The organism is Acinetobacter sp. MF4640 (assembly GCF_002018895.1).
In the GTDB taxonomy this organism is placed as follows: domain Bacteria; phylum Pseudomonadota; class Gammaproteobacteria; order Pseudomonadales; family Moraxellaceae; genus Acinetobacter; species Acinetobacter johnsonii.
Genome location: NZ_MVOM01000034.1, coordinates 1 through 43686, shown reverse-complemented (window position 1 = coordinate 43686; position 43686 = coordinate 1). Strand labels below are relative to the sequence as shown.

The following is a 43686-nucleotide window of genomic DNA, read 5'->3' as shown; positions in this document are numbered from 1 at the left end:
GTCAGTGATTCACAGGTGCTTGGTGATTTACTTAATCAGATTCCACAAGATGAGCAGATTAACTCTGTTTATACCGATGGAGCTTATGACACCAAGCAATGCCGTCAGGTCATTGCAGATCGGCAAGCGCATGCGGTGATTCCACCTAGAAAAAATGCGAAACCATGGAAAGATACAAAGAGTAGCTCGCTAGAGCGAAATGAATTACTTCGAACAATTAAACGTTTAGGCAGGACACTATGGAAAAAATGGTCAGGCTATCATCGGCGAAGTTTGGTTGAAACTAAGATGCATTGCATCAAATTATTAGGAGATAAACTCAGTGCAAGGAGTTTTGATAGCCAAGTGAATGAGATCCATGCACGTGTAGCAGTCCTTAACAGATTTACGGAATTAGGTCGACCACTTACCCAAGTTACGCCTTAAATTTGGCTCAATTAGGGGCGCTTTGCATTTCAAATCTTTGTGCAACAAAGCCCATGCAATCTACAAAGACAATGACCCACGTAATGGCATCATCAAAATCTGGTCAGAGCGCTTAGCCAAAGATGTCGGTGACACGGTACTGTATCCAGTATCAGTACGTTGTGAAGAAGTGATGTGGCGTGAGAAGAAATTATTCTGTAATGCAGACTTCTTCCATGCATCGGCATACCACTTCATGGATATCGCGACCAAACTCTTCACACCAATCTTCGTGATGAGCCGTGTCACAGGTTGGGCAGCGCATGTGATGGAACAACGTGCGGACAACCGTATCATTCGCCCAAGTGCGGACTATACGGGGCCTGAGCTGCGTAAAGTGGTGCCAATTGAAGAACGTGCTGCCGCATAACGCGATAACACATGATCTAAATAAGGTCTCATTTTTATAATTTGAGACCTTATTTTTTATCGGGTGAGAAGTATAGGATCTTCAATGTTATAACCTGTTTCAAAGGGAATCCCGAGATATTGAACAGTCACCAACGCTTTTTGTTGATTAGGAACTTTATAACTTTGCGAAATGCGTAGCCCATTTTTATAGTCCACCGTCTTGTGTACGGGACTTTTCAAATTGTTGTATTTCACTTGATATTGATAGCTAAACTTCGGGATGGAGACTTTAGGGTCATACCAAGAGGGTTCTTTTGAAGCCTTTTTACTGATGACTTGAATTTTAACCTGTTTGGGTGGAACCGGCGTTAAAGCTTTGAGTCGTTTTTTTATTTTTGCAATGTCACGGTCAAACTTTTGACTGTCTTGATCATAGTCAATTTTTTGAGTTTTTGGATTGATATATAAAGACTTTACTTCAATCAGTTTGGAGGGTGTTTTGCTGTTGAGTTGATAATAATACAATTGTGGCAAACGACCACGACCATCTAAATAATGTCGCATCACATAAATTTTTTGATCAGCTTGGTCGAGTCCTAAAATTTCAATATTTTGTGGTCCACCTACAGTTGCAAAACTGTGGCTTGAAAAAAATAAGGTGCTGAAAAGTAGAGGATGGATTATTTTCATCATCATGAGGCGCTTCACATTTTTATTGATTATGGTTCAGTTTAAAGGTTCTAAATGTAGAAAAATCAAATTTAGTGTAAAGATTTAAGCATTTTGAACACGTTGAATGACCATTTGAGCGACGTTTTTCGTAAGTTGATCAAGTCGCTCGAGCGCACTGCCCAGTAGTAAATAATGGTAAGTACTTAAACTGTTTTGATAATGAATGGCAATATAAAAGGTGCCTTCAGGTTTTTCAGGCGTCGCACTTCCACCAGGTTTGAGTAGCCCCGTACAAGAGACAATAATATCGGCATAACGAAATAGTTGATGACCGTGAAGCGCCATAGCTTCAGTGACTTCAATTGACTCCGCTGTATATTGCTGAATCAGTGTTGGATCTATCTTTAAAATTTCACATTTGATGCTGGGGTCATAACTGACCAGTCCACCGAGTAAAATGTCAGCTCCGCTATGTTTATAAATCGAAAATTGACTGGAGAGATAACCTGAACTGGCACTTTCGATAAAGGCAATGGTCAATTTTTTCTGTTCTAGGAGGTTGCAGCATTGCTTGAGTACTTGCACGACTTTAGCTTCCCGATGTTCATTATTTTGATCTGTTTGACAGCTTAGTCATAAACACGGTACACACCGACAAAACGATTACATGCTTTACTTTCACTTTTTACAGAAAGGATGGCTTTTTGAAAGTTGAACTGGTAGTGGCAGTTGTTTTCATTATCGGTAATATTTTGTTTCTGATCGGGTGTGGTATAGGCCAAAAAAGAAATGGTTTGGGTTTCTATGCGGTTATTGGGGCTACGATATGCAATACCTTCGATCTTAATTTTATCTTTAGAGAGCTGATGCACTTGTAGGTGCACAGGTTGTTTGGCAATGACCCCATGTTCAAACTTTAAATAGTGTTGCGTCAAACTTTGATTTAATGATGTGTAGAAGTTCAGATCATCAATTCGGAAGTCCATCTGCTGCTGATAGCATGCTAAGGATTTACACTGCTGTAGGCGGCTTAGCCATAGCTGATGGGTATCGACCAATAAACGCTGAGGCGCATCACTGATTAAAAAAGCAGTCATGGATTGCGTGTCTAATTTTTGTCGAATATCTTTGAATTGATCGCTACAGATCTTTTTAAGGCTAGATGAAGTCGGATCATCACAGTCAATGACTTGAGCATAACTAAAGCTGGTACAAAGATAACTTAGACACACTAAAATACTAAATTTTTTCATAAGTTTTATGTCGGTTTTCAACAGCATGATCGCTTATACTTTCACTATGTTGCGCTGCTTGTAACTATAGCGAAAGAGAAAGCGTGAATACAAGATTTCAATCATTTATTTCTTAAAGGAAACTGAGCATGGTTGCACATATTCGAATTGGACAGGGACTTGATGTACATGCTTTTGAAGAGGGTGAATTTGTCACACTGGCAGGTATTCAAATTCCACATACACACGGCTTAAAAGCACATTCAGATGGTGATGTGGTTTTGCATGCTTTAACAGATGCATTATTGGGTGCGTTGGCTTTAGGCGATATTGGTCAGCATTTTCCCGATACCGATCCTCGCTTTAAAGGAGCAGACAGTCGAGTATTACTCAAACATGTCTATCAGCTTATTTTAGATCGTGGTTATCAGTTGAATAATGCCGATATTACTGTGGCATGTGAACGTCCGAAGTTGGCGCCGCATAATTTAGCGATGCGCCAAAGCATTGCAGACGTTCTCGATGTTGAAATCACGCAGATTAGCATCAAAGCAACGACCACGGAAAAACTGGGCTTTACGGGTCGTCAGGAAGGTATTTTATCTACAGCGACAGTGCTGATTTCTCACGCAAAATGATCAGGATTGATCATAGCCAGCTTTAATTCTTGTGTTGCTTTACGACCTTGAAGTTGTAAGGCAACAGCATGCGTCAAACCTGTCCATGTGTCATTTGGTTCCCAAATTTGATGCATGGCCTCATGTGCGGTTGGCATATCAATATTCATATAATATTGACGATATAAATACATCAAACTACTGACGCGATAATTTTCTGAACAATGAACCCAAATAGTTTGTTCTTGTACCAAATGATCAATCATATCTAAGACCAATAAGCATTGATCATCAGATGGTGTATCCCATGAAATCGGCACATGTATATAGTTTAAACCGAGCTCTAAACAGATTTGATCTTCATTCGCTAAATAGTTATTGCTATTACTGAGCGCAAGATTGATGACTGTGTTTACGCCATACTCTTTAATTTGCTGTAATTGCTCAGCAGTCGGTTGTCCAGAAGTAAACAAATGCTCGTGGATAAATTGAAAGTTAAGTGTTTGGCTTAAGTGTGTTTCAATAGCGTTCATAATTATTTCTTAATCTTAGAATGAAAAACGCCATCCGAAGATGGCGTTTCAAAAACTTAACGGTTCGGTAAAACGTCTTTGAGTGCTTCGTGCATCTCTAGTAATACCTTTTCTGTGGTATCCCAGTCAATACAACCATCGGTTACTGACTTGCCGTATTCAAGATCGCATAGGTTTTCAGGAATTTCCTGACGACCACCTTTAAGGTGACTTTCAACCATAATGCCGATAATAGATTTATTTCCATCAATAATTTGTTCGGTAATATTTTTCAGAACAAGCGGTTGAAGGAACGGGTCTTTGTTCGAGTTTGCATGACTAGTGTCAATCATGATTTTGGTGCTGACTTTCGCTTTAGCCAATGCTGCTTCTGCTTCTGCTACAGAACCAGCATCGTAGTTTGGCTTGCCATTACCACCACGAAGTACCACGTGTGCATACGGGTTACCTGAAGTACGAATCACAGAGACTTGACCTTGGTTGTTTAGACCTAAGAAGTGGTGACCATGTTTAACCGACTGCATTGCATTGGTTGCAACAGTTAAACCACCGTCTGTGCCATTTTTGAAACCTACAGGTGAAGAAAGACCCGAAGACATTTCACGGTGCGTTTGGCTTTCAGTGGTACGTGCACCAATTGCTGACCATGAGATTAAGTCTTGGTAGTACTGTGGTGAGTTTGGATCGAGTGCTTCAGTCGCACATGGCAAGCCTTTCTCATTTAACTCAACCAAAAGCTTACGACCAATGCGTAAACCTTTTTCAATGTTGAATGAGTCATTCATGTCAGGGTCATTGATTAGACCTTTCCAACCCACAGTGGTACGTGGTTTTTCAAAATAAACACGCATTACGACATAGATTGAATCTTTAATTTTATCGCTTAAAACTTTTAAACGGTCTGCGTATTCGTGAGCAGCGACAGGATCATGAATTGAACATGGGCCAATCACCACAAAAATGCGTTTGTCTTTACCATCTAAAATATTGCGAATCGTTTCACGACCGTGAAGTACAGTTTGATATGCAGACTCAGTGAGAGGCAATTCAGTTTTTAATTCCGCTGGGGTAACTAGCGGATGAATGCTTTGTAAATTCACGTCATCGATGTCGTTTTGGGTAATAGAGTTTGACTGTAGAGTATTCATTGCCGTCACTGGTTCGATCGTATTAAGTTGCTTTATAAGCTGAATATAACACGATTTAGCTGATAAAAGGTTATAAAAAAAGTCGAATGAATCTTTGAAAAAAAAGTGATGAATCTTAGGTTTATTTTAAATCAGAATGCCTACACTGATGCATTCTTAACTGTTGAAATTTGAATGACTTGAGCAGTTTCGGCAGGCTTCACAGGTTTGGCTTTGATCGGATTCAACATGAAGTTCACACCTAGCGCGAACAGGGTAATACCCAACACTTTCCTGATGATTTTTTCAGGAAGGCGTGAACTAATCAGTGTTCCAATAATAATTGCTGGAATAGACCCCACCAATAACCACATAAGGAGATGGAAGTCCACGTTGCCTGAAGTCATGTGACCCATACCTGCAACGAACGTAAGTAACACCGCATGCACAACGTCAGAACCAATAATACGAATCATCGGTAGGTTTGGGAACATAATGACCAAAGCCATGATTCCGAAAGCACCTGCACCAACTGATGACAGTGTCACGAAGACCCCAAGAACCACACCCATCATTACAATGTACTTACGTTTATTGCTGGTTTGAAGCTGAACTTTTTCTAAGTCTTCGGTCATGTCTGGGAGTTCATCTTTACGTAATCTGTTGAAAAATTTTTCAATTTGATTACGGAAGACAATTGATAAACCTGTAATTGTCAACATGAAGCCTAAAACCATGGTAAGCACGGCTTTATAGTGGGTAGACTGGCTCAAATAGTTGTCGAGTACCCAGTGCGTTGCAAAGGAAGCAGGAATACTACCAATTGCAAGCCAAAGCACAATCGGCCACACAATATTTAGTTTTTTGGCATGTACAAATGAACCACAAAATTTTGAAATTGCGGCATAGAGCAAGTCTGTACCAATGGCAATGTGAGGTTCAATTCTGAAAAGGCTAATGAGGATCGGTGTCATTAATGAACCACCACCTACACCAGTAATTCCCACACAAAAACCGACTAAAACACCTGCGAGAATAAATTCGAGTGGACCAAACATTGTTATATGCCAAAATATCAAAAAACGTGCATATCTTATGACGTTTTCATATAAGTCGTTGTCTTGATTGTTGATTTACTTATTCTAAAAAGAGATATAGGAGTTATTGTTTGAGCTGTAGTCGCGCTTTTATTTTTATGCCTACAATTGTCAGTAACCACCATAGATTAAGACTTATGAGTGTTCGTAGAACATAAAGAGGGGCTAGCTGATGCTTTTTCCATTGCTCAAAGTCCGCTGCGGTCGAGCTATAGGTCATATCTAAGTACTGCTGACGTGGATTAGCTAATGTGATCTGTTGAATAAACACCTCCTTTTTGGTGTTTTTTAGATTCCAAAAAATACGCTTCAAATAATAAAGTTTGACCTGCTTTGCCTTAAATTGGTGATGATGTGATGCCTGGTCACATAGTGTTTCAATAGGTTCTCCCATCAATGCGCAGTTTGCGATCCATAAATGATGCTGTTGTTTAAATTTCAACGCGCTGTTTCGTCCTTTACCGACTTCAACAGTGATTTGATTAAAGGTTTTGCTCTGAATTTGAGAGGGAATCCAGCTGCTTGGGAAACAAATAAATACAAGCAAATTGAAAATGAGGGAAATAAAAAGTGTCTAGCCAAAATGATGCTTCGACCAACTGCAGAGCTGTTGAAAGGGGGTGATGATTTCTTGTTGTAACCAATCTAAAGCTGAGCGCAATGTTTGTCCCGTGAAAAGAGGTTTAAAAGTGTTTATTATTGAGCGTGTTATAACTAAAAAATCACGATGCTTCAACTTAAATGATTTTGATTAGGCTCTAAAATTCTGTTGCAATGGCTCTGGTTCATATATTTACATACACCTTTATATTTGGCTCATGAACCAAATATAAAGGCATGTGAGTTGAAGTGTAAGTGATTATTTAGATTTAGTTTTTTTTGGTTTTAAGTCGTTGATGCTCAGAATCAGTATAAAAAGTATCGGAGTAGTAAATACAAATAAACAGACACTTCCCACACCGCGACCCGTGAATTGAATCAATAAAGTTAAAGCCGCGGCCAGTACACCAAAAGCCAAATATCGGCAGATTTGATAATGTTCTGCACACTTAGCCCAACGTGACTTTTGAGTTTTAGGGCGCTGCTTATCGCTCACCAGAAATAACACATAGCACCCGAAAGTGATGAGAAGTCCTGCAATCAGGTAGATCATGAATTGGACTCCTGAACCGCAGTGTTGGCATATTTTTTCTGAATTTTTTGTACAGCTTTTTGTTGAATGGGCTGGATTTTTTGATGTAAAAAAATAGCCAATATCGCAAGGATGATGATCATAAGATCAACTCGCAAGAATAACCAATATTCATGTAAGTCATGTACATATTGGTGGCTGATTAAATAGTAAAGATTGAAAATAGGCAAAGATACCGCCAGTAAAATGAAGACTTTCAGTTGAGTTTTCCAAAGGTATTGCTGTGGAGTGAGCAATGCAATGACTAAACTGAGTAACCAAGTGCCGAAAAATGCGTAGATTTCGTAGTTGGGTTGACCTGCTTCTAACTGAAGTAAACGGTTTGCACAAAGATAACTGAGCATGGCAATCGGCAAGCCAATGATGGCAGCCGTATTTAGGCGGTTAACTATATAATGTCCAAAGTGGAAACTTTGTTTCTTATTTTGTAACTGACGTTTTAAGCTCCAGAGTAAAAGTCCAGACGCAATCATGGCACAGCCTAAAAGCCCTGAGAAAAATAACGCAAAGCGTAATAGAGGCTGCGCAAAGTGTGCCATATGTAAACCATAGACTCCATTATTGAGCGTGGCAATTGCACTATTATTCCGAGTGTCACCGAGCAGGGCACCAGATTCACCGTTAAAGCTGAGTTGGGCTTGGTTTCGCGTGATGCTTCGGTCAGCTGACTCAACCAAGTTCACCTGAGCGATATTGGTATTGGGGTGTTTGACCGTAATATTGCCAATTTCTGTTTTACTCCAACGCTGCTCAGATTATTGTATGAAGTACTCAATCGGTCGCATCGTAGCAGGTGTCGGTTTAGCCTCAGAGCTGATGCTCATATTTCTAATTTCATCAAAATATTGGAACGGTTGCTCTGGGTAAAGTTTCTTCATGCCATTGGGAAGAATGAGATAAAAGAAAATGGCTAAACCAGTGAATGTAATGGTCAGAAAAAAGGGCAAAGCAATAACAGAGGTGACATTGTGAAAGTCTAGATACGAGCGTTGCCCCTTGAAGGCTCTTAGAGTAAAGAATTCGGTGAATATCTTTTTGTGTGTGATGATGCCTGAAATGAGGATGATTAACATTAAGAAGGCCGCAATAGTGACTAAAAGCCTACCGATAAAATAGGGCACACCATACAGCTGATAGTGAAAGCCATAGAAAAACTCACCGCCTTGAGTTGCAGATAAGGTGACTTCTTTACCCGTGTTCGCATCCAAAGTCTTATTTTCGTAGCCACCATCGGCCTTTTGCCAGTAAATTTTATTAACAGGTGAACTCGGACTAGCTACACCGATATACCAACTTTGCGCATCTGCAGCATTTTTTTGTAAGTATTGATATGCCGACTTCATCGCAGTGTCTTGTTTGACCTGCATGGTGGCAAATTGCGGTTGCATCCACAAATTTATTTCATGACGATAATAGGTCGCAGCACCTGTTAAAAAAATGGCAAATAATAACCATCCCAGTGTTAGTCCAAGCCAAGAGTGTAGCCATGCCATTGATTGGCGAACAGATTTTTGCATGGTTTAACCTACGAACTTCAGCAATAGAAAAAAGCAAAGGGAAAGCGAAATGGTTGAAGCGCTTAATTTTTTCAGGGATTGAGCACAAAAGCTCAAAATGACAAAAATGATAAAGAAAATAAGAGATAGAAAAGCCGCCAAATAAATGGATTCTGCTTTAGCTAAGTGAGGGTAAAAACTAAGGGTAAGCAGTTCTGATAACATGAATGTACATAAATAGCCTAAGCCAAATGCGATCAAAAACCGGAACATAACGGCTATAGGGTATTTAAGCTGACTTAGGGACATAAAGATCACATGAATGAAGTCATAAAGGGGGCTTAACGTTGTACTCACTAAGCATTGAACCTAAATTTAATATTTAAGCAAAACACAATCATTTCTATTGTGCGTATAAGCAATCGACGTAGCCAAAATACTGGTATTAAGCAGCGTAAGTTGAGCAACAGAGTATATATGAATTAACGATAATGATTCTCAGTAATTTTATGTTCTAATAGGCATCTTATGCAATATTTAAATGATCGAAAATTGAAATTAACCCGACTTTTTTCGTGTTCTTTAGATGTATCAAATAAGTCATTCATTTTTTATCTGCAGCATAAATAGAAAGAGCCGATCAATACCCATCCCAAAAGACGCTATGTTATGATGCATGGGTTGAAAAATAAGGAATAATGCTTTGCAAAATCGGAAACTTAAAATTGGAATCGTAGTGGGTGAAGTATCGGGTGATACTTTAGGTGCTAAACTTATTCGCAGTTTTCGTGAGCAAGGAATTGATGCAGAATTTGAGGGTATTGGTGGCCCGCAAATGATTGCAGAGGGTTTCAAGAGCTTTTATCCGATGGATATTTTGTCTGTTATGGGGTTGGTTGAGGTTCTTAAAGACATTAAAAAGCTTTTTGCTGTACGTGATGGACTGGTAGAGAAGTGGACAGCCCATCCTGTCGATGTGTTTATTGGGATTGATGCACCAGACTTTAATCTGCGCCTTTCAAAAAGTTTAAAACAAAAACAACTGCCCATAAAAACCGTGCAGTATGTTAGTCCTTCCGTTTGGGCATGGCGTCAGGGACGGGTTCATGGCATCAAAGCTTCTATTGATTTGGTGTTGTGTTTATTTCCGTTTGAAAAAGCATTTTATAAAAAATGGGATGTTCCTGCTGCGTTTGTAGGACACCCTTTGGCGAGCCAATTGCCTTTGGAAAACCCAATTTTACAAGCCAAAGAAGAACTGGGTTTAGATCTGACCCAAAAGCATATTGCCTTATTGCCGGGAAGTCGACGTGGTGAAATTGAAAAGCTCGGTCCACTGGTTTTAGATGCTGCAAAATTGCTCTACGCCAAATATCCAAACTATCGCTTTGTGATACCAGCAATCAATGATGCACGTAAGCAACAAATCGAAGCTTTGCTTACTCAGTATCCAAAAGCATTGGTCGATCAAATTGACTTGCTTGAAAACTCAGGCACCGAGTCGAAGATTGGCCGCCAAGTTATGAATGCCGCTAATATTGTAGCTTTGGCTTCAGGTACAGCAACTTTAGAAGCTATGCTGTTACACCGACCAATGGTGACCTTCTATAAGTTGAACTGGCTCACCTATCATGTGGTGAAATTCTTGATCAAGATTCAATATTATTCATTGCCGAATATTATTGCAGGCAAGAAAGTGATACAAGAATTAATCCAAAAAGATGCAACGCCTGAGAAATTGGCGGCTGAAATTGAAAAATTAATGAATATTGAAACCGCACAGATTCAGGCTATGCAGCACATTACCATGCATAAACAGTTACTTGCAGGTAATAGTGAAAACCCTGTTGAGGCGATTTTAAATATTTTAGATTAATTCTCTTTAAGACATCGTAATAGTACAGTGAGAAACAACCCAAACGTATTTGGGTTGTTTCTTTTTACTTTAAGGTTTTAGTCCAACTGCTTTGGCACGTGCAGCATGTAACTTTTTATAACTGTCGATTAAACGTAAGTGACGGTCTAAGCCTTCAAGCTTCATACTGGTTTCTGTTAAACCATAGAAACGAATACGACCTTCAACTGTGCCTATTACCGCATCCATACGTTCATCACCGAACATACGGCGGAAGTTTGCTTTATACTCTTCCAGTTCCATATCGTCATTCAACATCACTTCGAGCACGACATTCATGCATTGGTAGAACAGACCGCGTTCAACGGTATTGGTGTTGTATTGTAAGAATGCTTCAACCAAGTCTTTCGCTTCCTCAAACTGCTCTAATGCAAGATAGATGAGTAGTTTAAGTTCAAGCAGAGTCAATTGACCCCATTCGGTATTGTCATCAAATTCAATCCCGATCAAAGTCTTGATTTCAGTATAGTCGTCTAGCTCACATTCTTCTAAACGTTCAACCAGTGCTTCAAGCTGTTCGTCGTCTAAACGGTGTAAGTTGAGGATGTCTTCACGGTAAAGTAGCGCTTTGTTGGTGTTGTCCCAAACCAAGTCTTCAACCAAGTAAATTTCTGAGTAACCCGGTACCAAGATACGGCACGCCGTTGCGCCTAAATGTTGGTAAATGGCCATATAGACTTCTTTGCCCATATTTTCCAAAATACTGAACAGTTCATCAGCCTCATCAGCATTTGAGTTTTGGCCTTGATTGGTAAAGTCCCACTCGACAAAGTCATAGTCCGATTTGGCACTAAAGAAACGCCATGACACCACACCACTTGAGTCAATGAAGTGCTCAACAAAGTTATTGGGTTCAGTGACCGCATTTGAGCTAAATGTTGGGCGAGGTAAGTCGTTCAGACCTTCAAAGCTACGGCCTTGAAGTAGCTCAGTTAAGCTACGCTCAAGCGCAACTTCAAAGCTTGGGTGTGCACCGAAAGAGGCGAATACACCACCTGTACGTGGGTTCATTAAAGTCACACACATCACAGGGTATTGACCGCCTAGAGAGGCATCTTTCACTAGTACAGGGAAACCTTGCTCTTCTAAACCTTGGATGCCCGCTAAAATACTTGGGTATTTCGCTAAAACCTCTTGAGGTACATCTGGCAGGGTCAGTTCACCTTCCAAAATTTCACGTTTTACCGCACGCTCAAAAATTTCAGATAAGCACTGTACTTGTGCCTCAGCTAAGGTGTTTCCTGCACTCATGCCGTTACTAAGGTACAAGTTTTCAATCAAGTTTGATGGGAAGTAAACCACCTCAGCATCAGACTGGCGAACAAAAGGTAAAGCGCAAATACCGCGCTCAGTTTTCCCTGAGTTTGTGTCGTATAAATGCGTACCTAACAGTTCTTCTTCAGGGTCATAAATTTCAAGGGTGTACTCATCCAGTACACCTTCTGGCATTTCACCATTTGGACCTGGCATGAACCATTTTTCATCTGGATAATGCACAAACTCGGCATTGGCAATGTCTTCACCCCAGAACTGGTCGTTATAGAAGAAGTTACAGTTCAGACGTTCAATGAATTCACCCAGCGCAGAAGCTAAAGCACTTTCTTTGCTTGACCCTTTACCGTTGGTAAAACACATGGGCGATTGAGCATCACGAATATGTAAAGACCACACATTTGGCACAATATTACGCCAAGAGGCAATCTCAATTTTCATGCCTAGACCAGCCAAAATACCTGACATATTGGCAATGGTTTCTTCTAAAGGCAGGTCTTTACCCGCAATGATGGTGCTGGTTTCAGAAGCGAGGCTTGGAATAAGCAGGGCTTGTGCATCGGCATCAATGCTTTCCACTTCTTCAATAATAAACTCAGGACCTGTTTGAATCACTTTCTTAACAGTACAACGGTCGATAGAGCGCAATATACCTTGGCGATCTTTTTCTGAAATATCCGCTGGTAGCTCAACTTGAATTTTGAAGATTTGTTTATAGCGGTTTTCAGGGTCAACAATGTTGTTTTGTGACAAACGAATGTTGTCGGTTGGAATGTCACGTGCCAAACAATACACTTTGACAAAATAAGCCGCGCAAAGCGCAGAAGATGCTAAAAAGTAGTCAAATGGACCGGGTGCAGAGCCATCACCTTTGTAGCGAATCGGTTGATCGGCAATGACTGTAAAATCATCGAACTTCGCTTCTTGGCGAAGATTATCGAGATAATTAACCTTGATTTCCATGCTGGCACCTAAATTTTCTTATATGTCAGCATGGACATACAAGAGATAAAATATTGAAAAATAAGCCGAATCACGGATGAAAACTGGACTTAAAAAAGTGTGGCTAGAGCGAAAAAGAACAAACAAGCAGTGGTTTGAAGCCATCTCTAGCAAGGATGCGGGATATTATAGTGTGATTTTCACAAGATGCTAATCTTTGTCTGCAAGTTCAAGGTATTTATCTCGGTGCACAAAGACATAAGCAAAGTGAAGACTGCTATTAAACCATTACGGACGAGTATTTTAAGTTGGGTGTTGATTATTTCTATATTGGCTTGGGCTCATTTGATACTGTCGTTTAAAGCTTTGGCTAAAAGCCGTTTCTGAGTTGTATCCTACCCGATGTGCAATTTGCTGAATTGTACCTTGTCCATTACGCAGGTATTGGGCGGCTAAACGCAGACGGTGTTGTTGCAAATAAGCCAAAGGGCTAGTGCCTAAAATTTGGCTAAACAATGTGGCAAATTTAGAACGTGACATACAACACTGTTCTGCAAGGGACTCAACGGTCCAAGGCTGTGCAGGTTCCGCATGAATTTTTGCAAGGGCATTGGAGAGTTCAGGATGAGATAAAGCACTCAGCCAATTGTTCGAGTCTTGCAGCGCGTCAATATAATCACGCACACATTCAATTAATAAAATACTCACCAAATGATCCAAAATTTTGTCACGGCCTGGGCGTATACGTTGGACTTCTAGAGCGAGAAACTGCAGCCCAATTTGCAACCATTCAGGAACCGTGCTGAGATCTTTGTGTTGAAGGTGAATAAACGCGGGTAAGGCCTGTACTAAAGGACGCGCCATAATGGGGTCCATATGTGCATGTAAGGCCAAGATCACAGTTTTTTGTTGTGTCGCATCACTGCCAAAAGAGACTTCTTTGTGTTGGTTTTGGGCAAATAAGTCAGAAATATCGAATACTTCTAACAGTTGGTCGGTGGTTGATGAGCGACACTCATGACTTGGCCCTGAAGGCAGTAAGATCAAGTCGCCCACTTCAGCAACAATAATTTGTGTAGCATCTAAACAAATAGTGAGTTGTCCTTGAAGTACCGCATAGGCCATCATGGTTGATTGTTCGGTATAGCGAAAAGCCCACTCACCATGCGGTTTAAGGTAGAGGTACTCAGATTGGTTGAGGTGTATATCTTCAAAAATTTTACTTAAAGCATCCATACTTTACGATTTCTAGTCTTTATATCTTAGGCTTAATATTTGATTTAGGGTCAATTTAAGTCATTTCAGGCCAAGGACGATTACGCTGTTTTCTTGGACGTTAGCAACTGTTCTTTATGTCCCATTTCTAGAAATATAAAGGCATAACAAGAAAATTGGAAGAATGGTAATGAATGCATCAGTGAAAATGACGAATTCTAGCGTGGTCGTCAAAAATGCAGCAGGGATCGATAAAAAGCGTTTTGGCTGGCTCTTGAGTCCTGGGCTTCCTGTGATTGGCATGGGCATTTTAGCGGGCTATCATTTTGGCCCGAAACCCACCAAGAAAATCTTCGCTTTGGGTGGGCCGCTGTTACTGCATGTGATTATTCCTGCGGTAGATGGTCTGGTCGGTGCGGATGAAAACAACCCTTCAGATGATGAAATTAAGGTCTTGGTAAATGACCCGTACTATGACCGTATTGTGAAATTGTTCATTCCGCTACAAATGGCAGCCAATTTGTTTGCTGGTTATGTGGTGACTCGCCAAAATGTATCGATGCTCGACCAAATATTATTGGGTGTCTCCATGGGGGCAATTAATGGAGTAGCGGTAAATACAGCACATGAGCTGTGCCATCGTCCTAAAAAATCAGATCATTATTGGTCACATATGACTTTAGCGCCGTTGGTCTACAACCATTTCCGCATTGAGCACCCTTATGGGCATCATAAACGTGCTGCGACGCCAGAAGATCCTGCTTCATCGAAAATGGGCGAGACTTTTTATGAGTTTTGGCCGCGTACCGTTTTCGGTGGGTTGAAGTCGGCGGTTGAAATTGAACATAAACGCCTAAAACGAAAAGGTCTGTCTTTCTTCTCCAAAGAAAATGAACTGTTTCATGGATGGGCGATGAGTACTGGTTTTCATGCAGCCATGTTGAAATTGTTTGGTAAAAAAGTGACGCCATATCTGGTGACACAAGCATTTTATGGCGTGAATCTGTTTGAAATTATTAATTATATTGAACACTATGGTTTAAAGCGCAGCCAAAAGGAAGATGGCAGCTATGCGCGAACCATGCCAGAACACAGCTGGAATAATAACAACATTGTGACTAACTTATTCTTATACCAGTTACAACGCCATTCAGATCATCATGCCTATCCAACCCGCCCATTTCAGGCCTTAAGACATTTTGATGAAGCCCCTGAACTACCGAGTGGTTATGCCACCATGTTAATTCCAGCGTTAATTCCAAAGCTGTGGTTTAAAATGATGGATCAACGAGTGTTCGACCACTACGAAGGTGATTTGACCAAAGCCAATATTTTGCCAAAGCGCCGTGCTCAAATCTTTAAGAAATTTGGATTAAGTGCGGACTAAAATGTGATATTTCAGCGATAACAAGCTGCATACATAGTTGATATCGAACTTACAGTCATTGATTTGTTGAGTGCCTGTAAGTTCGATGCTCATGATAGGCGTACCGCTAAACTTTTTTTTTGAATAGGCATATAATGCTGGGTATGTAGTGAAAATATTGAACAGAAATGACACCTGCAACCAAACTATTAAAAGCCAATAAAGTCGATTTTTCTATTCATGAGTATGAACATGATGCCAATGCAAAAAGCTTTGGGCTTGAAGCCGCAGAAAAATTAAATCTACGTGTCGAAGAGGTATTTAAAACACTGTTAGTGACCGACGAAAAAAACTATTTTGTTGCGATTCTTCCTGTACATCATCAGTTAAACTTGAAAAAAGTTGCACAGGCAGTGGGGGCAAAAAAACTAAAAATGTCCGACCCTAAAGATGCAGAACGACTGACAGGTTATTTGGTCGGTGGGATTAGTCCTGTTGGACAGAAAAAAAGGTTAAAAACCGTGATCGATCAAAGCGCACAACAGTTGGAGAAACTCTATGTCAGTGGGGGGAAGCGCGGCTTAGATATCGGTTTAAAACCTCAGGATTTAGCAAAAGTACTTTCAGCCACTTTTGCTGATGTACTGGATGAATAAAGAACAGTGAAGTCTTCACTTCTTCGTCCCTATTTGATTTAAGTCTTGAGCTCTTTTGAGTATTAATTCGAGCACAAATGAAAGCCCATTCAGTCACCTGAATGGGCTTTTCCTTATGAAATATAGGGAAATTTTATAGTTCGAATCAATTATAAATTCATAAACTATCATTTAAAGCTATGGTGTAATTTCGTATAGGCTTTATTAGAAAAACTGATTAAATTTTTAAAAGTATTAAAAAACAATAATATATGTTGGTGTAGTGCGTATATTTTCAAAAGTAAACAAAATTGCAAAGATAAATGATAATAATTACCATTAACATGCTTTCTGCAGCGTTGGCCAACGTGAACATCTTTAAGAAACATAATTACATGAAATGAGCTTGGAATAAGCTTTAAAAAGAGGAAATGGTCAGATGAAAGAGCTAGCCAATCGCTTGGCGATGCAGCATCTTGTCAATGCATACTCACAAGAAACAGGCCAAGCGAGCTTGTTTGAGAAGTATCAACAAAATTCAACTCAACTCGCGTTTAGCCAAGGTTTGACGCTGTTATCTTTGCCGCTTAGTTTAATCCAAGCACAGCTTTTTGTTCCGTTAAGCTATGTCAGTCGTGTTGGGCGACATCGTATTGCGGCTTTACCACAAATTTTTCAAAAAGGCCAAAAGCTTAACTTTAGCGCAGTAGCCATGGTCAGTCTGTTACTAGAAGAGTTAGTGCAACAATCCGAAGGCCGTGTCGATGCTGCATCCTTGGTTGAGCGTTGGATTCAAAGTCGTGATGCATTACAACAGTTTTTAAATATTCGGGCAGAGGATTTTGATGCGCTCGTACAGGCTAAGCAAAGTTTTATAGCGTCTGAACAGGCTTTGATTTTAGGTCATAGCATGCATCCCGCACCGAAAAGCCGAACAGGTTTTGTCCATGAGGACTGGCAAAAATATTCACCTGAAGCTTGTGGTCAGACCCAGCTGCATTATTGGCTGGTGGCACCTGAATATATTGCAGAAGGAACAGCGCTTGAGCAGGTTTTTTCAATACAACTTAAACAAGAAATCAAATGGCATTTGTCTGAATCGGAACTTGAAACCTTAGCTGCATATGCACATTACAAGCTGCTACCACTGCATCCATGGCAAGCCCGCTATTTACAAAGCAAAGTATGGTTTAAAAGTTTAAAGGCTAAACTAAAAATCATCGATTTGGGCGAAAAAGCATGGATATTTTCACCAACCACTTCTGTACGTACTTTGGCGAGTTTTAACGCGCCGTGGATGCTGAAACCATCGCTTTCAGTGATGATTACCAACTCTATCCGCGTCAATTTAGCAAAAGAATGTCACCGCGGTGAAATGACGCATCGGCTTTGGCACAGTGAGTTAGGGCAAAGTATTTTAAAACAATATCCAACTCTAAAAGCGGTCAATGATCCGGCGTGGATTGCTCTTCAGTTGGATGGTGAAATCATCGATGAAACGATTTGTATTGTACGTGATCAGCCGTTTACTCCTGAACAGCAGGTCACGTGTATTGCTTCATTGTGTCATGATCATCCGGTAGAAGAACGTAATCGTTTTAATGCATTATTTGATCAGATTGCTTTTCAACAAAAGTTGGAGGATAAGGCGAAAATCGCACATGATTGGTTTAAGACCTTTTTAAACATCAGTCTGACCCCGCTAATGTATGTTTACCATCGTTATGGTATGGCCTTTGAGTCGCATCAGCAAAATGTCTTGGTTGAGTTGAAAGATGGCTGGCCACAGTGGCTATGGCTACGGGACAATCAAGGTTTTTATTATATCGAAGAACTCGCAGATGAAATTTTACAACAATTTCCAGAACTGCATGATAAAGCCCATGCAGTAGGCTCCAAGACTTTTGTCGATGAGCGCTTTAGTTATTATTTCTTTGGCAATACCTTGTTTGGCATCATCAATGCCATCGGTGCAACAGGTTTTGTTAGTGAGCAAGATTTACTGTCTGTTTTACAGCAACACCTCTTTGACCTGTTGAAGCAATATCCAGAGAGTAGTTTGATTCAAAGTCTGTTGTATCAACCGACGCTGCCTTATAAGGGTAACTTACTGACCCGTTTATATGAACTGGATGAATTGATTGCACCCGTTGAAAATCAGTCTGTCTATATTCAGTTAGCCAATCCGCTCTATATCAAACAAGAGGATGCCATCTATGCTTGATTTTATTGCGATTGGCCTTGGGCCATTTAACTTAAGCCTAGCCAGTTTGTTGCATGAAAAGACTGAATTGAACTATCTGTTTTTTGAAAAAAAAGCGCAGTTCGACTGGCATGCAGGTATGCAACTTCCCAATACGGTCTTGCAAGTTCCATTCATGGCGGATTTGGTGTCGATGGTCGATCCGACCAGTCCGTTGAGTTTTTTGAATTACTTAAAATCACAGCAACGCTTATATAAATTCTACTTCCTTGAGCAGCCCCATATTCCACGCCGTGAATATAACCATTATTGCCAGTGGGTGGCAGATCAACTGGGTCATATACAGTACAAGTCAATGGTGAAGGCCATTTATGCCAAGAACGAAGGTTTTGAGGTGGTGGTTGAGCAAGGCGGCCGTTTTATTCGTTACTTGTGTCGAAACTTGGTGATTGGTTCGGGCAACCAGCCTTATCTACCTGAATGTCTGCGTAAGTTACAACAACAAGTCCCTGAAAAGTGCATTGATTCGGCAGATTACTTAACCCATAAAAAAGACAAGCTCAAAGGCAATGTCGTAGTTTTAGGTTCAGGTCAGTCTTCTGCAGAAGTCTTTTTAGATTTGTTCGATCAGCAGTATCAACATGACTGTGTACCAACGGCTAACTTTAAGTTGCATTGGCTGACGCGTTCCAATGGTTTTTTCCCGATGGAATATGCACCTTTGGGCTTAGAACATTTTAGTCCGAACTATACCCAACATTTTTATAGACTCTCAGAAACACAAAAAGCAGCGCAGTTAAAAGATCAGGCCTTGCTGTACAAAGGCATTAGTGCCAAAACCATACGTGAGATTTACCAAAAACTTTACCACCGTAGTATTGCCTCTGCTATACAAGCAACACATTTGCATGCACAAATTCAGTTGCTTGATGCTGAGTTACTGGAAAGTCAGCAGATTCGCTTGAGCCTTGAACATACCGTAACCGAGCAACGTTTTTATATGGAGGTTGATTTTGTAGTGGCATCTACAGGTTATTACAGCCCTGAGTTTTCATTTTTAAAATACTTAAAGCCCTTGATTACAACAGATCAAGCGGGGCGGTGGACGGTCAGCCAAGACTATCGTTTGCAGCATACAGCAATGGGTGAAATTTATGTGCAAAACCAAGAAATGCACAGTCATGGCGTAGGTACACCTGATTTAGGTTTAGGCGCTTTTCGTGCTGCGACCATTGCCAATCAACTACTGGGTTATCAGCTGTATGAGCTGGACAGTAATGAAGAGACCTTTCAGCATTTCAACACTGAGCAGAACCCTGAAATGTATGTGCAGAATGACACATCTATTACACGAACAGCTGCTTTAGCACCATCGATTCCTAAATCAAAAAATATTGAGCAGCGCAAAATACAAACAGGGGTACATCCCTCTATGCAGCCTTATACATTCGAGAAAATCATATGAGCTTTGCACAACTTCAAGTGAATCAGAAACAGTGGCGTTTGGCAGGACAGCGCTTAATTGAAATGGCGATTGCTGAATTTTTATATGAAGAAATTATTCAAGTGACCGATTTAAAGAACAATCGTTACCAGCTGACGTTGGATGATCAAACCTATACTTTTAAAGCACAAAACTATTTATTGGGACATTGGCAGATTGAGGAGGGTTCAGTACGTGAGTTGAGCGTGGCTGAAGACCTGCCTGCATGGAACTTACATACTTTTATTCGCGCGTTTTCAAATCAAACCGAAGTGAAGCCTTTTACCAAGGCATATCTCATCAAAGAAATGAACAATACATGGTTAGCCGAGGCACATTTATTTGATGAAAGTCGTTTAAGCAGTGAAGCGGCATTGACGGCATCGCATCATGAAATTGAAGGTATGCTCCGTGGTCATCCGTGGTTGATTATGAGCAAAGGTCGTATGGGTTTTGGTTATGACGACTACTTAAGTGCCGCTCCTGAACTTTCGCCAACAGTCAAAGTACTGTGGCTTGCGGTGCATCGTGATTTGGTAGAGTTCCGTTCTACCGAGGAGTGGCAAGCGGGGACACTTTATCAATATGAGTTGGATGCAGAAGAGTTAGATAGCTTTGAACAACAGTTACATGAAAGAGGCTGCTCTTGTCGTGACTATTTCCTTATTCCAGTACATGCATGGCAGTGGCATCAATGGTTAGTGCCAACCTATGCCAATGAAATCGTGGATCGGCGCATTATTGAACTAGGCGTTGGGCAAGATGACTATGTACCTATGCAGTCGATTCGCACGCTTTGCAACATCAGTCAGCCTGAGCGTCATTATGTCAAATTACCTGTCAGTATCTTCAATACTGCGGTGTATCGTGGGTTGCCGTCTAAACGAAACTTAGCAGCTCCAGCCGTCACAGCTTGGTTAAAGCAGATTCAATCTCAAGATTCAGACTTGAAACAGTCAGGCGTTGCATTCTTAGGTGAAGTGGCAACTTTGACTATTCATCAGCCTTGTTTTGATCAGATTGAAGGTGCGCCGTATCAGTTTAAAGAACTGTTTGGGTGTTTGTGGCGTGAAAGTGTAGATCCAGTGATTGGAACAGGTGAACAGGCACTTTCTCAAGCGGCTTTATTACATCGAGACATCAACGGACAGTCGATATTAGCCGTGTTGATTCAGGCGTCGGGTTTGAGTCCATTACAGTGGTTAAAACGCTTTGCCGAAGTCTCTGTTACTCCACTCTTAATCTGCTTGTACAAATATGGCTTGGCTTTTTCTCCACATGGGGAAAATACCATGCTTATTCATGCCAATGGCGTACCGCAGAAAATGGTGCTGAAAGACTTTATTGATGATGTCAATTTGGTTGATGAAGACTTTCCAGAATTGGCCAGTTTACCTATTGAAGGGCAAATTTTACTGCGTCATCCTGCGCATGAACTCAGCCATTTTATTTTCACTGGGCTATTTATGGTGCATTACCGTTATATCTGTAATGTATTTTTACAAGACTACCCTGAGCATAGCGAAGTTGAATTTTGGCAAACCATTTCATCGGTCATTGATGCTTTTCATCAGGCGCATCCAGAGTTGGCAGAACGCATTGAAAAATTTGCCATGTTTAGAGCCGAATTTGAAAAAATTTGTTTAAACCGAGTGCGTCTATTTACCACCAGTTACAACGACGAAGCAGAACGTCCTGTCCCGGTATTTTTAGATCCAATTGCCAATCCTGTCAGCCCTAAAACCTTAAAACGATGGTCAGCGCAGGTATCTAAATCAACTGACGATACAACCACAAAGCGTATTGCATCATAAAAAACCAAAAAATTTAGCAGGCTACCATATGAAAACACTTTCACAGCAACTTCCCGATTTCTACGAATACTATGAGAATAAGACGCAATTTTACTTGCGCCAAGTACAATATCCGCAGGACTTAGCACTGTTACATAAATGGATGCATGAGCCTCATGTTATTCCACAGTGGCAGTTGAATAAGTCTGAAATTGATCTCGCGGTGTATTTTGAAAAAATGCTGGCCGATGACCATCACCGTTTGTTGATCGTTGGGGTGGATGGACAGGATGTGGGCTATACCGAAATCTATGAAGGCAAGCGTGACCGTCTAGGACGTTATTACGATGGTGATGATTTAGACCTCGGTTGGCATTTATTGTTTGGTGAAAAGTCGGCTTTCGGTAAAGGCTACTTGCGTCCAGTGATGCGGCTATTAGGTTTTTATATTTTTGAAAATGCACCTTCCGACAAAATTGTCGGGGAGCCTGACCACACCGTTAAACCTTATGCCGCAGTAGTGGAAGAAATGTGCTATGAGGCGCAGCGCTTGATCCCGATGCCTGAAAAAACGGCCATGTTGTATTACTGCTTTAAACAAAAATTCTATGAAAAATTTGGAGGGTATTTAACTGATTCAAATGCATTTATGCAAAACCATAACCCACTCAATAGGACTGAGGAACTTACATGAGCTATAGCTCAGAACATATACAAATCATGGACATGCGCTTTTCAGCGCATGTCACTGTTGCCGAATTTGAACAATGGCTCAGTCAAGTTGAACGTTTTTTATTAAAGAAACAGAACTTTGTTTTGGTCATGCAAACCGATATCGGTACGGAATTTCCTGAGGAATACCGTCAACTGCAAGCGGTTTGGTACAAAAAATACAAACAACTTTTTTTTCAATACTGCTTGGGTCTGGTTCGAATTGCACAAGACCCAACCGATCAACAACGACTGAATACACCTTCACTGCATGCTGCATGGCGGGTGCCTTACTACGTCACACTTGATCATTCTGATGCACTGCAATGGGCAGTGCAGAGGTGGATATGCAAAACCTAAATACACAAAGAGCAACACGCCAAATCTCAGCTTTGAGCTTAGCTGTTGTCATTGTTTTATATCTGGCACATGCCTTGCCTTTGTATTTTTACAATGTGGCATTGCCCGCTATTTTACGACATCAGGGGGTAGATTTACGTTGGATTGGAATGCTGTCGCTGCTTTATATTCCATGGGCGTTTAAGTTCTTATGGGCGCCACTCATCGACCGGCTTTATATCAAAAAGTTAGGTAAACGAAAAACATGGTTGCTCTTTACGCAAGTAGCCTTGGTACTTGGGGTATTGGCCTTGGCCTTTACCCAGTTCTCTTACGGCCTCGCGGTGTTTGTTGTGATTGGCTTGTGGATTTCAAGCTTTGCGGCGACCCAAGACATTGCCATAGATGGTTATACCGTAGAAACCTTTTCAGCGTCTGAGTACCGCCTAGGCAGTATGGCTCAGAGTATAGGAGTCGCTTTGGGGAGTATGTTGGGTGGTGCAGCGACATTATGGCTATACCAGTACTATGGCTGGGAAAGTGCATTGGTATGTTTAGCACTTATGACCGCTTTAACGATGTTTGCTGTTTTTTATATTCAAGAAAATACAAACGAACAGACAAATATTGCCAAACAAGCGCCTAGCTTAATCCGTGCTTTTAAACGACCTGAAATTTTATCTGCCTTGGCACTGATCTTGTGTTATCGCGTGGTGGAAGCACCAGCAATGGCGATGCTCAATCCAATGCTGATTGATCAAAAATGGACGCTTGCCCAAATTGGGGTGCTGATGTCTGTGATAGGAGCAGGTGTGGGTTTGTTGGCTGCTGTGAGTGCTGCATTTTTATTGAAAAAAATTCAGGCTACACAGTTGCTCATTTGGGCAGGGTGGTGCCGAACAGCATTGTATGGGGTGATTGGCGCAGCCATTATTTTGGGTTGGTTAAACCAGTGGCATCTGCTCTTGGGGGGATTTGTCATTGTCATGCTTGCGATTCGTTATGTCGCGATGACTTCGTTATATGCCTATTTCATGCAAAGCAGTTCCAAAGAACAGGCAGGCACCGACTTCACCATCTTGGTGTGTTTTGAACTGTTGGTTTATTTCATCGGGGGAGCCGCATCGGGCTTTTTAGCCAAATCACTTGGCTATGGCAATTTTTATGTGGTGTTGGCGGTTACGTCTGTAGTCAGTGTACTACTGAGCCAATACATCATTGCACGTCATCAAAAAACTCAACAAAAACTGTTGAATCAAGAACTTTAATAAAAGGAAAAAGAAATGAACCGTTTTATGTTACCTATGCAGTTGACTTGTTTAACACTGGCTGTATGTACACAGTTATATGCTCAAGATAACGTTGTAACAAATTCAGCAAGTCAGACGAGCAGTGTTGAAGCCCAACAAAAAGAAACCACACAACTTGCACCGATTGTGGTGACAGCAACCCGCTCTGCAAAGAGTATTGCGGATATTGCGGGGACAGTTTACAGCATTGACCAAGCTGAAATTGAAAAACAGGCCAATGCTGGCAAGAGCATTGCCGATATTTTGGGAACACTGGTTCCATCTCTTACACCGAGTAGCGGAACAACCTCAAACTATGGCATGACCATGCGTGGTCGTGTGGTGCAGTACATGATTGATGGTGTGCCACAAACGGGTTCACGTGATGGTTCGCGCCAACTAAATAGCATTCAACCGTCTATGATTGAACGTATTGAGGTGGTTTCAGGGGCGACCAGTATTTATGGCTCTGGAGCAACAGGCGGGATTATTAATATTATTACTAAACGTGGTGGTCAAGACCCAATTAGCTTTGAAACTAAAATTGGGGTAACGGCGGGTAATAACTTTAAATCAGATGCTATGGCTTATGAAGCATCACAAAGTGTCTTATTTAATCAAGGTGCATTGCAAGGAGCTTTCGGTGCAAGTTACACCACTCGCGGTGAAATTCAGGATAGCCATGGCAATCGCATAGGACCTGAGGTTGCACAGACAGACCGCCAAGATACGGACACATTAGACCTCAATGGTCGTTTGACGTGGAATATTTCAGATAGTCAAAGCTTAAGTTTTGGTGCGCAATATTTTAAAGATGAACAAGACAGCGAATATGGGGCAGACTATGGTCCAAATTTAGCTTATGTAAAACGAGACCCGACCTATACAGCCAGCCTTGCTGCAGTTAAAGGCATGCAACTTGAGACTCAACCTCAAACTGAACGCTATGCGTTTAATACACAATATGAAAATCAAAATGTATTGGGTCATACCTTAAATGCCGAAGCGTATTATCGTAACGAACAGGCACGTTGGTTTCCTTCAGCCCAAGCCATGGGTGGCGGTTTATACCTTGTTTATCAATCGGAAACAGATATTGATGTGTACGGTGCGCGTGTTGCTTTGCAGAAACAGTTTGATTTAAATGGTCGTAATTTGGGACTCAGCTACGGCATTGATTATGAAAATGAACAAGATGAACAAAATATTCAAATGTATGATAGTGCTGCATTTGTTGCCAGCAACGGGCTAAATTATAAACCTTTTAATTATTATGCTTTTGGACCTGATGTAGAAACAGAAAAGTTGGGTACTTTTGTGCAAACGGACTTTGATGTAACGGATCGTTTAGGTTTAAAAGCAGGGGTACGTTATGAGCGTGTAGAAAGCCAAGTAGATGAGTCGACGCCGTATATGGAGGCAATTACAGCGGACTTGCAGCCAGGCTACCAAACCAAAACTTTAAATGGCGGTAAGGTAAAGCATGATGCTACATTATTTAATTTGGGCGCGCTTTATCACTTAACGGATGCTCAACAAGTTTTTGCAAACTTTTCTCAAGGATCAAATTTACCGGATATTCAACGTATGCTTCGTGATGTACCAGCAAGTTTTACTGTGAATAGTCAAACTATTGATCCAATTAAAGTCAATAACTATGAGCTGGGATGGCGTGTACAAGCTGCAAACGGTTTAAATGCGAGTGTCACCACTTTCTATAATGACTCAGATAAAAGTTTAAAATTTGGCCGTCCCAACTACACGATTGAAGTACTAGATACCGATGAACGCGTTTATGGTGTTGAAGGAAATCTGTCATATCGACTACAGCCAAATTGGACAGTGGGTGGAACCATGGCCTACACCCGCGGACAATTTAAAAATACCGCAGGAAAGTGGCAAGAGCTAGACGCAATTCGTGTTGCACCACTGAAAGGCACGGCATTTTCTGAGTGGCAGTTTAACAATGACATGAGCCTGCGCGTTCAAGCTCTTGCTATTGGTGGTACTGATAAAGCCAAAAAAGATGCTGTAAAGTACGGTTCAACGGTTCCTGCTGAAATTAAAGGCTTTGCAACAATGGACGTCATAGCCAATGCCAAAGCAGGTCCAGGTACGGTCGGATTTGGTGTATATAACGTTTGGAATACGGACTATAAATCAGTCTATAGTCAAGCGGTGGAGTCAGTTTATGGTGCTATTTCAAGCTTACCTGCTCAAGGTCGAACCTATGGTTTGAGCTACACATTAAAATACTAATTGCACAACCAGAGGTAGCTTTCAGCTACCTCTTTGCTTTGTAATCTCGCTTTAAGAAATGGTTTAAATAATAAAATGAATAGCAATAACAAAATCTTTATTGCAGGCAGCCTTGCCAATGGCGCTTGTTTTTCGATGATTTTACCTTTACTTGCACCGTTTATTCGGCAACTGGGGCTGACGGAACTGCAAGGGGGTACATTGGTTTCGGCTGGTGCTTTGGTGATGGCCATCTCAGCTATTTATATTTCTAAACAAACCCAAAAATTTAGTATTTATCAGCTTTTAAGTATCGGTTTTATCGGTATGGCGATCACTTGGGGCTTATTTGCGGCGGTACTCAGTTATGGGCTGAGTTATGCCATTTCATTTGCTGCTTTGTTTAGTTTATTGATATTGACCCGTGCCAGTACTGGCTTTTTTATGGCGATGCCACAAATTGCGCTGCAAAGTTATGTCATGACGGCTTTTCAAAGTGAGCAGGAACGTAGCCAGAATATGGCGAAGTTTGGCGCGCTGAACAGTTTAGGCGTGGTGATAGGTCCTTTAGCGACGACATTATTGCTGACATGGAGTATGTTGACACCGTTATGGGGCGCAGTGGCTATTTTAACTGGTATGGCGGCTTGGATTGTACTAGGCTTTCAAGGAAAGCAAGCGTCACAGACACAAGAACGAGATGAAACCACAGCTAAATTACAAGACGTGCCTACAGAAAAGCTGCAATGGTCAAAGTTAGGGATTTGGTTATTGTTGGGCTTTAGCTTATATGTTGCGATTGTCACCCTGAATTTAACCGCTGGTTTTTATATCCAAGATCGATTCCATTTCGATACCTATCAGAGTGCAATGTATTTTTCTCAGTGTTCATTGATTGTGGGGATAGCGCTCGTTTTGATGCAATTGGCGATTTCAAAATGGTTTAAATGGTCAATTAAACCATTGCTTTGGGTAGGCCTTGTGACGATGGTTTTAGGTTTATTACTTTCACTGAGTGCCAGTCAGATTTGGACTTTTCAAGCGGCTTATATTTTTTATGGTATCGCCGTGGCCTGTTTAATTCCAGCTTTTACCACAGGGGCAGCCCAAACCGCACCAACCACGCTACAAACTAAAATTGCCAGTTTATGCACAGCTACGCAAGCACTGAGTTTCGTTTTTGCACCGTTGTTAAGTACAGGCTTATATCAGTGGAATCAGCATTTACCCTATTATTTTTTATTGGCGTTGATGACGGGGCTAATTCTGTACTTTAGCTTTAAACACATACAAGCCAACAAGGATCTCAGTAGTGTGGCATGAGATCCTTGATCGAAGAGGATTAACCAAGAAGATAAACGACAGCGTGAATTAAACTTGGGCCAAACAGCACCATGAAAATACCAGCTAAAACCATACTGAGACAGGCCGCGACACCTTCTTCTTTATGACGTCTGAAAGCAGTACTGGTACCAAAACCATGTGCGGCACTTCCCAATGACGCACCTTGAGCAAATTTAGAATCCAATTTTAGAACAAGTAATACGCTGTTAGCCAAGAGTCCACCAACGATACCCGTAATCACGGTGAATAAAATCACAAGCTCGACTGAGCCTCCGACGGCTTGTGTGACTTCCATGGCAAAAGGGGTAGAGATAGAGCGGCTCATCAGACTGTAACTGGTCACAGCATCAAAATGGAATAAACGTGCCAAGTAAAAAGAGCTGACTACGCCAACCAACATACCCACGATAATGCCTAAAGCAATCGAAAAAGCATGCTGCTGAATGACTTTGCGATATTCATAGATCGGGATGGCAAATGCGACCGTTGCAGGACCTAACATCCAGACTAACCATTTGCTGTAATACATATAGTTGTCATACTGAATGTTGAAAAACACCAGACATAAAATAATCAGACAGGGAATAAAAACCGCTGGTGAGAGCAATACATACGGGTGTTTCTGATAAAACTTTTTACCCCAAAGATAGGCCAGTACCGTTCCGATAAAACAGATCAAGGCAACGAAATGAATATGCATGATCGTTCCTTAAATTTGATTTTTCAACTGATGTGCCTGCTTGGGCTTTTTTTGAAACTTGGCCTCAAGCTTAAAGCCCAAGAAAACACAGTATGCAGTGCAGATCATGACGCAAATGGTTCCAAGGACAATAGATAAAACCAGTTGCCAACCTTGGGTGAGAAAAAGATGTTTATATTTGATTAAGCCAATAATACAGGGGATAAAAAACAACAACAGTTCAGCTAAAAGTAAATCCGAACCTGACTTAATCCAGTCCAGCTTAAATAGACCCGCTAACAGAGAAATAAGTAAAAGCGTTAGACCCACGACCCCACCTGATATCGGTAAAGACAGGGCGACTTGTATCAGCGTTCCGATATACCAAATCCCAATCAGTAAACCTACTTGAAGAGTAGAACGATAAGGCAATTTGAACGAACGCATTGGAAGGCCACAGAGTATAAGTTGTTGGTGCTATTTTAAGTTTGACCAGATCTTGTAATTATGAATAATAAAATAATAATTATGCTTAATTGGAATAATTTTGGATTTTAAAGCGCTAAAAATATTTGTGCAGCTGGTGAAAAGTCACAGTTTTAGTCTTGCTGCGGAGGAACTATCTGTTACTCAACCCACTATTAGTAAATCTTTAAAACAGTTAGAAGATGAGATAGGGCTGCCTCTATTTCATAAAGGTGAAGCAGGGCGAAAGCGAGAAGTCAAACTGACTTATATGGGAGAACAAGTCTATTTACATGCTGTGCAGATTTTGCAGCAGGAGCAACAGATCTTTGAAGCTGCAGATCAAATTCGTGGACTGAAACAAGGTGTGCTGAGATTGGGTTTGCCACCTTTAGGTTCAGTATTGTTGAGTTCCTTAATTGTTAAATTTCACAAATTGTATCCCAACATTGAATTGAACTTTTTAGAAGTCGGTGCAACAGGCATTGAAGAAGCCATTTTGGCCAAAAAAATTGACGTTGGGATTTTATTGGGCGAGTTAAAACCCAGTATTCAAGGTATTCAAATTATCGATTCACCGTTGTGTTTGCTTTCCAACTACGATTCACAGTGGAGAAAGCGCGATGTGGTGCAGTTTGCTGAACTTAAAGAAGAGTCATTTTTACTGTATGCAGACACCTTTACTTTAAACCATGTGATTCTAGATGCTGCAATGGCGGCTGGCTTTGAACCCAAAGTATTATGCAAAAGTAGCCAGTGGGACTTTATTGCCAAAATGGTCGAGTCAGGTGTCGGTATTGCTTTATTGCCGCAAATTTATTGTGAGCAGTTAGATCGCGCAAAATTCAGTGTCAGTTTAGTGGAACAACCCAGCTTGCGTTGGAACTTAAATATGGCATGGAATTCAACCGTGGTGATGAATCCTGCAACACGTGCATGGTTATCGATCATTGATGAATATAAAGATCAAATTCATTTTTAGATATTTCATCTTCAGACACGCTTTATTAAAAAATGATCACTCTGGTTACGTTTTGATTACCTAGTGTTACCTTATGCTTACAAAAAAATGTCTAAATACCAATTTATTGATTAATAAGTAAACAAAAATGTTTCATAAAATCAGATCAAAGTCTCTGTGCCCGATTTTTGTATAGTCTAAGTGCAAACATAAAAACGGAGGCTAAATGTTTAAATTTAAGAATGATATTGTGCACGGTGCGCTTTTTGACATGGATGGAACAATGTTTGATACCGAGCGTTTACGGTTTCAAACCTTGAAACAGGCATCCAAAGAGCTAATTGGGGTCGAGTTTTCAGATGCCTACCTTATGGCATGTTTAGGCTTAAGCGCTCGAAGTGCGGAAGCCTTGGCGCAAAAGCAATATGGACAGGAAGTTCCCTATGCAGAGATTCGTAAGCGAGCAGATGAATTAGAATTAGAAACAGTGCGCCAATATGGTGTGCCGATTAAAAAAGGTTTGGTACAAGTTCTAGAACGCTTACGTAAAGCAGGATTACGTATGGCCGTGGCGACTTCTAGCCGAAGAGCGATTGCTGAAGAGTATTTAATCAATGCCAATGTTTATAAGTTTTTTGACGTCTTGGTGTGTGGTGATGAGGTTGAAAAGGGAAAACCACATCCTGAAATTTTTTTAAGTGCAGCGCAAAAACTAAACCTTGAACCTGCGCAGTGTTTTATGTTTGAAGACTCTGAAAATGGTATCCGTTCGGCACATGATGCTGGGGGTATCTGTGTACTGTTCAAAGATATTAAGGAACCCAATGCAAGCATGTTGGCACATGCCAATTATTATTTTGAAAATATGTATGATTATCTAACGGAATTAGATATCTATAGCTCACATCTGGAAATGCCCAATTTACAAGAAAGCTTTCCTCAAACTTTAAATCAACTAACTGTGGGGATTCATGGATTTGGCGCCATTGGCGGAGGCTATATTGCACAAATCTTGTCGCATTGGGATGGCTATACGCGTCCTAAAAAAATCTATGCGTCTACACGTAACAGTTTATACCGTTCAGCCGTAAATGCTTTTGGCGCATATTGCATACGTTATGGACAAGTGTCTTATGATGAACGTATTGAAAATATGCATATTATCGATGCTGAAGATTTACAGCAAATGCATGCCATGTACGTCGAGTCGAGTTTAATTGCGATTTGTTTAGCTGAAAATGCATTAGCCAGTGAAGCTGCAACCATTGCACAGGGCCTCTATGCACGCTATCTGGCGCAAGACGAGCAAGTTAAAACTCCACTGACGCTGTTAATTATCTTAAATAAAATTGGTGCTAAGCAGTTGGTTCTAGAGCAAGTGCGTAAAACATTGGTAGAGTTAACAGACCATGCTGTTGCTGACTTTATTTTAGAGCAGCACTATTTCTGCGATACGGTGGTGAACCGTATGGTGTCTAAGCTGAGCGATAAAAATCTATATCGTCAATTATGCATTAAATACAATATTTTTAAGCAATATCAACTTGATGACGAGAGTAATCAAATTGAAGTTGAAGATGTTAGTAAGCTCAGTGCAGAACAAGAGCGCCGTGCCAGTGAATATGTAGAAGATTTAAGACAAAATTTTCAACCGAGTCATATTTTACAACATATGGATTTAATTCTTTTCAATGCTGAAATGGATATGCCGATCTATGTGGAAAATAAAAGCTCCTTACTCAGTAAAATGCGTCAAATGATCTTGGTAGATCAAATTTCAGATATTCAGCTCATTAAAAACCGTTTATTGAATGGCGTACATGCCATGACTGCGTGGTATGCAAGCCTACTCGGACATCAGACCATTGGTGTAGCGATGGGCGATCCGCGAGTGCAGTATTATGTTGAAAAACTGCTTGCAGAAGTGACGCAAGGTCTGGCGCATTATCTACCAAAACGCAAAAATGATTTAACGCGCTTAGCCCGAAGTTTTGATCAATCTTGTCAGTATGCCTATAAAGACCCATGTCGTCGGGTTGGACGTGATCCACTGCGTAAGTTGAGCGCATTTGAACGTGTATTTTCATCGGTCGCGTACAATGTCTCGCATGAATTTTCTTTTGAAGCACTATTAAGTGGTGCGATCTTTGGCTATTTGTATTTGATGGAAGAAGAGGAACAGCCCATAGATGTGTTGTTAGGGCATTTGAAGCAACAACTTCAACAAATGCACCTGTCAAAAGTGCACAAAAAGGCGCTGTATTATGTCATTCAAAAACGTCTCAATGAATATCAAAAAGGTGAGCTGGGAATGGAAGATTTTATGATCACTGACCAACCTCAAAATACTGAAATGAGCTGTGCTTAGGTCTTCATGACGTTCAGATGTCTTTGAGCCTTCTAAAATGTGAAAACAACATAAGAAAAGCTGGGTAAAAAGAGCTTTTCTTATGCTCTTAAATCTTTTAACGTTAGAACTAAGAGAGACTTGGTTTTTTACAATGAAATGGGATGAGATCGGGGAACAACCGTGTTCAATTGCACGAACGCTGTCGGTGATTGGTGATCGGTGGACGATGTTGATTTTACGAAATGCATTCTTGGGTGCACGCCGTTTTGAAAGTTTTCAACAAAACTTAGGCGTCACTCGCCATGTGCTTTCTGAGCGTTTAAAGCGCTTGGTTGAACATGATATTTTGGAGAAAAGACCCTATACAGACCGCCAAGAGCGCTTTGAATATTGTCTGACTGAAAAAGGCCTAGCTTTATACCCAGTGCTGATGTCCATGGCAATATGGGCCGATCAATGGATGGACGAGGGCTTAGGTCGTCCCGTGCAATTTATTCATAAAACCTGTGGGCATAGCATTCAGCCACATTTGGTTTGTAACGAATGTGGTGATGCCATACATGCCAAAGACATCAAAGCGATACCGACACAGGTTTATGTCGATGCTTTAGCTGTTCAATCAGACGTTAAACAAGCTTAAGTTTATAAACAGTTTGCAGGTTTTGGCACGCCTGCCAAACGACTCAGATGGCGCGCTACAAGCCCAGTATTAAACTTTTCTTGTAGTATGGCATTATTGATGTCTGCACGGACTGTCTTCATTAAAAACTTAATCAGTGGACGTGTTGCAGGTGAGTGTCCAAACTGTTGGTAAAACTGACGTACTGCCATGAGGATTTCAAAGTGCCAATCAGTCAATTCAAGCTCTAAAGATTTTGCTAGCTCTTTTGCAACCTCTTGATTCCAAATGGTGTAATCAACCAAATGACCATCTTGGTCTAATTCTAAATTCATCTAAACACTCAAAATTATTTCAAACTGATACAACGACTATGGCTTAAGCATAGCTCAGAAAATCTAGCATAGCTGATGGTTTCTAGGTTACTCGGATGGGCAGCAGCGATATTTCCAGCATCCTGCTCAAGCACAAATATACAGGCTAACTGCTGAATAAAAGTATGCTGTATATACAGGGCTACATCTCCCATTAAAACCACATCATCCCCTGATTGATACAGGTTTTGTAATTTACTCAGCGCTTGTTCCGTCGCGGAAAATGGAGACTGCACGAGATAAAGTGTTTTGCTCATAATTGTTTCCTTACCAATACAATACATGGTCAAACTGTTGTATTAAATTGGCATTGAGTTCAACACATTCAATTTCTTGCTCTGTTTGTTGAACAAAGGCAGAAGCTTGATTTTTGGTTTCAATCCAAATCGGGCTTAAGTCATAAAACTCAAAGCTATCCACCATATTTGAAGCCAGTTTAAACGCATGTTTTAAGGGTTCAAATGATTGAGCATTGTTTAATAAGCTGAGTGCAGCATCTTGTAATAAGACTTTGACTTCACAGCCAAAAGTTGCAAGAACCATCGTTGCAGACAGGCTTTCATGCACCTGCAAAGAGTTCAAATTGGCTTGGGTTAAAATAACCAGTACAGATTTCACACAATATACCTTTTAAAAGCAACAAATTCTTGAAAACTTAGCACTTAGAATTGAATTAAGCGCTCTGCAGACTGAACAGCATCGGCCAGTTCCCCTAGGCCTACCAAGTCAAAACCTGTAGCAAGATTATGCTGTGCTAACTGATGACGCTGTGCATTTTCGGCATCGGTAATTCCTCGGGCTAAGGCTGCACTTACACAAACGGGTAGGCGAATGGCGAGTTTTTGCCACTCAGAACATAGATTCCGTTGGTCGTCAGGTACCCATTGCAGGGCATTGGCAACTTGAACAGCATCTTGGTAGAAAAACACTCGAAAGGGTTGATTTTTCGCTTGAAATGCTTGTGCTAAACCTAAAGCATGCCATGCATGAATCGAACTCGGTGCGGAGGTAATTAGTAATAAAGTACTCATCAAACTTCACTAGAGGAATGTCCAAATCTTGCTTGGTACATTCGGACTTCATAATAAAAAGGTAGTATACAATGATTTTAGGTGGTATCTAAAGAATTTAGCACCAAATATAAAAAATATTTTAAAAATAAAATTTATAAAACAATATGTTATGAGATTGGTTTAAATGAAGAAAAACAAAAATCCATTTTTTATCTGCACTAAATTCCCTTTATTTTCTTTCCTTTTACTACATTCTCGATAGAATAAAAGGCAATCTGCACCAAATCTGCACCAAGAAAAATGAAGCTTCCGAAACCAATACAACGTGGGTCAACTTGGCGTATCACTGTTACTTTTGACAAGCAGCGATACTCAGTGACCAGAGATACAGCAAAAGAGTGCGAGCACTGGGCATCAATCAAACTGCTAGAGCTTAAAACAGGTAAGGCTAATCTAGAACAAGGAATAAAGCCAGCATACCCATTTCGGCAATTATGCGATAAGTACTACCAAGAGCACGGCAGACATATGCGCTCTGCTAGAACAATTATGCTCAAGATTAAAAACCTTGATCGCATAGCACCCAATGTTGCCGATAAGTCTATCTATGATTTTAAGCCCAGCGACATTGTTGAATGGCGAAATAAGCGGAAAAAGGAAGTTAAAGTATCAACCTTAAGAAATGAGCATGCTATTTATTCGGCTGTTTTCACTTATGCCTTGAAAGAGCTTTTTTTAATTGAGTCGAATGTTTGGCAAACTGTACCGATGCCAAGTAAGGAAAAATCACGAAATCAGCGGATTATGCCTGAACAGCAAGAAGTGTTGCTTAAAGCGTTGGATTGGGATGGTGTGTCTACACCTGAGAAGTCAAAGCACTATGTAGCATGGGCATTTCTATTTGCGCTTGAAACAGCAATGCGACAAGGTGAAATACTGGCAATGCGCAGATCAGATTTGAGAGATGGTTTTGTACATCTGCCGATGACTAAAAATGGCGAGTCTCGAAACGTTCCTTTATCGAAAGAAGCAAAGCGTCTGCTTTCATTATTGCCTGTGAATAATGACGTTCTGGTACCAATCGACAAGGATATATGTTGCGCAACGTGGGTAAGAGCTAAAAAAAGGGCGAATCTACCTCACATTAATTTCCACGATTCACGGCATGAAGCAATCACAAGAATGGTTAAGGTTCGGAAATTACCAGTTGAGGTTTTAGCAAAGATCACCGGGCATAAAACGATTGGGATATTAATTAACACTTACTACAATCCAGACGCTCAGGACCTAGTTGAAATGTTTAATGACAGCGAGAGCTAATTAGCTCTCGGTCTGCCTCTTTTATTTTTTGTTGTCAGTATGCCGTGCGCTAGGCGAGGGTTGTACAAGCATTTCCCTTGTGTACCTTGATTAATAGATGCAAGGCGCTCACGGATGGTTGTCGTTGATAGATTATATTTTTCCGCTAATTTAGTAGCAGATACTAACTCCATCTCAACTTCTTTCAACTCTTTGACAATACCACCACCAATGTTCTGCCCAAGCATGACTTGTGGTGGGGAGTCAGCCTCAATAGTGATTGTGTATTTTGATAATCCCATCATGATTCCCCTTTGGGTGGCTCTGGTAATAACGCCCAGTGTGTAATTAACTCTTGAACAAAAGCGCAGCCATCAATTGGGCAAGCAAAGCCAAAAGGGTGTTTATATTCAGCAGTTAGCTGTTCACTCGCAATAAAGATTTGATAACGACCATCAATGCGAGGTGATTGTTTCGTGTAATCAATCCATTCAATCATTTCACCACCTAATTGGCCGCACTCAGTACGGCCTTATCTAATTAATTACCGAAAAGCTCTGATTCGCGTTTTTGTGCGGCATTAGTAATGCGTTGCTGGTCAGGATCAGACTGTTCCTCATACATTGGATCGATAAAGATGTTGTTAATTTCATCTTGGTTTTTGGCAGCTTCAATTTCAGCAATCGCTTTATCTACCCAAGGGGTATCGTCTGTATCAAACATGGATAGTTGATTTTCTAAGAACTGTTTACGTGCTGCATAGACGTTAAGTACATCGTTCATATGGTCAGGCGTAAGGTTTGGCTTATTGTCCCGAATGGTTTTTGCAACAGCTTCCAGTTCAGTAATATTTTGGGCATTACCGATTTGGATTTTTAGACCGCCAATGATCTGAGCTGACTTAATCTCGTTTACTGCTGGTACTTCTTGAGTTGACGCTGGCTCATTTGTTTTAATTTCTGCTAGACGTTTAGCAATTGCCTCATGAAGCGGGGCACGCTGTTCGGCAGACCAAGCATTTGTATATTTAACTAATGCACTAACCTCATTTGCTGTCTTTGCTGCTTTAGAGCGTTCGATAAGATCTGTGAGCAGTGTCTGATACTTTTCATCATCTTCCTGAATTACAGCTTTTTTGGTTTGGGCACGTGGTTTTTTCTCTTGTGCCGGTTCTTCTACTGGTGGTGCTTCTTCCTTTTCAGGCTCAGGCTTTTTTGCAGGAACACCAACATCAGTAACTTTGTATTTATCAGCATTGGCTTTCCATAGCTTGATCAATTCATTGCGTTCTGATTCATCAGATAAGGCATAAATGCTGCTTTCCAGTTCTTCTAGGCTATCCAACGACTTAGCTTTTAAAATTAATCCTTTAATGTGCTTAAAATCAGATGCATTAATTACTTTTGATTCCGCTTCTGGTGTTACATCAATAATGCGGTCCTGTTCTTCCTCAGCTGAGCGTAAACCCATCAGCAATTCAGGCGCATAGACACGACCAAAGAATGAGGCAGCACGGTAGCGAAGCATTTGCTCTGACATTGTTTGCCATTTGCTACCTTCTTTGGTGTACCAACCCTCCTTAACAGCCATCTCAATTGTGATTTTTGATGACTCTAAGCGTTCACCAGTTTCACGTTCGATAGCCCAGGCCACACAGCTAAAATCATGAATTTTGACAGTTTTAGATATTTTCTTTGGTTTGCGGTTTTCCCAAACAGTTTCCACGCATTCAACTTCTTTTTCGCCCAAATCTTCCAATTCAAAACGAAGGGCAGAGAAACGTCCGCTGCTATTAATACCAGCCATAATGAACTGAGATGACCAAGAGGGGCGACCATTCACCAGATAAAGGTTTTGCATAACCATGAGTGGATCAGCACCCATGCGATTAGACATATTTAGAGCGATTACACAGTTAGATAAACCATTTGGGTTTGGTTCTTCGCGCCATAACTGGTTGCCATATTCATCTTTACCAGCTTTCTTTTGAATTGTTGCGCGGTACTGTTCCGGCACCAGTGTTGAACTGGACAGCATTTTTGCAATACGTTGAGACAGTTCAAAAGCTTCAAGGTTTAATAGTCCGACTGATTGGTTTGAGTTCGAGATTTGAGTTTGAGCATTCATTTTTAAAATTCCTAATTAGTTAAAATCGTTTTCTAAAGCTTGTTTAGTCATGTATTGCGGAAGGAATAAATCTTCCATTTCGAGTGAGTAGCCGTCCCATTCATTGATAAGAAGAGACTCAGCCAGTAATTCTTTTGATTTGTTGTATCGAGATTCACCAACACTTAAAAATAGGTCTGCTGCCTTGTACTGCTTGACGTTGTGCGGAATTGAACTCTCAGCAACTAACAGAATAAAAGGCGGTTTATCTTCTGTTTGGTAGTACTGCTGGAAGCCTTCACGGTACATAACTGCAGAAAGGTCATAACCAAAGTCAGAACACTTTTTAGAGAAAGCATGTGCACGTGCATCGGTCGTAGTCTTTAAATCCAAGATCAAGCCGTTTGGAAAGGCTTTACAGGGTGCAATGTGCCAATCAGGACGAATACGAAGTTCTAAGCCATAGATTGGATCGGTAAAGAATATGCTTGCTTCAGGCATACCGTAGTTGTTCTGCATGTCTGCATAAGAGCTGAGTTTCTGTAGGTTGGTCACAATACGTTTTGCACCTTCAACCTGTTCAGCATCAACTAAAATTTTGCCTTGATTGGCATGTTCCCAAGCCAAAGCCTCTTCTTTACCAACCTTTGTACGGCGGTCAAACTTAGGCGCGATAATGAACTCATGTTCAAACTGTTCAGGCTCTAAGAACAGGGTGTGTGCCAATGTTCCAAAGCTCATAGCTGTTTTGGTTTCGCGTTCAACTTCTTTCGCAATGTTGTTTGAGTAGAAGTGAGCACTTGAACGCAGCATGTCTTTTAACTGGCTAGAGCTAAACTCAGGGCGTGAGTGGTATTCCTCATTGCTCATTTTTTCAATGAGTGATGCAGTCGGTAGTTCTACAAATGCATTCATATTCTTATTTCCTAAAATTTGATGTAGCTATGACAAACGGAACACTGGTCACCACTAAGCTCTTGTAATTCTTTGCATGAATAACAGTATTCAAAAACCACAGCACTGATTTTTGGTTGTTTACGGCTTTGCTTTGAGCTGTATTTACTCCCCATATCGTGAGCTAGTAAATTTCCTGAACCTTTGCTCCAAACGATGCCAAGTTCATTATTTAGATAAAAACGTAATGACTCGTGTTGGCATGGGTTTAAGAGAATTTCAGCGCCTTGATCCACAAGCCAGTTAGCAAAATCTTCTAGGTCTTTTTTGCTTTTCAGAACCTGTCTTTTGGAGTACTGGCTAATGCTGCTATATCTAGATCTTAGCTTTCTCCATTCATTGGCAGTCGACATATCAGCCCCCTAAAACCAATGAAACAAATAGTGAAATACCTAACCAACCTAAGAGGACAAGCACAAAGAAGATGAAAGCTTCGATAGCATTCGCCTTGATAATGGCTAAACGAGGGGTACGCATTTCTGCAGGAGTGGGGTGCTGGTAAAGCACAGGCTTTGTATTGCTTTCGTTTTTAACGAATGTCGGTGTTTGACTATGTGATGCTGTTTGTTTCATACTTATCTCGCTCTTTGAGTAAGCTCCGTAGTTGTCCAGACCGTCGGGGCTTTTTTGTGGGTACGAGATAAAGTTTACCAAAGGAAACTTTTAAGTCAACATAAAGTTTATGATAGGAAACAAATTATTTTTAATTAGGAAACTTTATGCTTTAATAGACAAAATAAAACCCATCACAGGGATGGGTTAGATGGAGTTTGTTATGGATAAGAATCAATTAGCGGAATGGCGCAAAGAAATTGTTACAGCAATGCTTTCAGAGGGGTATTGCATTGAGCGCATTATTCCCGATGTCATGATTGCTGAGGAATTCATAAATACAGGGGAATATCCTAAAGAATGGGAAAATACTAATAATCAGAATGCTGGCGAATAGCCTTTTTTTCTTTAGCGTAGTTTCTCTCTGCTTCATAAACTCGCTCTAAGGCTTTGTGAAATTCCTCAACCCAAAGATCAGCATTAATACCAAGTTTTTGATCATGTTGGTGTAAGGCTGACATTTTCATTTTAGCAATTTCAAGTGCAATTGCTTGCTTTACTTCATTATTCACAATCATCTCCACCTGATTCAAAGGACTGCGTCGGGTTCGCAGTTTTATTATTCCCAAAAAATATACTTAGAATTCTTATGATAATTAAACATATAGCGAACAAAGATAAAGCATAAATAGGTTAAGCCAGCTTGTATAAATCCACAAAAAATAAACTCAATCCAGTGCGATCTTGAGAAATGTACATACATAACCAATGGAACTGGCACTAGTAATAAAACGACCAAAAGAAGAGCAAGTATATCTTTTGCAATATCGGATTTTGTTCCGAGCCACGCGATTGACGCAAAAATCAAAAAACCAAATATGTTTGTATATTGATAGTTAATCCATGAATCAATCATAACGTCACCAATTTTCTAAACTAGATATTTGCCAAACCCATCCAATAATTTCAAATTGTTGATCAATTCTTTCCTGTTCGCTCAAATGAAGCTCAGGGAACTCAGTCGAATTGTCAGAAACAATACGGACACCACCTAAAGGCAAGTTGTACAGGCGTTTGCAGTAGAACAAACCACCAATGCAAATAGCAAAGATCTTACCGTCTTTAATATTTTTTCTGCCCAAATCTAAATGGATTGTATCGCCATCTTTAATAGTTGGACTCATTGAGTCGCCCATGGCCGTGGCAGCAACAGCATTCTCTTTTGTAATAGACAAGTTTCTGAGCGTTGCTTTTGACATTCTCAATTTGCGCGTTTCGTTTGCAATTGCTTCACTGATTGAGCCGCCACCACATGCAAATGAAAAATCTTTAAAGAAGGGTATTTCCACTTCGTCATTATCAAGCGGGGTACTACTATCCCAAGGTTCAACCTGCATAAGTTCGGGCGTTGAATTCCCAGTTAAAAGCCAGTTCTCAGATGTTTTTAAAATCCGTGCAAGTGCGGGCATAAATTCAGATCTAGGCACATTTGTCCCTGAAACCCACTTTGATACAGCTCCCTTCGTTGCACCTGTTGCTTCCATTAAATCAACCTGCTTGAGCTTTAGATCAGTCATTCTTTGAATTATTCGATCTCTAATTGAACCCATAAAAACACTCCGTTTAATGTTTCCTATAGTAAACAAACACATTGAAGAATGTGGAAACTTATGGTTTACTAATGGAAACTATTGGTTTATTGAGGTAAACATGACCGTTGATGATTTAAAGAACCATTTCGGTGTTGATAAAGATATTCATCTTACTAAAACAGTTTTAGCTGTTACTCGCGGAACAATTAGCAAATGGAGACACCGTGGCATCCCATTGGATACACAGGCGCGTATTCAAATTCTGACAAAAAATAAACTAAAAGCTGATTTGGCTTGTGTAGCAAAAATTCAATAGGTGAGCCCATGTCTGAAAAACTCACCGAGAGCATCACTTTTAAATGCACGTACGAAGAAAAGCGGGACTTAGAAGCAATTGCTAAGTCTGATAGCAAAACATTATCTGAGCACATTAGAAGTCTTGGCATGTCGAATATCTCTGAAGTTCGGGAACGCTTAAATAATCTCGCATCACTCATGCGTCTGACCACAGATACCGTAGACACGTCTTTTGAGCTTCAAGCTCCTCCACGCTTTATAGATGTCACACCAAAACCACAGGCACAAAAAAAAGCCCAATTGCGCGAACAATTGGACTTTCTTGCCGTTCACTCCGAAAAGTAACCGACTAGGTTGGAACCCGATGATGAATTTAACACGAAAGGTGGGGGCTGTGAAGATATGAATACTGCACAAGTTATCCCATTTAAAAAGTCACCACAGCCAAAGCAAGAGGCTGATATGTCTACCAAACCTGAAGGTAGTGGTTATACGCCTTTGCCTAACTATCTAGTAGATGATGATTACATAGCAAAAATGACAGGCAATTCACTTAAATGTTATGTAGTTATTAATAGATTCACCAAGGGATTTAGTCGCAAAGATTGGGCTATTGAGTCTAAATTTTTGCTTAAAAAAACTGCTATTAAAAAGCCACATACTTTGTTTGAAGCTGTAAAGCAATTAGAGAGCTTGGGTTTACTTTCCGTTCACCGTGAAGATGGTAAAACTAATAAGTTTACTGTTACTAACCCATGCCTAAAAACGGCACTGCCTATAAATGGAACTACTGCCGAAAATTGGCATAAGGGTAGTGCCGAAAATGGCAACAGCACTACTGCCGAAAATGGGCACACTAAGAAAGATAATATTAAATATAAATTTAAAAATATAAAAAAAGATGATCTTCCTGTGGATAACTCAGAAACAGAAATCTTTAGCGATTCTGTCGAATACCACGAGGACAATAAAAATCTGTACAGCTTGAGAGAGCTTGCAGGTGTCTACACGATTCAAACTGATCTTGCTGACCAAGCAAAACGAATCAATCCAAAACTCGATGATTCAAAAATTCTGAGTGAGTTAAAAAACTTTGCCCAGTGGTCTACCAGTCGAGAAAAAACCACGGCGCAAGGTTGGATGAATTACTGGATCTATCGCATTCAAAAACTTTCAGCGCCTAAGGCTAAATCTTCAAAACCGAAAAGCAAAGGCTTGTCAGATGCACAAGTGAATTATTTCGTTTCTGAGCTGTGCAATTACCAAAGTTTCAAATCAAAGCACTCAAACGTCGGTGAATCTCAAAAAGCATTCGAAACCCGGATTAGCTCAAACATCCGTAAACCTGAATACGCAGATATCTATGGTCCATATCTGCATGAGCTGGGCTTTGTGGTTGATCTAGGGGCAAGCCTATGAACTCTCAAAGCAAACCTGAAGGGGCAACTCACTACGAAGCAGACGGCACAGTTTGGAAAAACGAAAAAGGACTTTGGATGTTTTGGCGTGAGGGTTGGGGATGGTGTCAGTACGTTGGTAAGGCCAATTACTCATTCATGAATAAATTAACTGAAATCGGGGCTTAATCATGAGAATGAGTGAAAGAGAGCTAGAACTTCATTTAAAACGCCACGAAAAGCGAAAAAATAACGCATTGCAGCAATCTAAACAGAAAAATGATACGAAGGTACGTAAAGCAAATCAACAAGCCTTAGACGCGATTACAGAGCCAAATACGAAAGGAGAGGGAAAGGTAATTTTAAAGTGTGAAATTCCATCAACTCCACCATCGGTAAACAACTATTGGGTGGGTACTGGACGTACATGCAAAGTTAGTGACCGTGGTCGTGATTTTCATGATCTCGTTGCTATGACTATCCCGCAATTAAACACTATGGCACGTCTAAAACTAGATGTGACTTTTCACTTTCCCAATAAACAACGCCGTGACATCGATAATTTCTTAAAAGCAACGATCGATAGTCTTGTGAAATGTGGCCTATGCGTAGACGACGAACAATTCGATGAATTAAGCGTAAAACGTGGGGAAGTTATCAAAGGCGGTCTTATAAAAATTACAGTTCTGGAGCTTCAAAAATGAGTGATTTAGTTGTTGATTCTATAGTGTTTGCACAGTCTCCTCGCGCGCGCGCGCGTTTTATCAATCAGCGTACGAAGAAGAAAGTTAAAGAATTTCTAGTCAAGCGCCGTGGCTATAAGCGACCTGACTTCAACCGAATGATCTTGGATTTAGGCCGTTTGAAATGGACACATGAGAAGATTGCAGACGTACTACCAGTGTCGAGCGCTTCTACGGTCTCAGAGTGGGCTAGAGGCGGTATTCCTAATTACGACAATGGGGATGCATTGATCGAGCTTTGGCGTTCAGAAACAGGCATTCAGCGCTTTCCACGTGATGGAGAATGGGCAACGTACAAGTACAAGATCGGGCAGCTAGATATGTTTGAAGATTGGGACGGGTTGGACGATGTTATTGAGCAGTTGGGTGGGGTATTAAGAGGGCCCTAATCAAAGGGCTCTCCTTATTATTTTTGTTTTAGGACTTCTGTTGTCGCTTTTATCATTTCAGTTGTATTTTTCATTTGATCAGAAATTAAGTTAGACATGTCCTTGTGAGTGGATCCATCAATTTCTTTACCAAAATATTTTAGTGCTAATTCTTTTCTAATTACTGCAGCCTCATTAGTTGGTACGCTTTCCATAAAACTCGGATAAGCTTGTAATTCTACTTGTGTTTGATAGTTTTGATCGGCTTTGTTGCACAAACCTAGCCTATAAGGTTTATTCAGTCCTATAATTTCAAAATGAATAAACCTACTCCTAAAACTTATCGTACAACCAACTGGTCTTCCTATAATCACGCTCTCATTAATCGGG

Annotated in this window: 47 protein-coding genes and 4 pseudogenes; 25 read left to right on the top strand and 26 right to left on the bottom strand. The window is 40.7% G+C overall.

The window, feature by feature from the left end:
- A pseudogene (locus tag MF4640_RS12230) lies at positions 1-426 on the top strand (IS5-like element ISAba12 family transposase); the annotation flags it as partial.
- Between the two features lie 52 nt (positions 427-478).
- Positions 479-835 (top strand): annotated as a pseudogene (locus MF4640_RS12225) (citrate/2-methylcitrate synthase); the annotation flags it as partial.
- Between the two features lie 56 nt (positions 836-891).
- Here MF4640_RS12225 and MF4640_RS12220 read toward each other — a convergent pair.
- From MF4640_RS12220 to MF4640_RS12210, 3 genes are all read right to left on the bottom strand, one after another.
- Positions 892-1512: an aminotransferase gene (locus tag MF4640_RS12220; protein WP_078389751.1), complete on the bottom strand. Its 621-nt coding sequence runs from the start codon at positions 1510-1512 to the stop codon at positions 892-894.
- Positions 1513-1590: 78 nt separating this feature from the next.
- Entirely contained in the window at positions 1591-2073 is a 483-nt protein-coding gene (locus MF4640_RS12215; protein ID WP_078389750.1) for a CinA family protein, read from the bottom strand.
- A gap of 44 nt (positions 2074-2117) precedes the next feature.
- Entirely contained in the window at positions 2118-2768 is a 651-nt protein-coding gene (locus tag MF4640_RS12210) for a hypothetical protein (RefSeq protein ID WP_171263883.1), read from the bottom strand.
- Between the two features lie 101 nt (positions 2769-2869).
- Here MF4640_RS12210 and ispF point away from each other — a divergent pair, with 101 nt between their 5' ends.
- Positions 2870-3358: a 2-C-methyl-D-erythritol 2,4-cyclodiphosphate synthase gene (gene ispF, locus MF4640_RS12205; protein ID WP_004979990.1), complete on the top strand. Its 489-nt coding sequence runs from the start codon at positions 2870-2872 to the stop codon at positions 3356-3358.
- Here the strand turns inward: ispF and MF4640_RS12200 are convergent.
- The 6 genes and pseudogenes from MF4640_RS12200 to MF4640_RS12175 form a co-directional block, all read right to left on the bottom strand.
- Positions 3346-3870 (bottom strand): protein tyrosine phosphatase family protein, encoded by a 525-nt coding sequence (locus MF4640_RS12200; protein WP_004693352.1) that lies wholly within the window; start codon positions 3868-3870, stop codon positions 3346-3348. The genes ispF and MF4640_RS12200 overlap by 13 nt on opposite strands.
- Before the next feature lie 56 nt (positions 3871-3926).
- Entirely contained in the window at positions 3927-5018 is a 1092-nt protein-coding gene (locus MF4640_RS12195; protein ID WP_004693350.1) for a 3-deoxy-7-phosphoheptulonate synthase, read from the bottom strand.
- A gap of 140 nt (positions 5019-5158) precedes the next feature.
- The gene (locus tag MF4640_RS12190; protein ID WP_078389749.1) at positions 5159-6055 is read right to left on the bottom strand and encodes a sulfite exporter TauE/SafE family protein; all 897 of its coding nucleotides are present in this window, start codon (positions 6053-6055) and stop codon (positions 5159-5161) included.
- Between the two features lie 103 nt (positions 6056-6158).
- Positions 6159-6536 (bottom strand): hypothetical protein, encoded by a 378-nt coding sequence (locus MF4640_RS19445; protein ID WP_227518655.1) that lies wholly within the window; start codon positions 6534-6536, stop codon positions 6159-6161.
- 417 nt (positions 6537-6953) lie between these two features.
- On the bottom strand, positions 6954-7247 hold the full coding sequence (locus MF4640_RS12180; RefSeq protein WP_004693345.1) for a hypothetical protein: 294 nt from the start codon (positions 7245-7247) through the stop codon (positions 6954-6956).
- Positions 7244-8803, bottom strand: a pseudogene (locus tag MF4640_RS12175) (PepSY-associated TM helix domain-containing protein). The gene MF4640_RS12180 and the pseudogene MF4640_RS12175 overlap by 4 nt, the downstream one beginning before the upstream one ends.
- A gap of 682 nt (positions 8804-9485) precedes the next feature.
- On the opposite strand from MF4640_RS12175, the gene lpxB reads away from it, so the two are divergent.
- Positions 9486-10658 (top strand): lipid-A-disaccharide synthase, encoded by a 1173-nt coding sequence (lpxB, locus tag MF4640_RS12165; RefSeq protein ID WP_078389747.1) that lies wholly within the window; start codon positions 9486-9488, stop codon positions 10656-10658.
- 69 nt (positions 10659-10727) lie between these two features.
- On the opposite strand, the gene MF4640_RS12160 is transcribed toward lpxB, so the two are convergent.
- Entirely contained in the window at positions 10728-12932 is a 2205-nt protein-coding gene (locus MF4640_RS12160; RefSeq protein ID WP_078389746.1) for an OsmC domain/YcaO domain-containing protein, read from the bottom strand.
- 282 nt (positions 12933-13214) lie between these two features.
- Positions 13215-14147 (bottom strand): helix-turn-helix transcriptional regulator, encoded by a 933-nt coding sequence (locus MF4640_RS12155; protein ID WP_078389745.1) that lies wholly within the window; start codon positions 14145-14147, stop codon positions 13215-13217.
- Between the two features lie 169 nt (positions 14148-14316).
- Between MF4640_RS12155 and MF4640_RS12150 the strand changes: the two genes are divergently transcribed.
- The 10 genes from MF4640_RS12150 to MF4640_RS12105 all read left to right on the top strand — a co-directional run bounded on the left by MF4640_RS12150 (position 14317) and on the right by MF4640_RS12105 (position 27506).
- The gene (locus tag MF4640_RS12150) at positions 14317-15513 is read left to right on the top strand and encodes an alkane 1-monooxygenase (protein ID WP_078389744.1); all 1197 of its coding nucleotides are present in this window, start codon (positions 14317-14319) and stop codon (positions 15511-15513) included.
- Between the two features lie 167 nt (positions 15514-15680).
- Positions 15681-16148 carry a Cys-tRNA(Pro) deacylase gene (gene ybaK / locus MF4640_RS12145; RefSeq protein ID WP_078389743.1) on the top strand — a complete coding sequence of 156 codons (468 nt, stop codon included), beginning with the start codon at positions 15681-15683 and terminating at the stop codon, positions 16146-16148.
- 418 nt (positions 16149-16566) lie between these two features.
- The gene (locus MF4640_RS12140; protein WP_078389742.1) at positions 16567-18351 is read left to right on the top strand and encodes an IucA/IucC family protein; all 1785 of its coding nucleotides are present in this window, start codon (positions 16567-16569) and stop codon (positions 18349-18351) included.
- Positions 18344-19795, top strand: coding sequence for a lysine N(6)-hydroxylase/L-ornithine N(5)-oxygenase family protein (locus MF4640_RS12135; RefSeq protein ID WP_078389741.1), 1452 nt, complete (start codon positions 18344-18346; stop codon positions 19793-19795). The genes MF4640_RS12140 and MF4640_RS12135 overlap by 8 nt, the downstream gene beginning before the upstream one ends.
- Positions 19792-21627 carry an IucA/IucC family protein gene (locus MF4640_RS12130; RefSeq protein WP_078389740.1) on the top strand — a complete coding sequence of 612 codons (1836 nt, stop codon included), beginning with the start codon at positions 19792-19794 and terminating at the stop codon, positions 21625-21627. Before MF4640_RS12135 ends, MF4640_RS12130 begins: the two co-directional genes overlap by 4 nt.
- A gap of 28 nt (positions 21628-21655) precedes the next feature.
- Positions 21656-22300 (top strand): GNAT family N-acetyltransferase, encoded by a 645-nt coding sequence (locus tag MF4640_RS12125; RefSeq protein WP_078389739.1) that lies wholly within the window; start codon positions 21656-21658, stop codon positions 22298-22300.
- On the top strand, positions 22297-22677 hold the full coding sequence (locus tag MF4640_RS12120; protein WP_078389738.1) for a hypothetical protein: 381 nt from the start codon (positions 22297-22299) through the stop codon (positions 22675-22677). Before MF4640_RS12125 ends, MF4640_RS12120 begins: the two co-directional genes overlap by 4 nt.
- Positions 22665-23924: an MFS transporter gene (locus MF4640_RS12115; RefSeq protein ID WP_078389737.1), complete on the top strand. Its 1260-nt coding sequence runs from the start codon at positions 22665-22667 to the stop codon at positions 23922-23924. Before MF4640_RS12120 ends, MF4640_RS12115 begins: the two co-directional genes overlap by 13 nt.
- A gap of 15 nt (positions 23925-23939) precedes the next feature.
- A complete protein-coding gene (locus tag MF4640_RS12110; RefSeq protein ID WP_078389736.1) occupies positions 23940-26204 on the top strand; it encodes a TonB-dependent receptor in 2265 nt (754 codons plus the stop codon).
- Positions 26205-26279: 75 nt separating this feature from the next.
- Positions 26280-27506 carry an MFS transporter gene (locus tag MF4640_RS12105; RefSeq protein WP_005399544.1) on the top strand — a complete coding sequence of 409 codons (1227 nt, stop codon included), beginning with the start codon at positions 26280-26282 and terminating at the stop codon, positions 27504-27506.
- Positions 27507-27525: 19 nt separating this feature from the next.
- Here MF4640_RS12105 and MF4640_RS12100 read toward each other — a convergent pair whose 3' ends face one another.
- Entirely contained in the window at positions 27526-28227 is a 702-nt protein-coding gene (locus MF4640_RS12100) for an LrgB family protein (RefSeq protein ID WP_005399543.1), read from the bottom strand.
- A 9-nt stretch (positions 28228-28236) separates the two neighbouring features.
- A complete protein-coding gene (locus MF4640_RS12095) occupies positions 28237-28653 on the bottom strand; it encodes a CidA/LrgA family protein (RefSeq protein WP_005399542.1) in 417 nt (138 codons plus the stop codon).
- Positions 28654-28753: 100 nt separating this feature from the next.
- Here MF4640_RS12095 and MF4640_RS12090 point away from each other — a divergent pair, with 100 nt between their 5' ends.
- From MF4640_RS12090 to MF4640_RS12080, 3 genes are all read left to right on the top strand, one after another.
- Positions 28754-29653 (top strand): LysR substrate-binding domain-containing protein, encoded by a 900-nt coding sequence (locus MF4640_RS12090; RefSeq protein ID WP_005399541.1) that lies wholly within the window; start codon positions 28754-28756, stop codon positions 29651-29653.
- Between the two features lie 205 nt (positions 29654-29858).
- Entirely contained in the window at positions 29859-32000 is a 2142-nt protein-coding gene (mtlD, locus tag MF4640_RS12085) for a bifunctional mannitol-1-phosphate dehydrogenase/phosphatase (RefSeq protein WP_078389735.1), read from the top strand.
- A 133-nt stretch (positions 32001-32133) separates the two neighbouring features.
- On the top strand, positions 32134-32622 hold the full coding sequence (locus MF4640_RS12080) for a winged helix-turn-helix transcriptional regulator (protein WP_078389734.1): 489 nt from the start codon (positions 32134-32136) through the stop codon (positions 32620-32622).
- A gap of 2 nt (positions 32623-32624) precedes the next feature.
- On the opposite strand, the gene MF4640_RS12075 is transcribed toward MF4640_RS12080, so the two are convergent.
- From MF4640_RS12075 to tusD, 4 genes are read right to left on the bottom strand one after another with little or no spacing between them, the layout of a single operon-like run.
- A complete protein-coding gene (locus MF4640_RS12075; protein ID WP_078389733.1) occupies positions 32625-32936 on the bottom strand; it encodes a TusE/DsrC/DsvC family sulfur relay protein in 312 nt (103 codons plus the stop codon).
- A 14-nt stretch (positions 32937-32950) separates the two neighbouring features.
- Entirely contained in the window at positions 32951-33232 is a 282-nt protein-coding gene (locus MF4640_RS12070) for a DsrH/TusB family sulfur metabolism protein (protein WP_078389732.1), read from the bottom strand.
- Positions 33233-33242: 10 nt separating this feature from the next.
- Entirely contained in the window at positions 33243-33593 is a 351-nt protein-coding gene (locus MF4640_RS12065) for a hypothetical protein (RefSeq protein ID WP_010326623.1), read from the bottom strand.
- A gap of 44 nt (positions 33594-33637) precedes the next feature.
- Positions 33638-34006, bottom strand: a complete 369-nt coding sequence (gene tusD / locus MF4640_RS12060; protein WP_078389731.1) for a sulfurtransferase complex subunit TusD — start codon at positions 34004-34006, stop codon at positions 33638-33640.
- 282 nt (positions 34007-34288) lie between these two features.
- On the opposite strand from tusD, the gene MF4640_RS12055 reads away from it, so the two are divergent.
- On the top strand, positions 34289-35308 hold the full coding sequence (locus MF4640_RS12055; RefSeq protein ID WP_078389730.1) for a tyrosine-type recombinase/integrase: 1020 nt from the start codon (positions 34289-34291) through the stop codon (positions 35306-35308).
- Here the strand turns inward: MF4640_RS12055 and MF4640_RS12050 are convergent.
- Genes MF4640_RS12050 through MF4640_RS12025 form a run of 6 tightly spaced genes read right to left on the bottom strand, consistent with a single transcriptional unit; the run spans position 35305 to position 38920 of the window.
- Entirely contained in the window at positions 35305-35589 is a 285-nt protein-coding gene (locus MF4640_RS12050; protein WP_078389729.1) for an HTH domain-containing protein, read from the bottom strand. The genes MF4640_RS12055 and MF4640_RS12050 overlap by 4 nt on opposite strands.
- Positions 35589-35786 (bottom strand): hypothetical protein, encoded by a 198-nt coding sequence (locus MF4640_RS12045; RefSeq protein WP_004979933.1) that lies wholly within the window; start codon positions 35784-35786, stop codon positions 35589-35591. The genes MF4640_RS12050 and MF4640_RS12045 overlap by 1 nt, the downstream gene beginning before the upstream one ends.
- A gap of 41 nt (positions 35787-35827) precedes the next feature.
- A complete protein-coding gene (locus MF4640_RS12040) occupies positions 35828-37414 on the bottom strand; it encodes a hypothetical protein (protein ID WP_078389728.1) in 1587 nt (528 codons plus the stop codon).
- Positions 37415-37429: 15 nt separating this feature from the next.
- Entirely contained in the window at positions 37430-38308 is an 879-nt protein-coding gene (locus MF4640_RS12035) for a PD-(D/E)XK nuclease-like domain-containing protein (protein WP_078389727.1), read from the bottom strand.
- A gap of 11 nt (positions 38309-38319) precedes the next feature.
- A complete protein-coding gene (locus MF4640_RS12030; RefSeq protein WP_078389726.1) occupies positions 38320-38700 on the bottom strand; it encodes a hypothetical protein in 381 nt (126 codons plus the stop codon).
- A gap of 1 nt (position 38701) precedes the next feature.
- Complete coding sequence (locus MF4640_RS12025; RefSeq protein ID WP_078389725.1) at positions 38702-38920, bottom strand: hypothetical protein; 219 nt, start codon at positions 38918-38920, stop codon at positions 38702-38704.
- 202 nt (positions 38921-39122) lie between these two features.
- Here MF4640_RS12025 and MF4640_RS19290 point away from each other — a divergent pair, with 202 nt between their 5' ends.
- Positions 39123-39296, top strand: coding sequence for a hypothetical protein (locus MF4640_RS19290; protein WP_161944381.1), 174 nt, complete (start codon positions 39123-39125; stop codon positions 39294-39296).
- Here the strand turns inward: MF4640_RS19290 and MF4640_RS12015 are convergent.
- Positions 39271-39471 (bottom strand): hypothetical protein, encoded by a 201-nt coding sequence (locus MF4640_RS12015; RefSeq protein WP_153042477.1) that lies wholly within the window; start codon positions 39469-39471, stop codon positions 39271-39273. The genes MF4640_RS19290 and MF4640_RS12015 overlap by 26 nt on opposite strands.
- A gap of 348 nt (positions 39472-39819) precedes the next feature.
- Entirely contained in the window at positions 39820-40509 is a 690-nt protein-coding gene (locus tag MF4640_RS12005) for a helix-turn-helix transcriptional regulator (RefSeq protein ID WP_078389721.1), read from the bottom strand.
- 100 nt (positions 40510-40609) lie between these two features.
- Between MF4640_RS12005 and MF4640_RS12000 the strand changes: the two genes are divergently transcribed.
- Genes MF4640_RS12000 through MF4640_RS11980 form a run of 6 tightly spaced genes read left to right on the top strand, consistent with a single transcriptional unit; the run spans position 40610 to position 43317 of the window.
- A complete protein-coding gene (locus MF4640_RS12000) occupies positions 40610-40807 on the top strand; it encodes a hypothetical protein (protein ID WP_078389753.1) in 198 nt (65 codons plus the stop codon).
- Between the two features lie 8 nt (positions 40808-40815).
- Positions 40816-41133 carry a hypothetical protein gene (locus MF4640_RS11995; RefSeq protein ID WP_078389720.1) on the top strand — a complete coding sequence of 106 codons (318 nt, stop codon included), beginning with the start codon at positions 40816-40818 and terminating at the stop codon, positions 41131-41133.
- 57 nt (positions 41134-41190) lie between these two features.
- Positions 41191-42207, top strand: a complete 1017-nt coding sequence (locus tag MF4640_RS11990; RefSeq protein ID WP_078389719.1) for a replication protein — start codon at positions 41191-41193, stop codon at positions 42205-42207.
- Positions 42204-42374 carry a hypothetical protein gene (locus MF4640_RS19440; RefSeq protein ID WP_171263882.1) on the top strand — a complete coding sequence of 57 codons (171 nt, stop codon included), beginning with the start codon at positions 42204-42206 and terminating at the stop codon, positions 42372-42374. The genes MF4640_RS11990 and MF4640_RS19440 overlap by 4 nt, the downstream gene beginning before the upstream one ends.
- Before the next feature lie 2 nt (positions 42375-42376).
- On the top strand, positions 42377-42889 hold the full coding sequence (locus tag MF4640_RS11985) for a RusA family crossover junction endodeoxyribonuclease (RefSeq protein WP_078389718.1): 513 nt from the start codon (positions 42377-42379) through the stop codon (positions 42887-42889).
- Positions 42886-43317: a hypothetical protein gene (locus MF4640_RS11980; protein WP_078389717.1), complete on the top strand. Its 432-nt coding sequence runs from the start codon at positions 42886-42888 to the stop codon at positions 43315-43317. The genes MF4640_RS11985 and MF4640_RS11980 overlap by 4 nt, the downstream gene beginning before the upstream one ends.
- A 17-nt stretch (positions 43318-43334) precedes the next feature.
- On the opposite strand, the pseudogene MF4640_RS19715 reads toward MF4640_RS11980, so the two are convergent.
- A pseudogene (locus MF4640_RS19715) lies at positions 43335-43686 on the bottom strand (hypothetical protein); the annotation flags it as partial.

Coding starts and splice junctions, on each gene's coding strand:
- MF4640_RS12220 (WP_078389751.1), bottom strand. CDS start 1,512: ATGATGATGAAAATAATCCATCCTCTACTTTTCAGCACCTTATTTTTT.
- MF4640_RS12210 (WP_171263883.1), bottom strand. CDS start 2,768: ATGCTGTTGAAAACCGACATAAAACTTATGAAAAAATTTAGTATTTTA.
- ispF (WP_004979990.1), top strand. CDS start 2,870: ATGGTTGCACATATTCGAATTGGACAGGGACTTGATGTACATGCTTTT.
- MF4640_RS12200 (WP_004693352.1), bottom strand. CDS start 3,870: ATGAACGCTATTGAAACACACTTAAGCCAAACACTTAACTTTCAATTT.
- MF4640_RS12195 (WP_004693350.1), bottom strand. CDS start 5,018: ATGAATACTCTACAGTCAAACTCTATTACCCAAAACGACATCGATGAC.
- MF4640_RS12190 (WP_078389749.1), bottom strand. CDS start 6,055: ATGTTTGGTCCACTCGAATTTATTCTCGCAGGTGTTTTAGTCGGTTTT.
- MF4640_RS12180 (WP_004693345.1), bottom strand. CDS start 7,247: ATGATCTACCTGATTGCAGGACTTCTCATCACTTTCGGGTGCTATGTG.
- MF4640_RS12160 (WP_078389746.1), bottom strand. CDS start 12,932: ATGGAAATCAAGGTTAATTATCTCGATAATCTTCGCCAAGAAGCGAAG.
- MF4640_RS12155 (WP_078389745.1), bottom strand. CDS start 14,147: ATGGATGCTTTAAGTAAAATTTTTGAAGATATACACCTCAACCAATCT.
- MF4640_RS12150 (WP_078389744.1), top strand. CDS start 14,317: ATGAATGCATCAGTGAAAATGACGAATTCTAGCGTGGTCGTCAAAAAT.
- ybaK (WP_078389743.1), top strand. CDS start 15,681: ATGACACCTGCAACCAAACTATTAAAAGCCAATAAAGTCGATTTTTCT.
- MF4640_RS12140 (WP_078389742.1), top strand. CDS start 16,567: ATGAAAGAGCTAGCCAATCGCTTGGCGATGCAGCATCTTGTCAATGCA.
- MF4640_RS12135 (WP_078389741.1), top strand. CDS start 18,344: ATGCTTGATTTTATTGCGATTGGCCTTGGGCCATTTAACTTAAGCCTA.
- MF4640_RS12130 (WP_078389740.1), top strand. CDS start 19,792: ATGAGCTTTGCACAACTTCAAGTGAATCAGAAACAGTGGCGTTTGGCA.
- MF4640_RS12125 (WP_078389739.1), top strand. CDS start 21,656: ATGAAAACACTTTCACAGCAACTTCCCGATTTCTACGAATACTATGAG.
- MF4640_RS12120 (WP_078389738.1), top strand. CDS start 22,297: ATGAGCTATAGCTCAGAACATATACAAATCATGGACATGCGCTTTTCA.
- MF4640_RS12115 (WP_078389737.1), top strand. CDS start 22,665: ATGCAAAACCTAAATACACAAAGAGCAACACGCCAAATCTCAGCTTTG.
- MF4640_RS12110 (WP_078389736.1), top strand. CDS start 23,940: ATGAACCGTTTTATGTTACCTATGCAGTTGACTTGTTTAACACTGGCT.
- MF4640_RS12105 (WP_005399544.1), top strand. CDS start 26,280: ATGAATAGCAATAACAAAATCTTTATTGCAGGCAGCCTTGCCAATGGC.
- MF4640_RS12100 (WP_005399543.1), bottom strand. CDS start 28,227: ATGCATATTCATTTCGTTGCCTTGATCTGTTTTATCGGAACGGTACTG.
- MF4640_RS12095 (WP_005399542.1), bottom strand. CDS start 28,653: ATGCGTTCGTTCAAATTGCCTTATCGTTCTACTCTTCAAGTAGGTTTA.
- mtlD (WP_078389735.1), top strand. CDS start 29,859: ATGTTTAAATTTAAGAATGATATTGTGCACGGTGCGCTTTTTGACATG.
- MF4640_RS12080 (WP_078389734.1), top strand. CDS start 32,134: ATGAAATGGGATGAGATCGGGGAACAACCGTGTTCAATTGCACGAACG.
- MF4640_RS12075 (WP_078389733.1), bottom strand. CDS start 32,936: ATGAATTTAGAATTAGACCAAGATGGTCATTTGGTTGATTACACCATT.
- MF4640_RS12070 (WP_078389732.1), bottom strand. CDS start 33,232: ATGAGCAAAACACTTTATCTCGTGCAGTCTCCATTTTCCGCGACGGAA.
- tusD (WP_078389731.1), bottom strand. CDS start 34,006: ATGAGTACTTTATTACTAATTACCTCCGCACCGAGTTCGATTCATGCA.
- MF4640_RS12055 (WP_078389730.1), top strand. CDS start 34,289: ATGAAGCTTCCGAAACCAATACAACGTGGGTCAACTTGGCGTATCACT.
- MF4640_RS12050 (WP_078389729.1), bottom strand. CDS start 35,589: ATGGGATTATCAAAATACACAATCACTATTGAGGCTGACTCCCCACCA.
- MF4640_RS12045 (WP_004979933.1), bottom strand. CDS start 35,786: ATGATTGAATGGATTGATTACACGAAACAATCACCTCGCATTGATGGT.
- MF4640_RS12040 (WP_078389728.1), bottom strand. CDS start 37,414: ATGAATGCTCAAACTCAAATCTCGAACTCAAACCAATCAGTCGGACTA.
- MF4640_RS12035 (WP_078389727.1), bottom strand. CDS start 38,308: ATGAATGCATTTGTAGAACTACCGACTGCATCACTCATTGAAAAAATG.
- MF4640_RS12030 (WP_078389726.1), bottom strand. CDS start 38,700: ATGTCGACTGCCAATGAATGGAGAAAGCTAAGATCTAGATATAGCAGC.
- MF4640_RS12025 (WP_078389725.1), bottom strand. CDS start 38,920: ATGAAACAAACAGCATCACATAGTCAAACACCGACATTCGTTAAAAAC.
- MF4640_RS19290 (WP_161944381.1), top strand. CDS start 39,123: ATGGATAAGAATCAATTAGCGGAATGGCGCAAAGAAATTGTTACAGCA.
- MF4640_RS12005 (WP_078389721.1), bottom strand. CDS start 40,509: ATGGGTTCAATTAGAGATCGAATAATTCAAAGAATGACTGATCTAAAG.
- MF4640_RS12000 (WP_078389753.1), top strand. CDS start 40,610: ATGACCGTTGATGATTTAAAGAACCATTTCGGTGTTGATAAAGATATT.
- MF4640_RS11995 (WP_078389720.1), top strand. CDS start 40,816: ATGTCTGAAAAACTCACCGAGAGCATCACTTTTAAATGCACGTACGAA.
- MF4640_RS11990 (WP_078389719.1), top strand. CDS start 41,191: ATGAATACTGCACAAGTTATCCCATTTAAAAAGTCACCACAGCCAAAG.
- MF4640_RS19440 (WP_171263882.1), top strand. CDS start 42,204: ATGAACTCTCAAAGCAAACCTGAAGGGGCAACTCACTACGAAGCAGAC.
- MF4640_RS11985 (WP_078389718.1), top strand. CDS start 42,377: ATGAGAATGAGTGAAAGAGAGCTAGAACTTCATTTAAAACGCCACGAA.
- MF4640_RS11980 (WP_078389717.1), top strand. CDS start 42,886: ATGAGTGATTTAGTTGTTGATTCTATAGTGTTTGCACAGTCTCCTCGC.